Origin of the sequence: Entomohabitans teleogrylli (assembly GCF_001484765.1) — a bacterium.
Lineage (GTDB): Bacteria > Pseudomonadota > Gammaproteobacteria > Enterobacterales > Enterobacteriaceae > Entomohabitans > Entomohabitans teleogrylli.
In genome coordinates this window covers 114,378-172,048 of record NZ_KQ947378.1, presented here as the reverse complement: position 1 = coordinate 172,048, position 57,671 = coordinate 114,378, and the positions used below count along the sequence as shown (strand labels likewise).

Here is a 57,671-nt window from a genome sequence, read left to right as displayed (position 1 = left end):
CATAATTCAGCGTCTGCGCCGCCGCGGTACCCGCCGCCATCAGCCCCGCGCACCAGACCATCGCCGCCGTCAGCAGCCTCAGGATTGTTGTCATTGTGCTTCCCCCGGCGGATTATTTTTCAGCGCACAGCATGAACATCGGCGTTGACGCGTAGTTCACTTTCTCTTCGTCATCCCACAGCACATCGCCAACCCGGGTATCGAGCATAATTTTGTGGTAGCCGCAGGCCAGCAGCGCCCGGGTGTCCCACTGCGGACGGCGTTCCCGGCTGAGAGGCAACTGGCGGGCGATATTCTCCATCGCCGTGGTGTCGGTGTTCACATAGTGGTCTTCCAGCCCCATGTGCCGGGCCCTGGCCCGATCCGCCAGATATCCCTGGCGGCACTCGTCGTCAAAAAGTTGCAGATACCAGTTGGCGTCAAAATTGATCAGCCGACCGCCGCTGGCCAGCACCCGATACCACTCCTGGTAAGCCTGTAGCGGATACGCCAGATTCCAGGTCACATTGCGGGTCACAATCAGGTCGAACTGATTATCGTCAAAAGGCAGGGAGTGCACATCGGCGCTGACAAAGCGGATATCCACCTTCCAGGCGGCGGCGTTGACCCGCGCCTGCTCCAGCATGGCGTCAGTCATATCCACCGCGGTGACCTGGTGACCGGCCAGCGCCAGGGTCACGGCAAAGAAGCCGGGGCCGGTGCCAATATCCAGTACCCGCAGTCGCCGCCCGTCGGGGGCATATTCCATGATCTTACTCAGCCAGCGGGCGCGTTTGGCGCCCGCCAGTTCGGCGGCATTGAGCTGGCTATAGTCAAATGCCCGGTTGGCCCAGTAGTGCCGGACCTGGTGGTCTATCTGCTGCGCAGGGGTATCGGTAATCTGGCTCACACGCACTTCCTGTTATTATAAGGCCCGTGTCTTTACAGGCTCTGGCTGGGGAAAGAGTTCTCAGCTCCCCCTTATAGCAGACAGGCGATGGCGATTTAACCAAAAGGTATGAAGAATTTTAAAAAATTCATACTTTATTGATCCTGCTTAAACTTCAAATCAGGACGAAACCATTCAGCGTGGGATGAGATTGAGCCGCCCGTGGCGCACGCCGGTCTGGGAAATCACCGACTCCGCCAGCGCTTCGACTTCATCCGTCGCGCCGTTGAGAATCAGCGTTTCGACGCACTCATCGTGGCTCAGGTGGGCATGCATGGTGGAAACCGTCAGCCCGTGGTGGTGGTGCTGCATTTCCGCCAGCCGGCTGGAAAGCTGGCGCTCGTGGTGGTCATAAATGTAGCTCAACACCCCCACACATTCAGCACTTTTATCATTCTCCCGCGCCATTTCGCCCAGCTCGCGGCGCAGCATGTCGCGAAAGGCTTCGGAACGGTTGGCGTATCCTTTGCGGCGCATCAACTCATCAAACTGTTGGGCCAGTTGATCGTCAATCGAAATGGTCAGTCGTTGCATGTTGTTCTCCTTTTCCCACCTGATAGTAAGGCAGGATGACGGCAGAACGAAACAAAATCCCGCACCAGAACACAACGCGCCGCTATTTTCGCGCCGCCCGCGCTGGCTTCACAAATCCCATAAAATTTACGACAAACCTCATCCCATCGCCGAATTTGCCGCCACCACCAGATAAAAAATGCGGAACCCCCATTTATTGGTGTTTGGCCGATCGCCACCAGGAAGGAAAAACTATGTTTTTTGCTGCCAGCTCCGCCGCCCGACGGGACGCCCGAAGGCGCCCCGCGGCTCCAGGCGCGGGCAAGACCCGGCGCCCTGTGCGGCTGAACCTTAATATTTCAGCGTCGACAGCGCCTCTTCCCCGGCTTTAGCGTATTTCACCTGCAGATCTTCGGTGACGTTAAAGGTCGAAATCAGCAGTTTGCCGTCCCGGGAGGAGAGTTGCATCAGGTTATAGATTTTTCCATCCGCGGCCGGGGTTAGCATCTCAATACGGCTCATTTTTCTGCCATTCACCGTCACCTGCGACAGCGACGGGGAGAACGAACTTAACTGCTGCTTCATCATATCGGCAAATTTCTCCACCTGAGCATCACTTATCGCGCTACTGGTGGCGCTAAAGGCGATGGAGACTTTACCGCCCTCACTCTCCACATACCAGGCTTCCTGCGGGCGCTGGGCCGCCGGGTATTTGGCCTCCAGCAGTTCCTTCGGCATTTTGACATATCCCTGCGGCAGCACTATCGTGGCGCTACCGCCAAGAATTGAAGTGGCGGCCGGCTGAGAGGCTCCCTCTACCGGCGCCTTATTTTCGCTGTTTGCGTTGTCACAGGCGGAAAGGACCAGCGCCGAACCGGTGAGCAGTGAGATAAAAAATAGTTTAGCCTTTAACATGAGTCACTCCTTGTAGAAATAAAATACTGGCACTGCAATGTATTAATCAGATTTCTGATTTCCCTTACACCGGTGAATATATCATGATTTATGCCTGCAAATTCTGCTACAGGAATATATTACCGATACTTCAACCATTAATTATTTTCAACGATAGCGATGACCGACCCTCTGACATTGCCTGTAAAAGGCACTCCGGCGCGGGTAATCGCGCCAGTTTGATAATAATGGGCGGTAAAATTAATAGTACTTTGTGAATTAAATACCTCAGACGATTGATTATTCTGTACTTCGCCATGGCTACCGGTGCTAACACGCGTGGTACCGTCAATATTAATCCGCTGCCCATTGTATTGCATGGCAATTTCCAGCCCGTTAATTTTATTTCCCCCGTCATCATAGAGCGTAATATTTTTCTGCATACTCACAGAAGGTTCGCTCCCGGCGTCGGTAAACCGCACTGTCACATCGGGAACCTGGCCGGAGCACTCCAGTTGCAGACTAACCGGTATTTCTGTTCCGGTTACCGGGTTGCCGCCGTTATAGTTATACATATCCGCCGCCCAGCGCCCCATGGCCACATCATAAGTATCGGTGCGCAGCTGGCAGGAAGGGGCAACCAGCGTAATCGCATTCCCCGGGATCGGCATATCTCGTACCGAAGGAAACACGGAAGAATTCACCCCATTAAAACTAATACCATTCACTCCCGGAGCAAGGGCAGTTACGGGTCCATAGGTGGTTAAATTACCGGTTTTTATCAGCTCCGCTCTTGTGGAAACCAATAAACGGCCACTTTCCATCCGATATTTTCCGGTAACGGCATCATATATCGGAAGTAGTATTAGCGAGGGGCGCTGAGATACTGAAACTGTACCGTTATGCGTTCCGCTATATTCTGCACCGTTGTTTAACAATACATTAGCTGCTTCAGCAAAATACCCGGTAGCACCGTTACGACACCCCAGATTAGGATCCATACAGGCCTGCTGATTATTCCACTCATACTTCGCATACATTTTCAGCGTTAAGTTCGCCGCAATATTATTAACCCGCACCGGGATTGCATCCGGAAAAGACAGATTAAAGCGCTGGTGAGTAATCCCTGTATTAAGTGCTCTGCCCCCTGAGTTCGACACACCATTGCCTATGCAATTAATATTGAAATCGAGAAAATTCCCGTAATCCCAGGAATAGATTACGCTACCGTCAGGAATACTATTATCGACCACTATCGTCTGCGGAATAGAAAAAGCGCTGATGGTGTTATAGTCCAGGGTACAGGTACCGGCAATCTCACCGGTCACACTACCAGTATTGGTATACCATAGTACGGTCACCGCATCAGCCAGCGGCGAGAATACCCCGGCCAGCAGTCCGTTGATCAGCCATAGCATCGGTAAGCAAAAGCGCCGTATTTTCACAGTGCCACCCCGGCTTTATATTCCTCACCCACGCCGCCCCAGTCGTGGATACTACTCCAGATCACCGTCAGTTTTCCGGGCTTCAGCGTCTGCGGCAGTAAGTAGCGCATGGTGCCTTTCGGCGGCGCCATCTGTTTTTTATCTTCCAGCCGAATCCCCTTGCCGGCGCCATTGCCCACCGCCAGCTCGCCAAAACTGATATAGAAAGGCGTCGGGTTACTGGCTTTCAGCCAGTTTTTTCCACCCTCCCGCTCTATCGACCAGGTCACCTGCGCCGCCGCCACCCGGGCATCCCCGGCCTGTAACCCGTCCGGGCGCACAAAGACTTTGATACGGTTACGAATAGCCACCAGCAATCGGTTCTCAGAAGGGTTTTTCGCCTTCGGCGGGATCTCCTGAATAGACAGCCAGTACGCCGACTCCCGGTCCTGGGGAATGGCCCCTTTCATGACCACCAGGCGTAATTTGCCCTGGGTGTTGCCTTCCAGTTTCATCACTGGCGGCGTCAGTACCAGCGGAATGTTGCTATCCCCGCCCTGCAAATCCTCCAGCCACGACTGCACCATATAGGTTTCGCTGCTGCCGTTGACAACTTCTACCGCGGTTTCCCGATCCGCTGCATACGCGACCACCCGCGTCAGCAGCGGGCGTACCGCTGCATCAACCTGGCCTGCTAACAACATTCCCGTCATCAGCAGGACGTTCAGTAATGGATTGTGTTTCATAATGGTGTTCTTCCTTCGTTGCGACTTCCGTGTACTGCCCTACCGGCAGTCCACCACAATTTTTTGATGCCAGTTTTCCGGCTGACGCTGAGCCTCGGTCGCAGCGGGTAGCGTAAAACCACACTGCTCCGCCGGATTGTCGCCCCACAGCACTTTCAACGACTGATCGCTACGGGCATCCAGACCGCTCAGATAAGCCAACCCTTTATTACCGACAATACCGGCCTCTTCGTTTTCACCCTGCACATAGACCATAGCGCCCAGCGGTACGGATTTCGGGCTGTGGATTTCCACCATCGCTCGCCGTCCTACCCGGGTAGCAAACTCCAGCAGCACTGCCGCGCCGTCGCTCGGTACTACCTTGCGCGAAGACTCTTTCAGCTCCACGCCCGCGGTTTTGGCGGTATCCAGGGTTATCTGGTTGTAGCGGTAAGGAGTGAGATGCGTCACCATGGCATGACCAAAGTAGTCGGTTTGCGCATTCCCCGATCCGGATACGCCGATACCCGACGCGCCCGGCGTTTTCACTATCGCCACGGTATTGCCCAGTTGCGGCGACAGAATCGCCCCGCCGCCATACAGTGTCAGACCGCCGCTCATCCCTGCGGAAAACTGGGTCGAGTAGCTGCTGCGGCTGGCGCTGCCGCTGATATTGGCCAGACTGCCGTTGTACCCCAGCGAGCCCGACTGACTGTATTTGCCCTGGGTATTGCGCTGTACGTTGAGCGAATAGTTGAGCGTGTTTTCCAGCGCACTGGCGGAATACCCCAGCGACTGGCTGTAGCGGTTATCGCGATCCCGGGTCAGGTTGTAGTTCATAAATCCGTGGTCTTTGCCGCGGGCCGGGCTGCCCAATGGCATGCTGAGCGACAGATTCAACTGGTTATCGCGGGTACTCCCTTCCCGGGTCAGGGTCCAGGAGAGCGTGAGACTGACCGGACCGACGGTAGTCCCGGCGCCGCTGCTGATAGAGGTACTTTTGCGATCGGTGCCGTAAAACCTGTCCTGGCTCAGGGAGGCATACAGGCTACCGTAATGGTTAAGGTTCTGACTCAGGTTCATCTCTACCCGGCTACGCTTGCGCTGATCCCACTCAACATCTCCCCAGTCATAGCCATTGATACTGCTGCGGCTCTGGCGCGACAAAAACTCCTGAAAATCAAGAAACTCTTCGGAGCGGTACTGATAGCCGAGGATCTGCAGTGAAGTATCGGTCGCGTCAAAATAGCGGGCATACAGAAAGCGCAGCGCCGAACCGTCCCGGGTCTGGTCGCCATGCCATTTATCCTGATAGCGGGCGTGAGCCAGTTCAGTGGAAAATGCGCCGATATTGCCGATGTTCCACGCCAGCCCGGCGGACAGGGACTGGTAGTCCTCCGAGGCCAGCGCCGTACCGCTCAGGGTGAAGTGCTCAAAGCCATATTCAATAACGCCGTTCACCAGCGCCGGCTCCTGAGTCCCGGCGCTCTGGCTGCGATATTTCCCCGCCGCCGCGCTGTAACGCAGCGCCCCCGGACGGATCATATTCGGCAGTGCGGTATAGGGGACGCGGAACACCTGGCGCTGCCCGTCAGCCTCCTCCACCGTCACCTCAAGATCAGCCCCCACCTGGGCGCTATATAAATCATCGATGGCGAATGGCCCCGGGGTCAGCGTGGTGCTGTAAATAATATTGCCGCGCTGGCGCACAACCAGGCGGGCGTTGGTGCGCGCGACGCCGCGGATCACCGGCGCATAGCTAAACTGGTTATCCAGCGACATACGCTCGCTGGTCGCCAGAGACACCCCGCTCAGGGGTACTGTACCGGTCATGGAGCCGGAGGTTTTGGTATAAATTTCCCCGATTTGCAGGCTGCTGCGCAGAGTCACGATATCCCGTGCCAGATAGCTACGATCGTGGTTTGACTGCCAGTTTTTACCGGGATTGCGATAGAACGAATCAATACTGTAAAAACGCCACGCTCCCAGCGTCCCGACGCTGTTGAGATTGATATACGCGCTGCGCGACGTCATATCGTCCGCATCCCAGCCATTGCCAGAACTTCCCTTGATGCGCGAATGGTAAAAATAGCCGCGATAAGCTGTCCGCAGGCTGGTCACGCCGTGATCCCACTCCAGCGGCGAAATCATGGTGAAACGCTGACGGTCTACCGCCTCCTGGGGCACGGTGATATTCAGCGTCTGCCGGGCGTCCTGGTATGAGATCTGCGCAGCCGGGATGCGCTGTGTCACATCTTCACAGCGTTCAGCGACCGCATGCGAATCAGCGTCGTCTGCCGCCCAGCCGTCGTAGAGTTCCACTTTTATCCCCAGCCCTTTCAGCTGTTCCCGGGTCAGGCAAGGCTCCACTTTGTGTTGCTCGCCGCCGACAAACCGCACCTCCATATGTTCCGCCAGCCGATCGTTCACCTTCACATCAATGTTCTTCAGCCCTGGCGTAACGGCGTTCTGATAAATAAACACCTCCGGCGAAGCGCCATTTTTATCGCGCAGCAGAAAATCCTCTTCGAAACCCGAATCAGCCATCACCACGGCGGGCAAACAGGCAGAGATCACGCTCAGACGTAACAGCCTGGAGGCGGAAACGTAAAACGAACGTTGGTGACTTTCCATGGCGGACTCCGTTCTTCCTTTCACGGATAAAAGCACGACATATTCCCGGCCTCAGGCCGGGAAAAACTGCCCCGCGCAACGGGGCAGCACAGCATCAGTAATAGGCAATTTCGAACAACGTTTGCGCGGTGACCGCGCCGCTGGTTACCGATGAACCCAGCGCCTTATAGGCCGCCACATAGTTCAGCGTCACACTGCCCGGTGAGCCGGACGGCGGCAGCGCGCTGCCCTGATCGGCGGAAGTCGGCGCAGACAGGTGATCGGCGTTAATGTTGATCTGGGTGGTGCTGTCCGGGCGCAGGATAGCAATCCCGACATCTCCCGCGCCGCCGGAGGTGGTATTACGCAGTACCGCCGGATCGCCAGCCGCTGTCTGGCCGGAAACAAAGCGGGTGTAAACCGTGTCAGGCGTCGAAACGCCCGCCTGGCAGTTCGTCAGGGCAATGGAGAACGGCGTGTGACCAGCATAGCTGCCGGTAGTCGGCAGAGCGGCTACCGTAGCCGGCGGTAAGTTGATCTGCGCGGTTACCGTTCCGCTACTGGAGGTATAGGAGCCCCCGGAGTAGCTGATAGTCAGATCGGCGTCGCAGGCGCTGCTGACCACACTACCAGTAAAGTTAATGGTGCCGTTGGATGCCAGCGCGCTGGCGGAAAATAGTAGCGCGGCAACGGTGACCGGAAGAAGGGCATATTTGAATTTCATAATAAAAACTCCATTTTTCATTGAAAATACTTACCGGCCAGTTTGCTCTGGCAGGTAATTTCCATCATTCATCGATCAGAATTACCAGGGCGTAAAAACCCAACACTTAATAAATAAAGCGGTTATTAAATTAAGGTAAATCAAATCTTTCCTGACGCTTTCCATAAAGGAAACTGTTAAGCACTAGATAACGGTTTTCATTCTCAGCACGTCCCGGCAAATCAGAATGCCGGCCGAATTACATTGCGTAAGACCATACTCACGGTAGACATCGCGCTTGATCTGGCTGAGATATTTAATTGGTAGCTGAGTATGTTTCGATAAATCATCCAGGGACCAGCCATCCCCCAGATAGTTAAATATTTCGATTATCTGCCGGGAAACCTTTCCCTGGCAGAGCCGCTGCGTGCCGGCCTTTTGGATAATATCAACAAAACGTCCCACCGTGATGTTCTTGGGCAGCAGCCAGGGGAAACAGGGGCTGAACATGGTCATCACCGGTATCTCCAGCATAATAATCAGACGGCAGTGGAATAGCTCCGGATAATGAATAAAAAATCGTTTAAGCGATGTTTCATTAACAGCAAGAACAACCACATCGCCCGTTTTAAAATTGAAACCAGAACTCTGGCTGTGCATAAAATAATATTGAGAGTATATTTCAAGATTTTGTGAAATAACCTCCTGCATTCCGGCAAGAAAGAAAACGTCGTCTGAAATAAAGTAATATTTCATTATTATCTCCCTTTCCCTGAGAGAAGTTAGGATCAGATATCTTTTGCAGATGAATCATTTTATCTGCCGCGGGAGATTTTTTGACAATCGTTTAAATCGAATAACCTCAAACTCATAATAGGTAAAACCTATTGATAAGATCAAAATGGTCGCCCGTCGCTATCATTAACGATGCTTACTATTCGTGAATACCGAATATTTCAAACAACGGAGAAATCTTTAAAAAAAAGTAACGGCAAAGAAAAGGTTTGTTTAAATCACGGCCCGGAAGAAAGCGCCGCATCTGGAATTTCAGCGGGAAAATCGGAGTCAGGACATTAAGATGCGATATCTTTGTTCACAAATAATGCTAAAAGGCAACAAAAAAATCAGATCCCAGCTCACAATTAAGAATAAATGAAGTTTATTTAGGAAAATTCCACAAGAAAAGTCCTGGTCAAAACACCTAAAAGCCCCCTTAACGGCCAATTAAAAACGACGAAAGGTTCCTTTTTGCGCGTGAAAAACAGTCATAAAGTTGATTTAGATCATCAAAAAAAGCCTGGCACAGGCATTAAAAGACAAGAAATATCTGACCTAAAAACAGCCGGCAAACTGCACAAAAAACAGCCATAACTATAAAAAACAACCACCTGAAAAACAAATACGCGACCAATCCCCGATATCCCATCGCCAGATATCAAATCGAAATACCAAAGCGCTATCGGGAGGGATTTCTCTGCAAGCCTACAGTGACAAAAATTTCCGAAAAGTACCATTAACAGAACCTAAACGAGAGTCTTTCTGAACATATTGATAAATCGTATGAGCACAACATAAGTCTGTTTTCACCATGATACGGCAAATTTTGCCCTATCCTGATGCCCTTGCCCCACCATAGCGCAGACGCTGAAAAGCGCCGTTTTATGGGTCATAGCGCCAAAACAGGCGCAGCCGCGATTTTATCTGGCTAAAAATTGCGCAAAAGCGCTGCCCTCAGCCGTTTATCCCGATTTTCACCTCTGCCTCCGGAATGGCGCAAACCCTGCAATACTTAAATCAGTATCATGTGATACGCGATCCCCGGGAGCACATTTTGAACAGGTTACCTTCTGGCGCTTCGGCTCTTGCCTGTACCGCGCACGCACTGAACATCATTGAAAAAACCACCCTTAACCACGAGGAGATGAAAGCGCTAAACCGGGAAACCATTGAAAATTTCCAGCAGCACGTTAACCCGGGTTTTCTTGAGTATCGCAAATCCGTCACGGCCGGCGGGGATTACGGAGCCGTAGAGTGGCAGGCGGGCAGTCTGAATACGCTTGTCGACACCCAGGGACAGGAGTTTCTTGACTGCCTGGGCGGTTTTGGCATTTTCAACGTGGGGCACCGTAATCCAGTTGTTGTTTCCGCCGTCGAGCACCAGCTCGCCAAACAGCCGTTGCACAGCCAGGAACTACTCGATCCGCTACGGGCAATGCTCGCCAGGACGCTGGCCACCCTGGCGCCGGGCAAGCTGCAATACTGTTTCTTTAGCAATAGCGGTACCGAATCCGTAGAAGCGGCGCTGAAACTGGCGAAGGCTTACCAGTCGCCGCGCGGTAAATACACCTTTGTGGCAGCCAGCGGCGCGTTCCACGGTAAATCGCTGGGGGCGCTGTCCGCCACCGCAAAAGCCACCTTCCGCAAACCGTTTATGCCGCTACTGCCCGGATTCCGCCATGTGCCGTTCGGCAATATCGACGCTATGCGCACCCTGTTCCAGGAGTGTAAAAAAACCGGCGACGATGTGGCGGCGGTGATCCTCGAACCGATTCAGGGGGAAGGCGGGGTAATTCTGCCTCCGGCAGGCTATCTACCCGCGGTACGCAAGTTGTGCGACGAGTACGGCGCTCTGCTGATTCTTGATGAGGTGCAGACCGGTATGGGCCGCACCGGTAAAATGTTCGCCTGCGAGCACGAAAACGTGCAGCCGGACATTCTGTGCCTGGCCAAGGCGCTCGGCGGCGGGGTCATGCCGATTGGCGCAACGCTCGCCACCGAAGCCGTTTTTTCGGTACTGTTTGACAACCCGTTCCTGCATACCACTACCTTCGGCGGTAACCCACTGGCCTGTGCCGCGGCGCTGGCAACAATCCATGTGCTGCTGGAACAGAATCTGCCGGCTCAGGCTGAGCAGAAAGGGCAACTGCTGCTGGACGGTTTCAATATCCTGGCCCGCGAATATCCGCACCTGGTCGTCGAAGCCCGCGGTAAAGGGATGCTGATGGCAATTGAGTTTTGCGACAACGATATCGGTTACCAGTTTGCCAGCGAGATGTTCCGTCAGCGCGTGCTGGTGGCCGGGACGCTGAATAACTCGAAAACCATCCGCATCGAACCGCCGCTCACCCTGAGCGCCGAGCAGTGCGATCAGGTACTGCGTGCGGCGCGCCACGCCCTGAACAGCCTGCAGGAGACCCAGCGTCAGGCGGCCACGGAAGAAGAGTAAATCCCCTCCCCCGGGTCACCGGGGGATTTTCCCTGCGGCGATTCTTTGAATCCCATCACAATCGCCCGATCGGCCTTTTCTCTTTTCCCACGCGGCGGCTACATTACTAACTCATCCGACCACATAATTAAAACAGAGACTGGAAGAGACATGATGAGCTACCCATCGCTTTTCGCCCCGCTGGATTTGGGCTTTACCACGCTGAAGAATCGCGTGTTAATGGGCTCGATGCATACCGGGCTGGAAGAACGTCCCGACGGCCCACAGCGGCTGGCCGCCTTTTACGCCGAACGCGCCCGCCACGGCGTGGCGCTGATTGTTACCGGCGGTATCGCCCCTTCGCCCTCCGGGGTCGCCATGGCGGGAGGCGCGGTACTCAACGATGCGGCACACCTCGACAGTCACCGGGTGATTACCGACGCGGTGCATCGCGAGGGCGGGAAAATCGCCCTGCAAATCCTCCACACCGGGCGTTACAGTTATCAGCCGCATCCGGTGGCCCCGTCCGCCCTACAGGCGCCGATCAATCGTTTTGCGCCGCACGCCCTGAGCCATGACGAAATCCTTGCCGAAATCGCCGCTTTCGCCCGCTGCGCCGCGCTGGCCAGAGAAGCCGGCTACGACGGCGTGGAAATCATGGGGTCGGAAGGCTACCTGATCAACGAATTCCTCGCTGCGCGTACCAACCAGCGCGACGACGAGTGGGGCGGCGACTACCCACGACGGATGCGTTTCGCCGTCGACGTGGTGCGCGCGGTACGCCGGCAGGTGGGGGAGGACTTCATCATTATTTACCGGCTGTCGATGCTTGACCTGGTGGAAGGCGGCGGCACGCTGGACGAGGCAATCCAACTGGCCCGGGCCATCAGCGAGGCCGGCGCCACCCTGATTAATACCGGAATCGGCTGGCACGAAGCCCGGGTCCCGACCATCGCCACCCCGGTGCCGCGCGGCGCTTTCCGCTGGGTTACCCGCCAGCTTAAAGGCCATGTGGATCTGCCGCTGATTACCACCAACCGGATTAACGATCCCGCCGTAGCGGAGCAAATCCTCGCCGACGGCGATGCGGATATGGTGTCGATGGCGCGCCCCTTTCTGGCCGACGCCGAACTCCTCAGCAAAGCGGCATCCGCCAGAGAAGCGGAGATCAATACCTGTATTGGCTGCAACCAGGCCTGCCTGGACAGGATCTTCGCCGCTAAAATTACCTCCTGCCTGGTGAATCCGCGCGCCTGCCATGAAACGGAAATGGTCATGGCGCCCGCGCAACGGCGCAAAAACCTGGCGGTGGTCGGCGCCGGCCCGGCGGGGATGGCCTTTGCCATTAACGCCGCCGCCCGGGGTCACCGGGTTACACTGTTCGACGCCGCCGCCGACATCGGCGGGCAATTCAATATCGCCCGTCAGATCCCCGGCAAAGAAGAATTCAACGAAACCCTGCGCTACTACCGCGCCATGCTGGCGAAAACCGGCGTAGAGGTACGTCTCAACCAGTGGGTCGCCCCAGACATGCTGGCGGAGGCGGATGAGGTGGTGCTGGCCAGCGGTATTGTCCCGCGTATGCCGCCCATTGACGGTATCGATCACCACAAGGTTCTGAGCTATCTGGATGTGCTGCGCGATAAGAAGCAGCCGGGGGAACGGGTGGCGATTATCGGCTGCGGAGGTATCGGCTTCGACACCGCGATGTACCTCAGCCAGTCCGGCCCCCCCACCAGCCAGAACATTGACGAATTCTGTCGCGAATGGGGCATCGACACCACTCTGCGCCAGGCCGGCGGCCTGCGTCCGGAAGGAGCGAGCCCGACCCGCAGCCCGCGCCAGATAGTGATGCTACAGCGCAAAGCCAGTAAACCAGGCGAAGGACTGGGGAAAACCACCGGCTGGATCCACCGCGCCACGCTGCTGGCCCGCGGCGTCACCATGATCCCGGCGGTGAGCTACCAGAAAATCGACGATGACGGCCTGCACGTGCTGATTGGCGGAGAACCGCAGTTGCTCAGTGTCGACAGCGTGGTGATCTGCGCAGGCCAGGAGCCGCGTCGCGAACTGGCGGAGCCGCTGCGCGCCGCCGGAAAAATCGTGCATCTGATTGGCGGCTGTGATGTGGCGGCTGAGCTGGACGCCCGCCGCGCCATCGCCCAGGGCACCCGGCTTGGGCTGGCGATTTAAATACCGCCGGGCGGCGCGGCGCTGACTGAAGCTCAACGCCGCGCCGGATAACAGCAAGCGGCTTAGTGATGACCTTGACGCTGTTTCACCGCCCGCAGCACGACAAATTTATTGTTCGAGGCCACCAGCGTACAGTTACCGAAGATTTTCTTCAGCTTGCGGTGATAGTCGAGATGGCGGTTGCCGACAATTCGCAGTTCGCCGCCGTATTGCAGGCAGCGCCGCGCATCGTTAAACATCTGCCAGGCGATATGGTCGGTGATAGCATGTTGCTGGTGGAAAGGGGGATTACACAGCACAGCGGCAAAACGATTGGCCTCGATGCCAGACAGGCCGTTATTGACCCGGAACTCACAGCGCTCCAGCGCCGGTTCCAGATTGCGCTCAACATTCAGGCGGCTGGAGGCCAGCGCCATATAAGACTCATCGGTGAACAACACCCGCGCCTGCGGATTATCGGCCAGCAGCGTCATGCCGATCACCCCATTACCACAGCCGAGATCGACCATCTCCCCCTCCATGCCCTGCGGCAGATGCTGAAGAAAGAACCGCGCGCCGATATCCAGAGCGCTGCGGGAAAAGACGTTGGCATGGTTGTGTATCAGCCACGGCGTTCCGTCCAGTTTCCAGTCGGCGGTGGGCGACATTTCCGCCAGCCCTGGCGCCGTGAAAGTGCAGTGAATCAGGCGCGCTTTCTTCCAGGCCAGAGTGGTTGTGGTCGGCCCGAGGATCTTTTCAAACAGCGCCAGAGTCGAGTTATGAACATCCCGGGCCTTTGCGCCAGCGATAATGCGGGTCTGCGGCGTCGCCACCTGGCGCAGCGCGCGTAGCTGATGTTCCAGCAGCGCCAGCTGTTTGGGGATTTTGATCAGCGCCAGCGCCGGCGCGGCGGGCAGCGGCGCCAGGCTATCCAGAAAAGTGACCTGGTTTTGGTCAATGCCGTTCAGACGCAGATTGTGTTCCAGCGCCTGGCGGGCGATAAATGAATCGCTGATGCTCACAGGGCCGCGTTCCGCCAGCGCACAGGCCAGTGCGCCGAAGGCATCATTAAAAATAATTGTCGGGCCGGATGGCGCCTCATGCTGCTGCAGCAGATATTCATCCGCCGCTTCCCACGCCTGCAGCGGGGTCGCGTCCCCCTGTGGCGGGAAACGCTCCAGCGTGAAAAGACGTTCGTTTAACTCGACCTGGCTCATCAGCCCTCCACAATGGTAAAATCCGCGCGTGTTATCCCCTAATTACCGCACAGAGTAAACCTTTTCTTTGTTATCTTCAGCGGCCGGAGAAACGGGACGGAACCATGACCACACTCACCTACCTGCAGGGTTACCCGGCGTCGCTGCTCGCCCAGGTTGAAGCGCTGATCGCCGCAAATCGCCTCGGCGCAGTGCTGAAACAGCGCTACCCGGATCGCCACGTCGTTACCAGCGATAAGGCCCTGTGGCAGTATACGCTGCAACTGAAAAATCAGTTTCTGCGCAGCGCGCCGCCGGTCAATAAAGTGGCTTTCGACAGTAAAATTCATGTGATGAAGCACGCCCTCGGGCTGCACACTGCGGTATCTCGCGTCCAGGGCAGCAAACTGAAAGCCAAAGCCGAGATTCGTATCGCCACTGTGTTTCGCGACGCCCCCGAAGCCTTTCTGCGCATGATCGTGGTACATGAACTGGCGCACCTGAAAGAAAAAGACCACAACAAAGCGTTCTACCAGTTGTGCTGCCATATGGAGCCGCAGTACCACCAACTGGAATTCGACACCCGGCTATGGCTGACCCATTTAGCGCGCTCAGCAACCCCATAGTCAGCCCCTCGTCGTCTGCTCTGTGATTCGCCGCGACAGGGACGAAAGCAGCCTCACACGATAGCGGCATCTCTTTTTCCGCGCCCCGGGCCTGCGTTCTGCGGCGCAGAACACGGGTTTTTGCGCCGCGGCGTGCTAATCTGACAGGAATGACCAACCTGGAGAACGCACCCGTATATGATACGTTTCGCTGTTGTTGGGACCAACTGGATCACTCGCCAGTTCGTCGATGCCGCCCACGAAAGCGGCAAATATAAGCTCACCGCCGTCTATTCACGCAGCCCTGAACAGGCTCAGGCTTTCGCCAGCGATTATCCGGTCGACCATCTGTTTACCTCCCTTGACGAGATGGCCCGCAGTGAGGAAATAGACGCAGTCTATATCGCCAGCCCTAACGCGCTGCACTTTCCGCAAACCCGCCTGTTTCTCAGCCACCGTAAGCATGTTATCTGCGAAAAGCCGCTGGCTTCGAACCTGCGCGAAGTGGAGGCCGCTATCGCCTGCGCCCGGGAAAACGGCGTGGTGTTATTTGAAGCCTTTAAAACCGCCAGCCTGCCCAACTTTATCGCCCTACAACAGGCGCTGCCGAAAGTGGGTAAACTGCGCAAAGTGCTGCTCAACTACTGCCAGTACTCATCACGTTACCAGCGCTATCTCGACGGAGAGAATCCCAATACCTTCAATCCGGCCTTCTCTAATGGTTCGATCATGGATATTGGCTTCTACTGCCTGGCCAGCGCTATGGCGCTATGGGGCGAGCCGTATTCGGTCAGCGCCAGCGCCAGCCTGCTGGACAGCGGCGTCGACGCGCACGGTACTGTGGTGATGAACTATGGCGATTTCGATGTCACCCTCCAGCACTCAAAGGTCAGCGATTCGGTGCTGCCCAGCGAAATTCAGGGGGAAGCCGGTTCGCTGGTGATTGAGAAAATCTCCGAATGCCAGCGCCTGTCCTTTGTACCGCGCGGCGGCAAAGCCCAGGATCTGACCCAACCGCAGCACATCAACACCATGTTGTATGAAGCGGAAACCTTCGCCCGACTGGTAGAGGAAGGGGAAGTGAATCATCCGGGGCTGGCGGTGAGCCGCAGTACCGCGAAACTGCTCACTGAGATTCGCGCGCAAACCGGCGTAACCTTCCCGGCGGACGATATCGATATCAGTAGCGGGGCCACGGCGTAAAGCTGTGTAAAAGTCTGCGGAGAAGCCATTGACCAGGTGAATGACCTGTAATATTTTGTTAAATGCAAAGGGGAGTAACTTCATTGCCGGTGGATCGTCATGACGAAGCGTAAGCTTCCGGTCGCCGGGCAGTGTCGAATGGTTTCCATTCTACGTTGTAAGTGAGACCTTGCCGGAAGGCGAGGTCTATGCAGCGTAAAGCAAAGCGGCTGGCGTCTTCCGACGTTGGCCGTTTTTGTTTTGACCTGAAGGAAACTCTCATATGCATAGTGTCGGCTCTCCACTGTTGTGGGGCATCTTCGCCGTCGTCGTTATCGCCATGCTGGCGGTCGACCTGTTGTTGCAGGGGCGCCGCGGCGCTCACACCATGACCATGAAACAGGCCGCGACCTGGTCGATTGTCTGGGTCTCTCTGTCTTTGCTTTTTGCCGCCACGCTGTGGTGGTATCTGTCCGGCACCGCCGGGCGCGAGGTGGCCAACGCCCAGGCGCTGGCATTCCTCACCGGTTACATCATCGAAAAAGCGCTGGCGGTGGACAACGTCTTCGTCTGGCTGATGCTGTTCGGTTACTTTGCCGTTCCTCCCGCGTTACAGCGCCGGGTACTGATCTACGGGGTACTGGGGGCGATCGTTCTGCGCACCCTCATGATCTTCACCGGCAGTTGGCTGATTTCGCAGTTTGAATGGCTGCTGTATATCTTCGGCGCCTTCCTGCTGTTTACCGGCGTTAAAATGGCGTTGGCCAAAGAGGACAGCACAACCGGTATCGGCGACAAACCGCTGGTGCGCTGGCTGCGCGGCCACCTGCGCATGACCGATAAGATTGAAAATGAGCGCTTCTTTGTGCGCAAAAACGGTTTACTGTTCGCCACGCCGCTGCTGCTGGTACTGATTCTGGTCGAACTGAGCGACGTGATTTTCGCCGTAGACAGTATCCCGGCTATCTTCGCTGTCACGACCGATCCGTTTATCGTGCTAACTTCCAACCTGTTCGCCATCCTCGGCCTGCGCGCCATGTACTTCCTGCTGTCCGGCGTGGCGGAGCGTTTCTCGATGCTCAAATACGGGCTGTCGGTCATTCTGGTGTTTATCGGCGTGAAAATGCTGATCGTCGACATCTACCATATCCCGATCGCCATCTCCCTTGGCGTGGTCGCCGGTATTCTGACCCTGACGCTGATGATCAATGTCTGGGTGAATAAGCGCAATGACCGGATAAACGCCCGCTAATCCCAGCCACCGGGGCGAAGATAGTCTGATTTTTCAGCATCAGTCATGTCGCTTTGCCCCATTTAGTGGTTAGATAGAACGCATGTCATTCACCGCGGGCCGGATGCCCGCCGTTGGTTCCCGCAGAGCCGCGGCGTTTCGTCGCGGCCCGCAGTACATACCGTCAGGAGACAGGGATGACCCTCTATGACATTAAACCGCGCTTTCAGCAGTTGCTGCGTCCCTGCTTAATCTATCTGCACCGCCGGGGGATCACCGCCAACCAGGTCACCGTGGCCGCGCTGGCCGCCTCGTTGCTGACGGGTCTGTTGCTCTGCCTGTTCCCCCGGCCGGCGCTGTTTATGATCCTGCCGCTGTGGCTGTTTATACGTATGGCGCTCAACGCCATCGACGGTATGCTGGCGCGGGAGTTTCACCAGCAATCAAAACGCGGCGCGTTACTCAATGAAGCCGGCGATGTGATATCCGATGCCGCGCTGTATCTGCCTTTCGCCCTGCTGCCCGGCGCCCAGCCGGCGCTGGTGGTAATCGCCGTGCTGCTGGCCGTGCTCACGGAATTCTGCGGTGTACTGGTACAAACCCTTGGCGCGCCGCGTGGCTACGGCGGTCCGCTGGGCAAAAGCGATCGTGCGCTGCTGTTCGGCGCCTACGGTCTGTGCATCGGCCTGTGGCCATCAACCCTGAGCTGGTCGCCATGGCTGTTTGCCCTGGCGGCGCTGCTCTGCGCCTGGACCTGCGTCAACCGCTGCCGCCGCGCCCTGAATACCGACCCCGGGGAGCCCGGGAAACATCCTCACGAAGAGAAATCATCATGAACATGGAAAGTCGCACCTGCGAACAACAGACGTTTACCACCAGCGACGGCGTCGCGCTATTTTACCGCCACTGGCCGGCGCTTCAGGAGACTCCGCGGCGGGTGGTGGTCATGTTTCACCGCGGCCATGAGCACTCCGGGCGTCTGCAGCATATTGTCGATGAGTTGGGTCTGACGGACAGCGCCTTCTACGCCTGGGACGCCCGCGGCCACGGCCACTCGCCGGGCGAGCGCGGTCACAGCCCTTCCGTCGCCCGTTCAGTGCAGGATGTGGACGAATTCGTTCGTTTCGCCGCCGCCCACAGCCAGTTGCCGCTGAGCGAGGTATTGGTCATCGGCCAGAGCGTCGGCGCGGTGCTGGTCGCCGCCTGGGCCCACGACTATGCGCCAAAAATCCGCGGCATGATCCTCGCCTCCCCGGCCTTTAAAGTGAAGCTGTATGTGCCTTTTGCCCGCCCCGGTCTGGCGCTGATGAAACAGTTTCGCGGGCTGTTTTTCGTTAACTCGTATGTGAAAGGCAAATACCTCACCCATGACCCACAGCGGGTGGCCAGCTTCAACAGCGATCCGCTGATTACCCGGGCTATTGCGGTGAATATCCTGCTGGAGCTGTATCAGACCGCCCGACGGGTGGTGGATGACGCCGCCGCGATTACTCTGCCGACCCAGTTGCTGATTTCCGGCGATGATTTTGTAGTACACCGGGCGCCGCAGTTGCGCTTCTACCAGGGCCTGCGCAGCCCGGTCAAAGAAGTGCATCTGCTGGAAGGCTTCTACCATGACACGCTGGGCGAAAAAGATCGCCAGCAGGCCTTTACCCGGATGCGTGATTTTATTGAACGGCTATATACCCTACCCCGGCAAGCCCATGATTACCAACAGGAAGATCGCTGGAGCCCGAGCGCCGACGCCTGGCGCCTGCTCCAGGTGCCGCCGGGGCGCTTCACCCCCAAAGGGCTGTACTATTCGGCGCTGACGCTCGGCCTCAACACCCTGGGCCGCGCCTCCAGCGGCCTGCGCCTCGGCCTGGAGAGTGGGTTTGATTCCGGCAGTACGCTCGATTACGTCTACCGGAACCAGCCGCAGGGCAGCGGCATTTTCGGGCGCGTGGTGGACAGAGGCTACCTGAACAGCATCGGCTGGAAAGGGATTCGGGTGCGCAAAACCCATCTGCAGCAGACTATCGCCCACGCCGTGAAGCAGTTGCAGGAAAAACAGCTACCGGTGCGGGTGGTGGATATCGCCGCCGGCCACGGGCGCTACGTGCTGGATGCCCTGGCCGGGCTGAACGGCGTCGAGTCGATCCTGCTGCGCGACTACAGCGAACGCAATATTGAGGCCGGGCAGGCGATGATCGCCGAACGCGGCATGGCGCAGCTGGCGCGCTTTGAAAAAGGCGACGCTTTTAACTACCCGCAACTGGCGGCGCTGGACCCGGCGCCAACGCTGGGCATCGTCTCCGGCCTGTATGAGTTGTTCAACGACAACCAGCCCATCCGGGCATCGCTGGCCGGACTGGCCGTCGCGATCCCGCCCGGCGGGCTGCTGATCTATACCGGGCAGCCCTGGCATCCCCAACTGGAGATTATCGCCCACACGCTGACCAGCCACCGGGACGGTATTCCCTGGGTGATGCGTATTCGCTCCCAGGGCGAGATGGATGCCCTGGTCGAGGAGGCCGGCTTCGAAAAATGCCAGCAACTGATTGATGAATGGGGCATTTTTAGCGTGTCGCTGGCGGTGAGACGCCACCATGAGTGATTGCCTACTGCCTGCCCATGCACCGCGCCGCGCTCTGTGGTGGCGCGGGGTCGGCTGGCTGGCGCTGCTCGGGCCGCTGTTTTTTATTACTTATGGCCAGGTTAACCAGTTCACCGCCGGGCGGGAAAATATCGGCAGCGTGGTATTCGACTGGGAGCAACATATTCCTTTTCTGCCCTGGACAATTGTCCCCTACTGGAGCATCGACCTGCTGTATGGCCTGTCGCTGTTTGTTTGCACCTCTTTCCGGGAACAGACCCGCCACGCCTGGCGGCTGATTGCCGCCTCGCTGGTGGCCTGCGCCGGTTTTCTGCTGTTCCCGCTGAAATTCAGCTTCGTGCGCCCGCCCGGCGATGGTCTGTACGGCTGGCTGTTTCAGCAACTGGAGATGTTCGATCTACCCTACAACCAGGCGCCGTCGCTGCATATCATGCTGGCATGGCTGCTGTGGCTGCGTTTCTGGCCGCACCTGCGCCCCGCCTGGCGAGCGGTGATGAGCGGCTGGTTTGCGCTGATCGCCGTTTCGGTGTTAACCACCTGGCAACACCACGCCATCGACGTGGTCACCGGTCTGCTGGCCGGCGCGCTGGTCAGCTATGCGATTCCGGTTCACGGCGGCTGGCGCCGGGTGACGCCTGACGCCAGAGGTCGCAGACTGGCGCGGCGCTATCTGACGGCGGCGCTGGTCTGTATGCTGATAGCCCTGTGGTTTCCCGCCTGCTGGCTGCTGTGGTGGCCGGCGATTGCTCTGGCGCTGGTGGCGCTGGCTTATGCCGGGCTGGGGGTTGCGGTGTTCAGAAAGCGTCCCTCAGGCCAGCTTTCCCCCTCTGCCCGCCTGCTGCTAATGCCCTGTCTGGCGGGGGCAAAGCTCTCCGCGCGCTGGTTCATGCGCCGTCTGGCACCGGTCAGTGACGTGGCTCACGGATTGTCTATCGGCGGTTATCCGTTCGGCGCCGTCAGCCAGCCGGCGGTACTGGACCTCAGCGCCGAACTGGCGCGCAGCCGCTTTCTGCGTCGCAAAGATTACCACTGCGTACCGATGCTGGATTTGGTGGCGCCGGACGTACGGCAACTCGACAGCGCCGTCACCCTCGCCGATACGCTCCACCAGCGCCACGGCGCGCTGTTGATCCACTGCGCGCTGGGGCTGTCGCGTAGCGCTCTGGTCGCCGCGGCATGGTTACTGAAACGCGGCCTCGCCGCCACCCCGGCCGCCGCCTGCGAACAGGTGCGACATCACCGCCCGCAGGTGGTGCTGCCGGCAGATTTTCTGAAGGTACTTGAGCAATGGCACAACCAGAACACCACGATCCGCTAAGTCAGCCCGCCGCGCTGCGGGTGCTGACGATTCATCTGGCCAGCTGGCGCTATCTCAGCGCGCTAACCCTGCCGCCGCTGCTGCAGGTGGTTCTGGCGCCATCCCCGGGCGGCGCCCTGCTGCTGGGGCTGATTTTACTGGCGCACTACTTCTGCTGGCGGCTGTGGCTGGATGAGCGGCTGTTCCGGGTACTCCGCGCAGACCACGCGTCGACGTTTGATGCGGCGCTGGCTGCGCTGTGGAAAACCACACCCGGCGCCGCGCCGCGTACCATGGCGCAGCGCTGGCAGGGCGCGCGACGTCTCCTGCGCCAGGCACTGGGCGCAACGCTGGCGCTGTGGGCGCTGTGGCTACTGATGCTGTGCTTTCCCGCCTGACTGCGCGGTGGCTCAGCGCGCAAACGGATCGTTCTGCGCATCGTCATTCCACAGGTATTCCATACGCTCAGCGATCTCCAGCGCCTGTTCGCGCCCGCGAAAATCAGCCACTGCCTGCAGGGCCATGTCGATACCGGAGCTGATCCCGGAGGAGGTATAAAATTTACCGTCCCGCACCCAGCGGGCGCGGGGTTGCCAGAGTACCCGATCATTAAGCGACGTCACCCAGTCGAAAGCGCGCTTATTACTGGTGGCGCGCAGCCCGTCCAGCAGCGGAGTGGCGGCCAGCAGAGCTGAACCGGTACACACCGTCATACACAGCCGCGCCAGCCCGACCTGACGCTGTAGCCATTCCAGATATTCGCTATCGGCGCACAGACGGCGGGTGCCCTGACCGCCGGGGATCAACAGCGCTTCAAAGCGGGGCACCCCAGCAGGCTCAGTCACCACCGTGACGCCGTGAGAGCTGATCACTTCACCGCCGCTGCGCGAAATAAAACGCAGCCGACAGTCCGGCACACAACCAAACACTTCCGCTGGCCCCATCGCATCCAGGGTCTCGAAATCATCAAACAACAGTACTGCAATTGTCGTAATGGCCACCTGGTTTCTCCTTGTACATCGGGGATCAGATATTCACTAAGTGAACATAATGAAAATTGATTATTTTTCACTCACAATTAGTGTCATTTATGTCACAAAATTGTTCCACAACCGTTACATCCTGCGGTAGATGTCGTAATTTTTAGTGGTTGCATCTTTTCGACGCGTGACTTTTCTTTATACTCATTCAGGCAAACATACTTTTTTACATCCTGTTGTATACGTAACAAAGAATACGCTCACGGGACAGGACCACAACACCACAGGAAAGATGGAATGACAACACAAGGTTCAGCGGGATTTTTTCAACGCCTTGCCCGGGGCAGTCTGGTAAAACAAATTTTGATAGGGCTGGTGCTCGGGGTCATTCTGGCCACCGTCTCCAAACCCGCAGCGCTGGCTGCCGGCCTGCTGGGTACGCTCTTCGTCGGCGCTTTAAAAGCCGTCGCGCCGGTACTGGTGCTAATGCTGGTCATGGCTTCGATCGCCAATCACCGCCAGGGGCAGAAAACCAATATCCGCCCGATTCTGGTGCTGTATCTGATAGGTACCTTTGCCGCGGCGCTGACTGCGGTGGTGGGCAGCTTCCTGTTCCCCTCTACGCTGCATCTGGCCACCGGCGCGACAGACATCACCCCGCCGTCCGGCATCGTGGAGGTGATGAAAGGGCTGCTGATGAGCATGGTTTCTAACCCGATCGGCGCTCTGCTTAACGCCAACTATATCGGTATTCTGGTCTGGGCGATTGGCTTTGGCTTTGCGCTACGTCACGGGAGTGAAACCACCAAAAGCCTGATCAATGATGTTTCACTGGCCGTCACGTTCATTGTTAAAGTGGTGATTCGCTGCGCGCCGGTAGGTATCTTTGGCCTGGTCGCCTCCACGCTGGCGGAAACCGGCTTCAGCACGCTGTGGAGCTATGCGCAACTGTTGATGGTACTGGTCGGCTGTATGCTGGTGGTGGCGCTGGTCATCAACCCGCTGCTGGTTTACGTTAAAATTCGCCGCAACCCGTACCCGCTGGTGTTTGCCTGCCTGCGCGAAAGCGGTGTGACCGCCTTCTTTACCCGCAGCTCCGCCGCTAACATCCCGGTTAATATGAACATGTGCGAAAAGCTCAACCTGGACCGTGATACCTATTCAGTATCGATTCCGCTGGGCGCTACTATCAACATGGCCGGCGCGGCGATCACCATTACGGTGCTGGCGCTGGCGGCAGTCCATACCCTGGGGGTTCCGGTGGACCTGCCGACCGCGCTGTTGCTGAGCGTCGTGGCATCGCTGTGCGCCTGTGGGGCATCCGGCGTGGCGGGTGGCTCTTTGCTGCTGATTCCGCTGGCCTGCGGTATGTTCGGTATTCCGAATGAAATCGCCATGCAGGTGGTGGCGGTGGGCTTTATCATCGGCGTCCTGCAGGACTCCTGTGAAACCGCCCTCAACTCCTCGACTGACGTCCTGTTCACCGCGGCGGTCTGCCAGGCGGAAGACGCGCGTCTGGCCAGCAACGCGCTGCGCAACTGATGTTCCGGCTCCCCGCCTGCGGGTGGGGAGCTACGCTTCCTTCTCCACCCGGAACGGATCGATACCGCGCTTCTGCATACGCCAGAAACGAATGATGTTCATGCCGTTGATCACCAGAAAACTCCCTTCAATCATGGTCCCGCCGATCGATCCCAGCCACAGGTTATGGCTCATCCAGCAGGCGGTGGAACACCACATCACACAGCGCGTCGTCAGTCCGCGGGTGCGAAACAGCGCCCAGGTACTGGCTACGGTGCCCGCTATCGGCAGTAATTCCATCCCATGCTGTAGTTTCGCCAGCCCCAGTCCCAGCGTCAGGACAATAAAGACCGCCATCACCCACAGGCTGCGGGTGCGCATGGAAATCACGGTACGCAGCGCGTTAAGCTCGGCGCTCATACCCGCCGGTATCGCCCCCATCAGGAAAAAATGCCCGCCAATTACTGCGCTGTAGACCGACAGCTGTAGCCGGAAGCGCCTCTCATCGCGGTTAAAAAACGTGGTAATCCCGATGAGAAATGCCACAACGCCGACCCCCTGGGCCAGCCAGTCAATATCCATGTCGATCCTTGATCTACCGATGCTAAAAGTAAAAAACGGCGCCGGTGAACACCGATACGCCGTTTGTGCAACCCACGTTCAGACTACAGCGTGACGCCGCTTTTGAAGATAGCCAGCTCGCGGAAATCGTTGCGTTCATTACAGGTTTGCCTGCCGCTGGCGATCGCCGCCACGGCATCAATGAACTGTTCCAGCAGTTGCGGCATCGCGGTGCCATGCAACAACTGACCCGCGTCGAAATCGATCCAGTGTGGCTTCTTCGCGGCCAGCTCGCTATTGGTGGCGATTTTCACCGTCGGCACAAAGCCGCCGTAAGGCGTGCCGCGCCCGGTACTGAACAGTACCATATGGCAGCCGGCGCCAGCCAGCGCGCTGGTGGCGACGGCATCATTACCCGGCGCGCTCAACAGATTAAGGCCCGGTGTTTTCAGGCGCTCGCCGTAGTGCAAAACATCCATCACCTGGCTCTGGCCGGCCTTCTGGGTGCAGCCGAGGGATTTCTCCTCAAGGGTGGTGATACCGCCGGCTTTATTCCCGGGGGACGGGTTTTCATAAATGGGCTGTTGATGGGCGATAAAGTACTGCTTAAAGTCATTCACCATCGCCACGGTCTTGTCGAATACCGTTTCGTCGTGGCAGTGGCTCATCAGAATGCGCTCTGCGCCGAACATTTCCGGGACTTCAGTCAGCACCGTGGTGCCGCCGTGGGCCACCACATAGTCGGAAAAACAGCCCAGCATCGGGTTAGCGGTGATCCCGGACAGTCCATCCGAACCGCCGCACTCAAGGCCAAACTTCAGCTCACTCAGTTTTCCCGCCTCGCGCCGATCGCCGCGCATCGCGTCATAAAGCCGCTGTAGCGCCTCCACGCCGGCTTCCACTTCGTCATCCTGCTGTTGGCAGATCATAAAACTCACCCGGCTGTCGTCGTACTCGCCGAGAGTGTCGCGAAACGCATTTACCTGATTGTTTTCACACCCCAGCCCAATAACCAGCACCGCGCCGGCATTGGGGTGGCGCACCATATTTTGCAGCATAGTGCGGGTGTTGAGATGGTCATCGCCCAGTTGCGAGCAGCCAAACGGGTGGCTGAACAGATGCACCCCGTCAATGTCCGTCGCGTCGTGGTTGAGCTTTAAAAAACGCTGCTGGATCTGGCGGGCAATGCCGTTCACACAACCTACCGTCGGCAGGATCCACAGCTCATTGCGGATCCCGACATCGCCGTTAGCGCGCCGGAAGATCTGCACTTCGCGATCTGCCGGCTGGGTTTGCGCATCATGAAAATCAGGTTGATAGCTATACTCATCCAGATCGCTCAGATTGGTGCGTGCATTGTGTGAGTGAATATATTCGCCAGGCTGAATAGCCATCAGCGCATGGCCAATCGGCAAGCCGTACTTAATGACATTCTCTCCCTGAGCAATGGCGCGGATGGCGAACTTATGACCCCGCCCCACCGCCTGAGGCAGAGTAAACGCGTTACCGTCAACGGTCACTACCGTGCCCTCCGCCAGGTCCACTAACGCGACGGCCACATTGTCCAGCGTATGGATCTTAATGTATTGCATATCAACCTCGGTAACGCCTTAGTTCAGTTCAATGGCAAAGTAGTCGCGCGCATTGTTAAAGCAGATGTTTTTCACCATCTCGCCCAGCAGATTGATATCCGCCGGCGCTTCGCCCGCCGCTACCCAGCGGCCAATCATCTGGCACAGAATGCGCCGGAAATATTCATGGCGCGTATACGACAGGAAGCTGCGGCTGTCGGTCAGCATCCCGACAAAGCGGCTCAGCAGACCCAATTGCGCCAGTTGCGTCATCTGGCGCTCCATGCCGTCCTTCTGGTCGTTGAACCACCAGCCGGAACCGAACTGCATTTTTCCGGGTATCCCTTCGCCCTGGAAATTGCCGATCATGGTGCCCAGTACTTCGTTATCGCGCGGGTTCAGACAGTAAAGGATGGTCTTCGGCAACAGGTTTTCTTCGTTCTGCTTGCTCAGCAGCTTAGAGAGCTCTTCCGCCAGCGGACGATCGTTGATGGAGTCAAAGCCGACGTCCGGCCCCAGCAATTTGAACTGGCGCTGGTTATTGTTGCGCAGCGCGCCGATATGGTACTGCTGCACCCAGCCGCGGCGGGCATATTCCGCCCCCAGCCATACCAGCACCGCCGTTTTGAATTGCGCGGTTTCATGCGCGTCCGGGGCGCTCCCTGACAGGCGGCGCGCCAGAATCGCGTCCAGCGTCGCATCGTCTGCTTCGGCGAACAGCACTACGTCCAGCGCGTGGTCAGACACCTTACAGCCGTGAGCGGCAAAGTGATCCAGGCGCTTACTCAACGCGGCCTGCAGATCGCTGAAGCGGCGAATCTCGACGTCCGCGGCGGCGGCCAGCTTGCCGATATAGTCAACGAAAGTGTCCTGTTCGATGTTAAACGCTTTGTCCGGGCGCCAGCTGGGCAGCACTTTAATGTCGAAACTGCCATCTTCGGCCACCTGGCGGTGATAGCGCAGATCGTCGATCGGATCGTCGGTGGTGCCGACCATTTTCACGTTCATCTGTTTCATGATGCCGCGGGCGGTAAAATTGTCCTGCGCCAGCAGCGCGTTACATTCGTTCCAGATCTCTTCCGCGGTGGCCGGCGAAAGCAGTTTGCCGGTGATGCCGAACGGACGACGCAGTTCCAGGTGGGTCCAGTGATACAGCGGGTTGCCGATGGTATGCGGCACCGTCTGCGCCCAGGCCTCAAACTTCTCGCGATCGCTGGCATCGCCGGTGCACAGGCGCTCAGCAACACCGTTGGAACGCATCGCCCGCCATTTATAGTGATCGCCCTTCAGCCAGATATCATACAGGTTTTTAAAGCGGTAATTCTCAGCGACCTGCTGCGGCGGCAAGTGGCAGTGATAGTCGAAAATCGGCTGATCTTTGGCGTAATCATGGTACAGACGGCGGGCAAATTCGGTGTCCAATAAGAAGTCTTCGGTCATAAACTGAGACATAGTGGTTCATCCTCCGGATGCGTTATTCGAATACTTGCACATAATGCCACTAAAGTTATCACACCAATTTAATCCAACCGAGTAATTTTTCGTGAAAGGAGTCACAAAAAATACATATTGAGAAACCGTTTAGCCGCCATTTTTAGCTCGCCATCCGCGCCAAATCTGGCCTGCAGCCCCGTTTACATACCCACACAATTAAAAACGCTTTTGTGATATCACTCAACTTTTAAAGATGTATGACAAGTTATCGTATGCGCCGCCGATATACCACCGATGAGTGAATAACGGCGAGTTATCTATTGCTTTACCGGTACGGAAACCGAGTTTGCCTCAGGCAGTACTTTTCAATGGCAAGAGCCGGCCTGTACCGGGAATCCCCTTCCCGTTTCAGCCGCTCGTTACAGCTATCGCGCAGGCGCCAGGCATGAATTCGCCGCCTCTCCTGACGCAATACATAACAACCAGAGGTTTGAAATGAGAAAGATCAAAGGCTTACGTTGGTACATGATCGCACTGGTGACACTCGGCACCGTGCTGGGTTACCTGACGCGTAATACAGTGGCCGTCGCCGCGCCGACGCTTCAGGAGCAGCTCCATATCACCACTCAGCAGTACTCTTACATCATCGCCGCTTACTCCGCGGCCTATACCGTTATGCAGCCGGTAGCCGGCTATGTTCTGGATATTCTCGGTACCAAAGTGGGTTATGCGATGTTCGCCGTGCTGTGGGCGGTGTTCTGCGGCGCCACGGCGCTGGCAGGCAGTTGGGGTGGTCTGGCCATTGCGCGCGGCGCGGTTGGGGCAGCGGAAGCGGCCATGATCCCGGCAGGGCTGAAGGCCAGCTCCGAATGGTTTCCGGCCAAAGAACGCTCTATCGCGGTGGGTTACTTCAACGTTGGCTCATCCATTGGCGCAATGATCGCCCCGCCGCTGGTGGTCTGGGCGATCGTCTGGCACAGCTGGGAAATGGCGTTCATCATCACCGGGGTGCTGAGCTTTGCCTGGGCGATGTTGTGGCTGTGGCTGTACAAACATCCCAAAGACCAGAAACATCTCACCGGCGAAGAACGCGACTACATCATTAATGGCCAGGAGGCCCAGCACCAGACCCAAAATGCCCGCAAGATGTCGGCGTGGCAAATCATTCGCAACCGCCAGTTCTGGGGCATCGCGCTACCGCGCTTTCTGGCGGAGCCGGCGTGGGGGACCTTTAACGCCTGGATCCCGCTGTTTATGTTTAAGGTGTATGGTTTTAATCTCAAAGAAATAGCCATGTTCGCCTGGATGCCGATGCTGTTCGCCGATATGGGCTGTATCATCGGCGGTTATCTGCCGCCGCTGTTCCAGCGCTGGTTTGGGGTTAACCTGATAGTCTCACGTAAAATGGTGGTGACCCTCGGGGCGCTGCTGATGATTGGCCCGGGGATGATCGGCCTGTTCACCAGCCCGTATATTGCCATCGCGCTACTGTGTGTCGGCGGTTTTGCCCACCAGGCGCTGTCTGGCGCGCTGATCACCCTCTCTTCCGATGTCTTTGGTCGTAACGAAGTCGCTACCGCCAATGGCCTCACCGGCATGGCGGCATGGACCGCCAGTACGCTGTTTGCTCTGGTGGTCGGCGCGCTGGCGGATACGATGGGCTTCAGCCCGCTGTTTGCCGCGCTGGCCGTCTTCGATCTGTTAGGGGCGCTGGTTATCTGGACGGTGTTGAAAAATAAACCGGCCAATGAACTGGAAACGCTCCCGACATCCGCCGCCGCTGTACAGCATTGATGCTTTTTTGCGGCGCCCGCAGCAACGGCGCCGCGTTCTACCTTCCCGGGCCGCCAGCCGGCGGCTCCCGACCGCTGACAAAGCAGGAAAAAGCGTGGTTCTTCCTGCTTTGTGGTTATCAGCCGAAAATCAATACGTTGATTTTCCGTGTTTTTTAGCGGGTGATATCTGCAGCATTGATAATGCAATGAGGTCTGCCATCAACCCCGAGCCGCCTGCCGGCGGCTTTTCACTTCCTTTCTGGAGGTGCCTTGCGAAAAGTGGTATAACAAATTAAATAAGCCAAATATATTCCTGGAACCTGGAGCCGCGCATGGAAATAACGGAACCCCGACGTTTATATCAGCAGCTTGCTGCCGAACTGAAAGAGCGGATTGAAGGCGGCGTTTATCAGCCCGGAGAAAAACTCCCCGCCGAGCGCTTTATTGCCGAGGAGAAAAACGTCAGCCGCACCGTCGTGCGCGAAGCCATTATCATGCTGGAGGTGGAAGGCTACGTTGAGGTACGCAAAGGTTCCGGTATCCACGTGATCTCCAGTCAGCCGAAACACAGCGCGCTGCCGGATGAACGCCTGGAGTTCGCCAGCTTTGGTCCTTTTGAACTGTTACAGGCGCGCCAGTTAATTGAAAGCAATATTGCCGAGTTCGCCGCCACCCAGGTGACCAAGCAGGATATTGTTAAGCTGATGGATATTCAGGAAAAGGCGCGCAGCGAAAAATGTTTCCGCGATTCAGAGTGGGATCTACAGTTCCACGTTCAGGTCGCTCTGGCGACCCAGAACAGCGCCCTGGCGGCCATCGTTGAGAAAATGTGGACCCAGCGCGTCCACAACCCTTACTGGAAAAAACTCCATGAGCATATCGATCTGCGCACCGTCGATCACTGGTGCGACGACCACGATCAAATCCTTAAGGCATTGATCCGCAAAGATCCGCATGCCGCCAAACTGGCCATGTGGCAGCATCTGGAAAACACCAAGCAGATGTTATTCAATGAAACCAGCGATGACTTCGAGTTCAACGCCGATCGCTACCTGTTTGCCGAAAATCCGGTGGTGCATCTTGATACCGCCGCCCATCCACAGAAATAAACATTTCCCGACGGGGGTAAGCAAACGCGATATAGTGTCAGCGTTTGTAAATACCCTCGCCAGACCCCCTTCAGGCAAGCAAAATCAGGACTCACTCGCGCGGAAATATTGTGACGCTATCCAGCGCGCTTTGTTACAATCGTCAGCACTTTCTCACGCAATGCCTGAGCATTGCATCAGTTTCACAAGGAACTGTGATAAAGAGAAAATTCCTGATAGCCGCTGCGGCATATAAAACGCTAACCATAACGCCGTAGCTCGATTTGTTGTCTCGTATACCACTGGTTTTAACGATGTGCCAGGAAACATGAATGGAACTATTTACCCAACTGCTTAACGCTCTGTGGAGCCAGGATTTCGAAACACTCGCCAATCCATCAATGATTGGCATGCTTTATTTTGTGCTGTTTATGATTCTGTTTCTGGAAAATGGTCTGCTACCCGCCGCTTTCCTGCCCGGCGACAGTCTGCTAATTCTGGTCGGCGTGCTGATCGCCAAAGGCGCGATGGGTTATATCCCAACGCTGGTGCTGCTGACTACCGCCGCCAGTCTGGGCTGCTGGCTCAGTTATATTCAGGGAAGGTGGCTGGGCAATACGCGGATCGTGCAAAACTGGCTGGCCCATCTGCCCGCCCACTACCATCAACGCGCCCATCATCTGTTCCATAAACACGGGCTGTCGGCGCTGCTGATTGGCCGCTTTATCGCTTTTGTCCGCACCCTGCTGCCGACCCTTGCCGGCCTTTCCGGGCTGAATAATGGCCGGTTCCAGTTCTTCAACTGGATGAGCGGTCTGCTGTGGGTATTGATTTTAACAACGCTGGGTTACCTGTTAGGTAAAACGCCGGTGTTTATGAAATATGAAGATGCACTGATGTCGTGCCTGATGCTGCTGCCGGTAATCCTGCTGGTCTTTGGCCTGGTCGGTTCACTGGTGGTGGTGTGGAAGAAAAAATACGGTAACCGGAGTTAACACGGCTTAGTATGCGCATTCCTCGACCGTTTCGTTACATTCTGTCTGTTAGCCTGCTGGCCGGCGTACTGGCGCTGGCCTGGTCCGCTGCGCGCCATAACGACGCCACGCTGGAAATCCGCGCGACCCACGCCGGCGCCAGCGCGCCGGACGGTTTCTTCGTCTGGCATCATCTGGATGCCAGGGGAATCAGCGTCAGAAGCATTACCCCGCAAAACAACATCTTGCTGGTTAAGTTCGACTCCAGCGCCCAGAGCGAAGCCGCCCGGCAGATCCTGCAACAGGCGCTGCCGAAGGACTATATTGTCGCCGCCGCCGAAGATAACGATCTGGCGCATATGCTGCTGTCGCGCCTGAAAGGGGAATACCGACGCTTCGGGTAGTTTCCCACCACTCTGATTTTGCGCCAATCCTTTGGGTTTTGTCTGATACCCGGCTATGATTAGTCGGCATTTGAAATTCACCAATTCAATGTATTACAGACACTGGAACAGAGCTGGTCTACCACAGACTGGCTGCACAAAGGAAGGTTTTACCATGAATTACCGCTCAATTCTCGCTCTGGCCCTTTTCTCTTTTACTACCGTCGCCGCTGCCCAAAGCGCCTCGCCGTGTAGTGAAAAAGAGCAGTCAATCCTGCGCGAAATTAGCTACGCCGAAAAACACGGCAACCAGCATCGCATCGACGGGCTGAAGAAAGCCCTCAGCGAAGTGCGTGAGCACTGCACCGATAGTAAAGTACTTGCCGATCACCAGAAAAAAATCGCCGATAAGCGTGAAGATATCGCCGAACGCAAGGCCGAACTGGACGAAGCGCGTCGCAAAGGCGACCCGGAAAAAATTGCCAAACAGCAACGAAAACTGGCCGAGGACGAAAGCGAGCTGCAGGCGCTGTTGTCCCGTAATTATTAATGCCATCAGGCGGTGCCCTGGTTCCCGGGAGGCACCGTCGCGACCCTAAAGCCTTTGCCCCCGTTCGCTTCTGCTATGCTATAAATGAGCTTCCACCACGGAACTGGCTATTAATAATCATCTGGAGAAAACTATGTCTAAAGATTCCACCTCAGAACATTTGCGCGCTGAATTAAAATCCCTGGCAGATACTCTCGAAGAAGTGCTGAGCACTTCCGGCGAAAAATCGAAAGATGAACTGGAAAAGCTGCGCAGTAAAGCGCAGAAGGCCCTGAAAGAGAGCCGCTACCGCTTAGGCGAAACCAGCGATGCTATCGCGCGCCAGACGAAGGAAGCGGCGGCCAAAGCCGATGACTACGTGCGCGAAAACCCGTGGACCGGCGTAGGCATCGGCGCGGCAGTCGGTATCGTACTGGGCGTTCTGCTGGCGCGGCGTTAATGATGTCTGATACCCATCACCCCCAGGGGCCCGGCAGAAGCGTTATCGGCATCGGTCAGCGGATGATCGCCATTGTCGTCAGAATGGTGGAAACCCGCTTGCGGCTGGCCGTTATCGAGCTGGAAGAAGAAAAAGCCAACCTTTTCCAGTTGCTGCTGATGCTCGGGCTGACGCTACTGTTCGCCGCCTTCGGGCTTATGAGCCTGATGGTGTTGGTTATCTGGGCCGTCGATCCGCAATACCGCCTGAATGTGATGATCGCCACCACCGTCGTGCTGCTGTTGCTGGCGTTGATCGGCGGTATTATGACGTTGCGTAAGGCCCGTCGTTCCACGCTGTTGCGCCATACCCGCAATGAGCTGGAAAACGATCGGGCGCTGCTGGAGGACGAATCATGACGCGTGCCGAGCGCGAGAAGCGTAAGGCGATACTGCTGGGGCAGATCCAGCAGCAGCGTCTCGATCTCAGCGCCTGCCGTAAAGAGTGGCAGTATGCCACCGCGCCCTGGGATCGCGGCTGGAATACCCTGCTCAGCCTGCGCTCATGGGCGCTGGTTGGCAGCGGCGTGATGGCGGTGTGGAGCGTGCGTCATCCCAACTTCCTGCTACGCTGGGCGCGGCGCGGCTTTGGCGCCTGGAGTACCTGGCGTCTGGCGCGGAATGCGCTGCGCCAGCTTCGCTAACCCTCAATAACCTGACATGCCTCTCTTATCGCGCCAATGGCGCGTTAAGAGCGTCAGGTTTCGCTTCGCGCCTCATCATCATTTTTTTTGAACAAAAATAACAGTTTTTCTTGCTAACAATCCCCCGACGCCCCCTCTATTATCCTCTCCATCGCCGGCATTGATGGCTACTCGCCCGGAAATGCAGGAACAATAGCCCCGGGCAGTGTTGCCCTTTTTTAAAGGTCTCCTGGAGAGAAAAATGAAAAAATTCGAAGATGTTGGCATTCTGATTGCGCGTATTTTAATGCCGGTGCTATTTATTGTCGCCGGCTGGGGAAAAATTACCGCTTATGCCGGCACCCAACAGTATATGGAAGCCATGGGCGTTCCCGGGTTCCTGTTGCCGCTGACGATTCTGCTTGAGTTCGGCGGTGGTCTGGCCATCCTGTTCGGTTTCCTGACCCGCACCACGGCGCTGATCACCGCACTGTTTACCCTGCTGACCGCCTTACTGTTCCACAGCAACTTTGCCGAAGGGGTGAACTCGCTGATGTTTATGAAGAACATGACCATCGCAGGCGGTTACCTGCTGCTGGCTCTGTTCGGACCGGGCGCCTTCAGTATTGACCGCGTCCTGAAGAAAAACTGGTAATCCCTCAGCGCTGCGGCCCCACCCGGGTCGCAGCGCTGTCTGGCATTCTGAAAAGCGCGACATGCATGCAAGCTCAGGTATGACAGGTATACTCAAATAGCCTCCCGCCTTTTCCCCGGCTCAGTATCAGGAGAACATCATGGGACAACTGATTGACGGTGTCTGGCACGACACCTGGTACGACACCAAATCCACCGGCGGACGTTTCCAGCGTTCCGCCCCGGCATTCCGTCACTGGCTGACCGCCGATGGCGCCCCTGGCCCGACCGGCGACGGCGGCTTCGCGGCGCAAAAAGATCGCTACCATCTTTATGTCTCCCTCGCCTGCCCCTGGGCGCACCGCACGCTGATCGTCCGCAAACTGAAAGGGCTGGAATCCCTGCTGCCGGTTTCAGTGGTCAATCCGTTAATGCTGGAGCACGGCTGGACCTTCGACGACAGTTTCCCCGCCGCCACCGGCGATGCTCTGTACCAGCACGAATACCTGTATCAACTCTATCTGCAGGCCGATCCCCACTACAGTGGCCGCGTCACCGTCCCGGTTCTCTGGGATAAACAGACGCAGACCATTGTCAGTAATGAATCGTCGGACATTATTCGGATGTTTAATAGCGCGTTCGACGCGCTGGGCGCCAGGGCGGGAGACTACTATCCGCCTGCGCTGCGGGACAAGATCGACGAACTGAACGGCTGGATTTATGACACCGTCAATAATGGGGTTTACAAGGCGGGTTTCGCCACTTCACAGCAAGCCTATGACGACGCCGTCGGCAGTCTCTTTAACTCACTGGCGCGGCTGGAGCAAATTCTCGGCCAGCGCCGTTACCTGACCGGCAACCAGTTAACAGAAGCGGATATTCGCCTGTGGACGACGCTTATCCGCTTCGATCAGGTCTATGTGACCCACTTTAAATGCGATAAATACCGCATCAGCGACTATCTGAACCTGTACGGTTTTATGCGCGATATTTACCAGATGCCCGGCATTGCCGAAACGGTCAATTTCGACCATATTCGCAACCACTATTTCCGCAGCCATAAAACCATCAATCCCACCGGGATCATTTCCATCGGCCCGCATCAGGATCTTAACGAGCCTCACGGCCGGGATACCCGATTCAGTTAACCGGGCGCCGGGAGCGGCAGTCGAACGCCGCTCCTGAAGCGCTGCCAGCCGCGCTATGTCAACCGTATACCTTACCCAGTAGCTTCGGGATCTCGCGCAGGCACCAGGATTTGGCTTCCCCCATACTGTCGCGCCGCCAGGCCATAATGATGTCCAGCTCGCTGGTCGACTCCGGACTAACCACCCGCAAGCGTCCCTCGGCAATATCTTTCTCCACCAGATGCCAGGGCATCGTGGCGACCCCCATTCCGGCCAGCAGCGCCTGACGCTTATCCTCCATAGAACTCAGGGTCAGACGCGGCTGTTTGTCCAGCAGTTGTACCGTTAGCACCGGGCGCTCACGGGCGGTATCCGCCACCGCCACGCCGCGATATTTCACCCGGGTGACGTCGGACAGCGGCTCCGGCTCCTGGTGAATCGGATGGTCTGGCGCCGCCACGTAGACGCTCATCACTTTGTACAATTTACGGGAGTTAATCTCGGAAGAAGATCGAAAATGCATATCCGGCGCAATCACGATATCCGCTTTACCTTGCTCAAGGCTTTCCCAGGCGCCGGCCAGTACCTCAGTCATGATCGACAGTTGGGTATTGGCCTTTTCCGCCAGTTTGTCCACCAGCGGGAAGAGCGATACCGCCGGTACGAAAGCTTCGGTCACAATGGTCAGATGGGTTTCCCAGCCTCTGGCCAGCGCTTCCGCGTCGGTAGTGAGCTTATCCGCCGCCTCGAGCAATACCCGCCCGCGCTCCAGAAGCATACGCCCGACATTGGTGAATTTGGTCCGATGTCCGGAGCGGTCAAACAGCACCACATCCAGCTCTTCTTCAAGTTTTTGCATGGTATAGCTCAGCGCCGAAGGCACCCGCCCCAGCTCATCCGCCGCCGCGGCAAAGCTGCCACGCCGGTCAATCGCATCCATCACCCGCAACGCTTCCAGCGTCAATGCTCTGTCTTTTGCCATCGCGTTCTCATTCAGGAAATTTGAACATACCCAGCAGATTAACTGGCTAACAATGCAGCGTCCAGACATTTAACATGGTGATACAGAAAGAGAGGTTATTATTATGATTACGCCACGCACAGCCAAACAGTGCGGCCAGGCCGATTATGGATGGTTGCAGGCCCGCTACACCTTTTCTTTTGGCCACTATTTTGATCCCAAATTGCTGGGTTACGCCTCCCTGCGGGTATTAAACCAGGAGGTACTGGCGCCGGGCGCCGCCTTCCAGCCGCGCACCTATCCCAAAGTGGATATCCTGAATCTGGTGCTCGACGGCAGTGCCGAATACCGCGATAGCGCCGGTAATGCCGTACAGGTTGACGCCGGCGAAGCGCTGCTGATCTCCACTCAGGACGGTGTAAGCTATAGCGAGCAGAATGTCAGTAAAGAAAGTTCCCTGACGCGTATGCAACTGTGGATGGATGCCTGCCCGGAACGGGAGAATCCGCTGCTTCAAAAAATCCCGCTACCGCCGGTGAAACATCAGTTGCTGGCGTCGCCGGACGGGCAGGAGGGCAGTCTGATCCTGCGCCAGCAAGTATGGATCCACCATCTGTGTCTGGAAGAAGGTGAACGGATACCGTTTCGTTTACAGGGGCCACGCGCCTATCTGCAGTCGATTCACGGCAGTATCCATGCGCTGACCCCGGCAGAAGATAAAGGGTCGCTGACCTGCGGCGACGGTGCGTTTATTCGTGATGAAGCTAACATTACCCTTGTTGCCGATTCGCCTGTACGCGCATTACTGATAGATTTACCGGTATAGATGGATGATGGATTAGCGGAGTCAAATGTGAGTAAAAAAGCCCCCCACAAAAAGAAAAAAGCCGTCGTCCCCCCGGCGGCAGTGGAAATCAGCGTTAGCCAGAATCCTGCCAACCCCGGGGAGTTCGGCTACAACGATATGCTTGGCGAACTGGAAGCCATCGTCGCCGAAGCGCAGGTCAGGCTGGCGGAGGAAGAGGCTACGGCCTGATTGCCGCGAACAACCTGCGTTCTCCCGGGCGCCAGCGCGCCCGGGAGCTTCATACTATCTCGCCTGCTGCCCATCGCTGACAGCGCCAGGTCATATTTCTGTCATCGCCACTCCCTAATATCAACGCTGCTTTTTACCTTTGGTTCAGGGAGATTAAATATGCAAAAAATACTATCCCAACTGACGCTGTTGAGCGGTATGGCGTTCAGCGCTCCGTTGCTGGCCCAGCAGGAAGTTCCCGCCGTACTGGCCGGCCATGCAGTATTACCGGTGAAATCCACACTGGCGGCGCCTGAAGACGCGCCGGCCGACCTGCGGCAAAGCGGGAAATACACCAGCGGCAAGCGGGTGACCAAACCCGGCAGCGTGGCGGGAAAATCTGCCGATCGCCCCACGGGTATTGGCCTGCCGATCGACGGCCAGCCGCTGCAGGGCCATTCAGGCATCAAGCGCATGGCCGACGGTACGTACTGGGTACTTACCGACAACGGTTTCGGCAACAAGGCCAACTCGCCGGATGCGATGCTGTATCTCAATCAATACCAGGTAGATTTCGCCAGCGGCGAGGTTACCCGGCTGAAAACAATATTTCTGCACGATCCGGACAAAAAAGTACCGTTCCACATCGTTAATGAAAGTAGCGAAAAGCGCTATCTGACCGGCAGCGATTTCGATCCGGAAAGTTTCCAGTTTGCCGATAATGCGCTGTGGATTGGCGAAGAGTTTGGCCCGTATCTGATCAAAGCTGACCTTGATGGCCGCATTCTGGCGGTTTTCGATACCCCGGTTGACGGTAAGATAGTGAAATCGCCGGACAACCCAACCCTGACGCTGCCCGGCGCCCCGGACGGCCAGCTTAATTTTCAGGTGGCGCGCTCCAAAGGCTTTGAAGGGATGGCCGCCGCGCCGGATGGCAGCATGCTTTACCCACTGCTGGAAGGGGCTTTGTGGGATGGTAAGCAGTATGAAAACATCGATGGCAAGCGCTACCTGCGGTTACTGGAGTTCGACGTCAAACAGCAGGCGTGGACCGGTCGCAGTTGGCAATATGTACTGGAAGATAATCAGCATGCGATTGGCGATTTTAATATGATCGATGCCAGCCACGGGCTGATCATCGAACGCGACAATGGCGAAGGCACCGCCGATCGCGCCTGTGCTGCAGGTACCGCGACTGAACACTGTTTCAGCAATGTCGCGAAGTTCAAGCGCGTGTATCGCGTTGCCTTCTCCAACGCAAATGCCGGTAAACCAGTGGAAAAACAGGCCTGGATCGATTTGCTGAAGATTCAGGATCCCGACAAACTGGCGCGCAAGCCGCTGAATGATGGAGTCTTTACCTTTCCGTTTTTCACCATTGAAAATGTGGATGTCGTGGACAAGAACCACATTATTGTCGGCAATGATAACAACTTTCCGTTCTCCGCCAGCCGCCAGCCTGATACCGCGGACGATAACGAATTTATTCTTCTGCGGGTGGATGAACTGCTGCGCTGACACAGCAATGCCCACAAACAACACAGGCGCCGATACCTGGGGCCTGTTATTCACATCCTTCGTCTAAGCGCTTTTAGCGGCCAGTTGTTCCCTGCCATAGTAAATACGTTATCTCCTTCTGAACCGGTTACCTGCGAACACTCTCCCTGTGCCCAACTCCGCTCAGTTTTCCTGCCCCTGTTACATTTTCCGCCATATCCTGCACGGTGATAAAAAACAACGCATTATTTTTCAATAAATTAAAAAATTCTCAAGCTGGTATGGATTCTGCAAAGCGTAGGTCGTTATTCGCTTTCCCCGATGACCACAAGGAGAAAAAGATGGAATTACCCTCTCTGTATACTGCGGCGCTATTTAACGGAGAAAACGCCGGCTTTCTCGATCAACAATACCAGTTGTGGCTGGATTCCCCGGAACAACTCCCGGAAGACTGGCAACAACTCATTTCGCAAACAGAAAACGCCAGTTCCCTTGCCAGCGCAGCCGCGACGCAAGCGCCTCCTTCCGGCGCCGCGCTGAAAAAACAGATTGCGGTGACCCTGCTTACCCGGGCAATACGTGATAAAGGCCATCTGCATGCCCGTCTCGATCCCCTTGGGCTACAGCCTCAGCCACCAGTCCGCGAGCTGGATCCGCATAGCTGGGGCCTGGAAGCGGCGGATATGCAGCAGAGCTTTTATGTCACGTTTGGCGCCCGGCAGGCCAGCATGCCGCTGACCCAGGCGCTTTCTCTGTACCAAACCGCCTGGTGCGGCACGACCGGTTACGAAATCATGCATCTGGAAGATGCCCGGGAAATTGACTGGCTGCTGAGCCGCATAGAGCAGCCGGCCCCCGCCGATGTCGCCCCGACACAAAAACTGGCGCGTCTTGAACAGCTCACCCGCGCCGAAACCCTTGAACGCTACCTGCATACCCGTTATGTCGGGCAAAAGCGTTTTTCACTGGAAGGTGGCGAAAGCGCCATTCCGGCTATTCATGCGCTGATCGACCAGTTAAGCCGCCAGGGCGTGGAAGAGCTGGTAATGGGTATGGCGCACCGTGGTCGTCTGAATGTCCTGGTTAACGTCATGGGCAAATCGCCTGCCCTGCTGTGCGCTGAATTTGAAGGCAAACAGCCGCGGCTGTCCGGCTCCGGGGATGTTAAATACCACCTTGGCTATGCGAGAAATATTGAAACGGCCCACGGCACAATGCACCTGTCGCTGGCCTGTAACCCCTCACACCTGGAGATAGTCAACCCGGTAGTCCAGGGGCAGGTGCGCGCCCGCCAGGACCGGCGCAGCGATAGCCATCGCCAGCAGGTTGCCGCACTACTGATTCACGGCGACTCGGCGCTGGGGGGCCTGGGCGTCAACCAGACCACCTTCGCCCTGTCCGCCACTCGCGGCTATGCCACCGGCGGTACAGTGCATCTGGTGATTAACAACCAGGTCGGCTTCACCACCTCCCACCCGCAGGATATGCGCTCATCCCGCTACTGTACCGATATCGCAAAGGGCGCCGGTATGCCGGTGCTGCACGTCAATGGCGACGATGTGGACGCGGTGTGCCAGGCGATGAGTCTGGCGGCAGAGTGGCGCCAGACCTTCCACAAAGATATCGCTATCGACCTGGTCTGTTTCCGTAAGCATGGTCATAACGAAAGCGATGAACCCCGCCTCACCCAGCCGCAGATGTATCAGGCCGTCGACAGCCACCCCGGCGTGCGCAGCCGCTATGCTGACAAACTGGTCCGCCAGGGAGTGCTGACCGAAGCATCTGCCGCAGCAATGGTGGAGCAAACCCGCCAGTGGCTGGACAACCCGGAAGTGGAAAACCACCCGCAGGCGTCAGGACACCGCTGGAGCAGCGACTGGCGCGCGGTCGATCAAAGTAGCTGGAGCCCGATTACCGGCACCCAGGTATCCCGTGAACGGATCGCCGGCTGGGGCGAGGCGCTGTCCGGCGTCCCCTCTGAATTCGCGGTTCACCCCACCGTCGCACGCCAGTTGACGCAGCGCAGGGCGATGTCCCGCGGCGAACAGCCCGTCGACTGGGGCATGGCGGAGGCGCTGGCCTGGGCCTCGCTGGTCGAAGAAGGCCACCGGGTTCGTCTCTCCGGCGAGGACGCCGGGCGCGGTACCTTCAGCCATCGTCACGCGGTACTACACCATCAACAACAGGCCGCCAGTTATATCCCGTTGCAGCATATCAGCCCCCGCCAGGCGACCTTTGAGGTGATTGATTCGGTGCTCAATGAAGAAGCGCTGCTGGCGTATGAATATGGTTATTCCACCAGCGCGCCGGACGCTCTGACCATCTGGGAAGCCCAGTTTGGCGATTTCGCTAACGGCGCCCAGGTCGCTATCGACCAGTTCATCTGCTCCGGCGAAACCAAATGGCAGCGCTACAGCGGCCTGACCGTTATGTTGCCCCACGGTTACGACGGGCAGGGACCGGAACACTCATCGGCGCGCCCGGAGCGCTGGCTACAGCTATGCGCAGAAAACAACATGCAGGTGGTGATGCCCAGTGAATCCAGCCAGATGTTCCATCTGCTGCGCGGCCAGGTGATGCGCCCGATGCGCAAGCCGCTGATTATCCTGATGAGTAAGCGCCTGCTGCGCGCCAAAGCCGCGATGAGCGATCTGACCCGTTTCACCGACGACACTTTCCGCCCGGTGATTGGCGATCCGCTCAGCCAGCCGCCCGCACAGATTCAACAGGTCATCCTGTGCAGCGGCCAGGTCTACTACGACGCGCTGGAAGCTCGCCAGCAGCGCGGTCTGGAAGAGAAGGTGGCGATTATCCGCCTTGAACAGCTATATCCGTTCCCGGACGAGGCCCTCTCCGCCCTGCTGGCGCCGCTGAACCGCTGCCGCCATTGGGTATGGCTCCAGGAAGAGCCGGAAAATCAGGGCGCCTGGCGACAGATTCACCACCAGCTCGTCGCCCTCACGCCAGGCGCACGCTGGCGCTATGCGGGCCGCCCCGCCGCCGCCGCGCCAGCCACCGGCTATGGCGCCGTTCACCGTCAGCAAATTACCGACTTCCTCAACGAGGCATTTGCCCCGGTCCTCCAGGAAGTGGAGAAAAAAGTCACTGCAGGAGCAGAACAATGATCGAAATTACCGCCCCCCAACTCCCCGAATCCGTTGCCGAAGGTACCCTGTCGCGCTGGTGTAAACAGCCCGGAGAGGCGGTACAGCGCGACGAAGTCCTGGCGGAGCTGGAAACCGACAAAGTGATCCTCGAAATCCCCGCCCCCCAGGACGGCATCCTCAGCGCCATCATCTGCCCGGAAGAGACCACGGTGACCTCCGGGCAACTGTTGGCCCATCTCCAGCCCCAGGCCGCTACCGCCGCGCCTGACTGTACCGGACCCGCCGCGGCGTCTGCGTCATTGACCCCGGAAATGGTAGCGCCGCCGGTGATGCCGGCGGCGCGTCAGGAGGGGCTGCGCCAGGGGATCGCCCCGGAACAGGTAGCCGGCAGCGGTAGCGGAGGGCGGGTATTAAAAGAAGATGTCGCGCGCGCCGCCGCGGCAAAAATCCCCGCCGCCGCCAGCGCGCCGGCATCGTTCATCGCGGCAGACGCCCAGCCCCGCGGCATACGCCGTGAACCGATGTCCCGGCTGCGCGCCCGGGTGGCGGAGCGATTACTCGCCTCGCAGCGGGAAAACGCCATTCTGACCACCTTCAACGAAGTGAATATGCAGCCGGTGATGGATCTGCGCCAGCGCTGGAAAGCGCCTTTTGGCGAAAAACACGGCGTAAAACTCGGCTTTATGTCGTTCTTTGTCAAAGCGGCCGCTTACGCGCTGAGCGAATATCCGATTCTCAACGCCAGCGTCGAGGGGCAAGAGATTGTCTGGCACGACTACTGCGACATCGGCATCGCCGTCAGTAGCCCCCGGGGTCTGGTAGTACCGGTACTGCGCGACGCACAGCGGATGTCGATCGCCGATATTGAACGCCAGATCGCCGATTACGCCGTCCTGGCCCGCGCCGGCAAACTGCCCCTTGAAGCCCTGCAGGGCGGAACATTTTCGATCACCAACGGCGGCACCTTCGGCTCGATGATGTCCACGCCGATCATTAACCCGCCGCAGTCCGCCATTCTCGGCATGCACGCGATTACCCCGCGCGCAGTGGTGGAAAACGATGCCATTGTCGTACGGCCCATGATGTATCTGGCCCTGAGTTATGACCATCGCATTATTGACGGACAGGAAGCGGTACAGGCGCTGGTACTGGTCCGCCGCCTGCTGGAAGCGCCGGAACGTTTTTTACTGGAAATTTAAAAGGAAATCACCATGAGCACCCTTTACGATGTGGCGGTCATCGGCGCCGGCCCCGGAGGCTATGTCGCGGCGATTCGCGCCGCGCAGCATGGGCTGAAGGTCGCCTGCATTGACGATTACGCCGGACCTCAGGGGGAACCCTCCCCCGGCGGCACCTGCCTGAACGTAGGCTGTATCCCTTCCAAAGCGCTGCTCCAGTCCTCTGAGCTGTATCACGCGCTACAGCACGAAGGAGCTGCCCACGGTATCAGCGTCAGCGGCGCCACGCTGGATGTTCCGGCGATGATGGCGCGCAAAAACGCCATCGTGACCCGTCTCACCCAGGGTATCCGCCTGCTGTTTGAACGTAACCGCATCGCGTTTTTCCACGGATGCGCCACGCCGCTGCGCTGCCTGGATGGCATCTGGCAGCTTTCCCTCAGCCAGCACCAGGCGTCGCAAACCCTGCAGGCCCGCCATGTCGTGCTGGCGATGGGCTCCCGGCCGCGCGCGCTGCCGGGAGTGACGGTCGATAACGTCACTATTCTCGATAATGCCGGCGCGCTGGCGCTCACCAGTTGCCCGGCGCGGCTCGGCGTGATCGGCGCCGGCGTCATCGGCCTGGAGCTGGGTTCTGTCTGGCAGCGGCTGGGCGCGCAGGTCACACTGCTGGAGATGGCCGACACCTTCCTGCCGGCGCTGGAAAAACGCCTGGCCAGCGAAGTCCGCAAAGCGCTGACTGCCAGCGGCCTGACCATGGAATTTGGCGTCACCCTGGAACGCGTCGAAAAGCGCGGCAAAACCCTGGTCCTCCACTGGCAGCAAAGCGAACAAGCGCAGCAAACCACGGTCGATAAACTGATCGTCGCCGTCGGGCGGGTGCCCAACAGCGACAGGCTCGACATCGAAGCGCTGGGGATAACCAAAGACGCGCGCGGCGGTATCGCCGTGGATGAGCTGTGCCGTACCGGGCAGCCGGGGCTATGGGCGATTGGCGATCTGGTGCGCGGCCCGATGCTGGCGCATAAAGCCATGCATGAAGGTATTCAGGTGGCCGATGCCATTGCCGGGCAGCCGGTGGCGCCGGTCGATCTCTCCGCCATCCCCTCCGTGATTTATACCGACCCGGAAGTCGCCTGGGTAGGCGTTACCCAGGCGCTGGCCGGCGTCAAAAAAGGCAGTGCGCCGTTCGGCGGGAATGGCCGGGCGCTGGCGCTGGGTCGGGATACCGGCCGCTGTACCCTGTATGTCCAGGAGCAGACCGACAGGCTGGTCGGCGCCGCCATTGTCGGCCCGCAGGCTTCCGAACTGATCAATGAGGTCACCATGGCTATGGCGTTCCAGGCGTCGGCGGAAGATCTCTCGCTCACCATGCATGCCCACCCGACGCTCAGTGAAGTGCTGCATGAAGCCGCGCTGGCGGCAGATAAACGGGCCATCCACGGCTAAAAATCATTCACGAGGAGAAACAGGAATGAATCTTCATGAGTATCAGGCCAAAGGCCTGCTTGCCAGAGCGGGCCTTCCGGTTCCGCGGGAAGTCTTCATCAGCGACGCCAGCCAGTTGACTCAGGCATGGCAACAGGTTGCCCACGGCGGGAAAGGCGCGGTCGTCAAAGCGCAAATTCACGCCGGCGGCCGCGGTAAAGCCGGCGGCGTCAAAGTTTTTAGCGATGCGCAGGAAGCACAGCGCTTTGCCGCCGGGCTTATCGGCAGACATCTTGTCACCTACCAGAGCGGCCCACAGGGGCAGTACGTGAGCGGAGTGCTGGTGGGAGAGAATATCTATCCGGTACGCCAGGAGCTCTATTTCGGCATGGTGGTGGATCGCGAAAGCCAGAGAACCACCATTATTGTCAGCCCGGAAGGGGGGGTGGAAATCGAACAGGTGGCGCGGGAAACGCCAGAGAAAATCGGTAAAGTACATGTCGATCCGTTGACCGGCGTACAGCCGTGTCATATCCGTGAATTGCTGAGCGTACTCCAGCTGGAAAAAGCGCAATGGCCCGCTTTCAGCCAGTTGGTGGAAGACGCCTGGCAGGCATTCCACGCCTGCGATTTCGCTCTACTGGAGATTAACCCGCTGGTGATCCGCGAAAACGGCGACCTGATGTGCGCCGACGCCAAGGTTTCACTCGACGATAACGCCCTGTACCGCCATCCGGATCTGGATGCGCTGCGCGATGAAACCCAGGAAGATCCCCGGGAACGCCAGGCGGCGGCGCTGGATCTTAATTACGTCTCTCTGGACGGCGATATCGGCTGCATGGTAAACGGCGCCGGACTGGCGATGGCCACCATGGACATCATCAAACTCTACGGCGCCGAGCCGGCAAACTTCCTTGACGTCGGCGGCGGCGCGACCCAGCAGCGGGTCACTGAAGCTTTCCGGCTAATCTGTTCCGACGCCCGGGTCAAAGGCATCCTGGTAAATATTTTTGGCGGCATCGTGCGCTGCGACATGATCGCCAACGCGATTATTCACGCCCTTGAACAGGAGCGCGTGACGGTACCGGTGGTGGTGCGGCTGTCCGGCAACCATGCCGCCACCGGCCAGCAGTTGCTGGCCAACAGCGGTCTACAGGTAAAAGCCGCCAGTTCACTGGATGAAGCGGCCCGGCTCATTATTGAACAACTGAATCAGGAGGTGGCATGAGTATTTTAGTTAACCAACAGACGCGCGTTCTGGTTCAGGGATTCACCGGTAAAAACGGGACATTCCACTCTGAGCAGGCCATCGCTTACGGCACGCGGATCGTCGGCGGCGTGACGCCGGGCAAGGGCGGACAGCGCCATCTCGACAGGCCGGTCTTTAACAGTATGAAAGCCGCAATGGCGGTCACCGACGCCGATGCCAGCGTGATTTATGTGCCGGCGCCGTTCGTGTTTGACTCAATTGTCGAAGCCGTTGAGGCCGGCGTGAAGCTGATCGTGGTGATTACCGAAGGGGTGCCGACGCTGGATATGCTGCGCGCCAGGCGCCTGCTGGACAGCCATCCCGACGTGCGGCTGATTGGGCCGAATTGCCCGGGAATTATCACGCCGGGCGCCTGCAAAATTGGCATTATGCCTGGCGATATCCATCTCCCCGGGCGCATCGGCATCGTCTCGCGCTCCGGTACCCTGACCTATGAAGCGGTGGCGCAAACCACCGCCCTCGGCATGGGTCAGTCTACCTGCATCGGCATCGGCGGCGACCCGATTCCCGGGACTAACTTCATTGATGCGCTACAGCTGTTTGAAGACGACCCGGACACCGATGCCGTCATTATGATCGGCGAAATCGGCGGCAACGCCGAAGAACAGGCGGCGGAATTTATTCGCCATGAAATGAGTAAACCGGTGGTCGGTTACATTGCCGGCGTCACGGCGCCGAAGGGTAAGCGGATGGGCCACGCCGGCGCGATCATCTCCGGCGGCAGCGGCAGCGCAGAGGACAAATTCCGCGCCTTTGAGCGTGCCGGCATCGCCTGGACCCGCAATCCGGCGCAGATTGGCAATACGCTGGCCGAGGTATTAGCCGGGAAGTAAGCGCTGAGCGGGCGCCAGCGCAATCAATATCACCGAAAAGGGGCTCAGTGCAGACGCTGAGTCCCTTTTAAATCAAACCGCCACAACTCTTCTTCGCTGCCTGGCATGTCTGGCAAAGTCTCAGGTTGTTGATACTTAAATCCCACCAGACATGAAATTAAGCGCGCCTTTAATCATCATGCGATGAGCGCCAGCGGCGCAAAATTTAGTTTGTCACACGTTAACCGGGACTGTTGCGGCTTCATGGGCCATCAGCACATATTTGTTGTCATCCGGCAACCAGAACGGGGTTTAAACGTGCAGGCATCCGGACGTATTTGAGCCGTTCTACAGTCATCGGCGGGATAACCAGACGTCGATTGATATCACCCATAATATCACTGGCGCCCTATTCATAAACTCCATATCCCACAGGGGGAGCGCTACCGCCAGCAACGCCACGCTACTGGTGTGGTAGCGCTGATTTTGCTTGCTCCTGGCCGATGCCCGAACAGCGCTCATGTAAAGCGATACCGCAGGACGAGCTTCCCCGACTCCCTCCCTCATTTCCCTGTGCGCCAGACGGCGCACTTTTTTTTCACTGTGCGGAAATCCACTCAATTTTTATGTGCCCATTCAAAATAAAGATTTAAAAATCAATAAATTAAAATAAACAAATACCTGGCACACCCCCTGCAATAAGGAGAACGACTATTTCTTTCCGATTAACGAGGTCACTATGTCCAGTATTTCATCCAACATGCCGGATAAAAAATGGGCCATACCCCACCCCGGGCTATGGATTGCCGCGCTTGCCGCCATCATCATCATGTTTCTCCCCTTTGGCCCGGACCTGCCGGTCGCCGGAAAAAACATGATAGCCATCCTGGTGTTCGCCATTATCGTCTGGATTAGCGAGGCGATGGACTACACCGCCAGCGCCATCGCCATTTCGGCGCTGATCATCTTCCTGGTCGGATTCGCTCCGGATATCCAGAACCCGGATGCCCTGCTGGGCACCACCAAAGCGCTGAAAATGACCCTGTCCGGTTTTTCGAACTCGGCGCTCGCCCTGGTGGCTGCCGCGATGTTTATCGCCGCCGCCATGACCGTCACCGGTCTCGACCGGCGTATCGCGCTGTTCACCATGTCGAAAATCGGCGCCAGTAGCCGCAGTATTTTGATCGGCGCTATCGTGGTAACCATCGTTCTGAGTCTGGTGGTGCCCAGCGCTACCGCGCGCACCGCCTGTGTGGTGCCAATCATGATGGGCGTGATCGCCGCGTTTAAAGTGGACAAACATTCGCGCATGGCCGCCTCAATGATGATTGTCATTGCTCAGGCGACCAGTATCTGGAACGTCGGCATTCAGACCTCCGCCGCACAAAACCTGCTGTCCATGGGCTTTATTCATAAAACCCTCGGCGCCGAGCACGCTATCAGTTGGCTGGACTGGCTGCTGGCCGGGGCGCCGTGGAGTCTCGCCATGTCAGTGATCCTCTACTTCCTGGCGCGCAAATTACTGCCGCCGGAAACCGAAACCGTCGAAGGGGGAACCGATGCGATTAAGAAATCCCTCGCCGATCTCGGTCCCACCACCGCAAAGGAAAAACGCCTGATTGTCATTTCTCTGCTGCTGCTGTTCTTCTGGGCCACGGGCGGCAAACTGCACAGTATTGATACCACCTCAGTTACCCTCGCCGGTCTGGCGATTATGCTGCTGCCGGGTATTGGTGTAATGCAGTGGAAAGACGTGGAAAAACGCGTCCAGTGGGGAACGCTGCTGATGTTCGGCATCGGGATTAGCCTCGGCTCCACGCTACTGGATACTCAGGCGGCGACCTGGATGGCGAACTACGTGGTGAAAGGGTTCGGCCTCGAGTCCCTCTCCGCCTTCACTATCTTCGCTATCCTGGCGGCGTTTCTGATCATTATTCACCTCGGGTTCGCCAGCGCCACCGCGTTAACCGCCGCCCTGCTGCCGATCCTGATAAGCCTGCTGATTAGCCTGCCGGAAAGCGCCGGCGTCAACCCGGCCGGCATGACTATCCTGCTGGCATTCACCGTCAGCTTTGGCTTTATTTTGCCGATTAACGCGCCGCAGAACATGGTGTGCCTGGGGACTGACACCTTCACCCCACGCCAGTTCACGCGCATTGGGGTGGTGTTGACCATCGCCGGCTACCTGATGCTGCTGCTCTTCGCCTCCACCTGGTGGAAAGTACTGGGTCTGATGTAACAGGAGATAAATCAGATGGAAATCGCTATTGAGAAAATTCGTTGGTTAACTGCTGGCCTGCTGGAACTGAGCGGGTGTGAACCGGATATCGCTCAGGATGTTGCGGAACATATGATCGAGGCTGACAGACACGGCTACAGCAGTCACGGCGTCTCGCTGTTACCCAAGTATCTCGACAACATTGCCCGGCGGGATGTCACCCCTAATGCGCGTCCGGAGCTGTTGACCGAAAGCGCCGGCCTGCTGCGCTTTCACGCCCATAACGGTTTTGGCCAGCACGCCACCAAAGTGGCGATGCGCGCGGCCATCAGCAAAGTCAGAAACGAAGGATATTGTCTGATGACCCTGTGCCACGCCCATCACCTGGGGCGCCTGGGTCATTACGGGCAGATGGCTACGGACGCCGGACTGAGCCTGTTCGCCGTCAGCAACGTCACCGGACGGCCGGCGCTGGTGGCGCCGTGGGGCGGGGCGGAGGCGCGCCTGACCACTAATCCATTCTGCTTTGCCTGGCCGGTGGACGCCGGGCGCCCGGCGGTATTGGTGGATTTCGCCACCAGCAGCATGGCGCTCAACAAAGCGCGGATCCTTGCGCAGCAGGGGCAACGCGTCGCGCCGGGCCAGGTCATTGATGCCGGCGGTAATCCGAGCGACGACCCGGCGGTACTGTTCGCCAACAGCGCCGGCGCCCTGCTGCCGTTTGGCGGCCATAAAGGCTTCGGCCTGGCGTTAATGATTGAGCTGATGGCTGGCGTGCTTTCCGGCGGGGATACCATTGCCCAGGATCACAGCGCCAACGGCTCAGCCCACAACCATCTGTTCGCCCTGCTGGTCGATCCCAGCCGATTCTGCGGCAAAGCGCAGTCTCAGGATAAAGTGAATGATTTTATTGACTATTTACTGCAGACCAAACCGCAACCGGGGATCGATCATGTGATTTACCCCGGTATGCCGGAAGCAGCGATGCGCGCGGCCCACAGCGCCAGTATCACGCTGCCGCCTGCGCTCTGGCAGTGGATCACCGAGCGCTACGCCGGCAAGGGAATCGATTTACAGGTTCCCCTGACGGCCAACGCTTAACTGGTCGACTCCGCAGTACGAAATACCTGCGGATTGATCTGGTGCTTGTTAAGTTTGTCGTACAATGTTTTCCGCGGCAGCATCAGCTGCCGCGCCGTCAGGCTGACCTGGCCGCCGGTCTGGCGCAGCATATCCTCAATCAGCTTCTTCTCGAAAGCATCAATACAGGCGTTCAGGCCGCACTCTTCCTGCTGATTGATGGCAACCGACTGCGGCGCGCTCAGAAGCCCCAGCACAAAACGCTCGGCGGTGTGTTTCAGTTCCCGGACGTTGCCCGGCCAGTTCTGGGCCTGCAGCCACGCCAGCAGTATCGGCGAGATCTCCGGCAGCGGCTGATGGTAATTTTGCGCCGCCTGGCTGGCGAACCAGTAAAACAACTCGGGAATATCTTCGCGGCGCTCGCGCAGCGGCGGAATGCGCAGCGTCACCACATTCAGACGGTAGTACAGATCGAGCCGGAAGCTGCCCTGCTCGCACAGCTTCAGTAAGTCAACTTTGGTTGCCGCCACCACCCGGCAATTTACCGGGATCAGTTGGTTAGCGCCCAGCCGCTCAATGGTGCGCTCCTGCAATACCCGCAGCAGCTTGGCCTGCATCGCCAGCGACATCCCCTCAATTTCGTCAAGGAACAGAGTACCGCCATCGGCATGCTCGAACTTGCCAATACGCCGCTTTACGGCGCCGGTAAATGCGCCCTGCTCATGGCCGAATATCTCGCTTTCAAACAGACTCTCTGGCAGGCCGGCGCAATTCAGCGCCACAAAATGACCGCGGGTGGCATTGTTCCAGTGATGCAGGGCCCTGGCCACCACCTCTTTACCGCTCCCGGTTTCGCCGTGAATCAACACATCGGCGCCAGTGCCGGAAATACGCATCAGCATGTCGCGCAGCGCGTTCATCACCGGGCTGCGGCCAATCAGTAGCGGTCCCTTCTCCTGCTGTAGCGTGTTCTTGAGCAGGCGATTCTCGACCACCAGACGTCGCTTTTCCACGGCGCGCCCCACTACTTCGAGCAATTTTTCCGAGCTGCACGGTTTTTCAATAAAATCATAGGCGCCGTTGCGCATCGCCTCGACGGCCATTTCCACATCGCCATGGCCGGTTATCAGAATCACCGGCAGATCGCTGTCCCGCTCCCGGGCGTGCTTCATGAGATCCAGCCCCGATAATCCGGGCAGGCGAATATCGGTGACGACAATGGCATAGGGCTCTCTCTCAATGGCCTGTAGCCCCTGTTCCGCGTTGGTCAGCGCAATAACCTGATATCCCGCCAGCGCCATCGTCTGTTCGCAGGCAAAGCGCACATCATCACTGTCTTCAACATAAATAATTTTTATATCAGGAAGATGCTGGTTCATCTTGCTCTCTCCATTCATCCCACACCAGCGTGAATACCGTACCGCCGTCCGGGTGGTTATCCGCGCTGATAGTTCCATGCGAACTGGTAACAATTTCGCTGACAATCGCCAGCCCAAGCCCCATGCCCCGGCGTTTGGTGGTAAAAAACGGCTCGAAGATGCGCCCCAGAACCTCCGGCGATACCCCGGGACCACTGTCTTTAATGGCGACAATCACCTGACCGCCGTGTTCGCGGACCGCGATATCCAGACGTTTGAGCGGCTGGTTCTCCATCGCATCAATAGCGTTAATGATCAGGTTACTGAAGATCTGTTCCAGCCCCAGCCCATCGCAGCCCACCATCAGCGACGATGACGAAATATTGATGCGCCGCTCCACGCGGTTTTTCTCCAGATTGTGGTTCAACAGCGCCACTGCGTTATACAGCGCTTTGACAACATTGGCGTTGCCCTTCGGCACCCGGTGACGACTGGCGAAGGCCTTCATTTCCGAGATGTTCTGGGTCATACGCTCAATGACCGAAATGATATAGCGCAGGTTCTGATCGACCTCAGAATACATATGGCGTTCCAGCATTTTGCGCGCGTTATCGGTCAGGGCATGGACCGCCGCCAGCGGCTGGTTCTGCTCATGAGCCAGTTCCGTGGCCATCTGCCCCAGCGCCGCCAGCTTGCTGGATTCGGCCAGTTCGCTGCGCGTATGCTGCAAAGTACGCTCGGCCTCAATGCGCTCCTTCATCTCCTGAATCAATTTCTGGTTAATGCCTTTCAGCGCCCGGGTTCTGGCGCTGACCTCCCTTTCCAGGTACTCGTTATTTTTCTCCAGGAGATTTTGCGCCCGTATCCGCACCCGCAGATATTTAAATAGCATCAATAAAAACAGGTAGGCGATCAGAATCACCGCACCAGCAATGCCGATCACCAGATAGACATTTTTCATTGACGAGACCGAGGCAATTTCCCAGTTAAATTCCGGGATCGTCAGCTTTTGCCGGTAATAGCGGGGAAATAAACAGCTTTGTGTCTTATCAAGATTAAATAACCTAAAGGCATAAAAATCAAAACAGGGGTAATGCTTCACCACTTCCATAGCGCTGATATTATACTGTCTGGTTTTTACGAATTTCTCCAGAACCGGAGGCGGCAGCGCATATAACGATTTTATCCGCCACTGCGGATTAACACTTAAAAATATAACACCATGCTCATCAGAAACATAGATATTATCCGGCCCTTCAGACCAGGCGCTTTCAATATCATTAAGACTGATTTTCACCACCATCACACCAGCAATACGCCCCTGATGCTCAATGCGAAATGACAGGAAAAAACCCGGGCGCAACGTCGTACTGCCAATACCGTAAAACTTCCCCAACCGGCCCGCCATGGCCTGAGTGTAATAGGGACGAAAACTATAATCCTGACCTACATAACTCCCTTCTTCCTGCCAGTTGCTGGAAGCCACCGCCTTCCCCTTAGGGTCCAGAATGAACAGCGCCGCGGTACGTAGTTCTTTATTGAATTTTTCAAGGCGCACATTCAATGTCGCCAGGGAGTCGTTATTCGGGAAAATAACATTATTATGAATCAGGCGATCCTGGGACAGCAGGAAGGGTAAATAATTATATTGTTCAATGGTTGAATACAGCGTCGCCTTATACATTTCCAGACGCATGCGCCCGGCATCGGAAGAGGTTAAGAAAAATACTCTTAAGAAAAAATACCCGCAGCCAAGGAGAATAACAAACAACAGAAATCCAACAGTAACGAAATACCGCTTTTGTTCAAAAATATTCGCATTTGACTTTATCATAAAAGTACCATGGAAGGTATTTTTGAATAATTATATGGAAAATCCCCAGTCAGCAGTACCAGTTGCGCCGGATAGTGTGAATTCACCTGCACATTCCCGGGAAAAGTGTGCGGATTAGGGGACACTGTGCGAAAACCTGCCTTACAGGACCGGCCAGACGGGTATCGCACCATCCGCCATAAAGATAGGGCCGCATGTGCCACAAAAGTAAAAACCCCGCCAGTAATGACGGGGTTCAGAAGATGTGAAGCTGACCGGTAAGCCGGGTTCTGTCTTGGACAGTCATTCATCTAGGCCAGCAATCGCTCACTGGCTCAAGCAGCCTACCCGGGTTCAGTACGGGCCGTACCTTGTGAACCCCTATTTGGCCTTGCTCCGGGTGGAGTTTACCGTGCCACGAACTGTTGCCAGTCGCGCGGTGCGCTCTTACCGCACCCTTTCACCCTTACCTGATCCCGCTTGCGCGGGCCATCGGCGGTTTGCTCTCTGTTGCACTGGTCGTAGGCTTGCGCCCCCCAGGCGTTACCTGGCACCCTGCCCTATGGAGCCCGGACTTTCCTCCCCTCCGCCCGTCTCCCCCGAAAGGGACGACGACGAAGCGGCGACTGTCTGGTCAGCTTCGGCGCGAAGTATAGTGGGTTTCCCTGCCGCTGTCACGCGGCAGTATGCATCCCAACCCGCAGCGCGGCGGCGATATTGCGCGAGGCGCGGTAAATATTATCGAACGCATCGCGCAGGGCATCGTCCAGCGACACAATCCGATTCAGCACGCTGAATACCGCATCGATACCATATTGATGCACAATGGCCACGTCCGGGGACAGACTACCGGCAATGCCAATCACCGGTTTATGATATTTCCTGGCCACGCTGGCGACGCCCACCGGCACTTTCCCGCGAATACTCTGGCTGTCGATACGCCCTTCGCCAGTCAGCACCAGCGCACAATTATGAATATGTTCTTCGAGGTTCAGCGCTTCGGTAACAATCTCCACGCCGCTGCGCAAATCGGCATTGAGAAACGCGGTTAATGCCGCGCCCATACCGCCGGCCGCGCCGGCGCCGGGCATGGCGCGCACATCTTTATGCAGACTGCGTTCAATGACACTGGCGTAATGTGCGAGGTTTTTATCCAGTGTCTGAATCATCGCTTCACTGGCGCCTTTCTGCGGCCCAAAAATCCGCGACGCGCCGTTTTCCCCGACCAGCGGATTGGTCACATCGCAGGCCACATCAATTACGCACTCGCACAGACGAGGATCCAGCGCGCTGATATCAATACAGCTCAGGGTTGCCAGACTCCCGCCGCCGTTACCAATCTCTTTTCCCTTTGCATCACACAGGCGCGCGCCCAGCGCCTGCGCCATACCGGCGCCGCCGTCATTCGTGGCACTACCGCCAATACCGATAATGATATGCCGCGCGCCGTTATCCAGCGCCTGCAGGATAAGTTCCCCTGTGCCGCGCGAAGTCGTCACTAACGGATTGCGCTTCTGCGGCGGTACCAGTGCCAGGCCGCTGGCCTCCGCCATTTCAATAAACGCCGTTTTGCCATCGCCAGATATCCCCCAGCTTGCCTGAACCCTCTCTCCCAGTGGCCCGGTAACACAGGTGCTGATTTTACTGCCGTGCGTGGCGGTAACCATGGCATCGACCGTCCCTTCACCGCCATCCGCCACCGGAATGGAGACGTATTCGGCATCGGGAAAGATTTCCCGAAAGCCTTTTTCTATCGCCTGCGCCACTTCAACCGCAGAGAGGCTTTCTTTGTATGAGTCTGGTGCGATAACGATCTTCATAATCGATCCATGCGGAGGTCAATGCCACGACGGGCGAGAAAAACAGAGTGCGTTACCGCGCCTGTACAACAGATGGCAAATATCAGCCTTGTCACGCAACTCATCCGGGCCAGTTCAAAAGCGCTGAATCGCGTATTGCCCGTTAACCGCAAGGCCCACCAATCGGTTTTGGGCCTTGCCGGTTATCTGAGCTTTTACTGGCCGACTTCAACCTTAGCCAGTTTTTCGTAGTAGCACGCCAGTGCGCTGTGGTCAGCGGTACCCAAACCATCGGCGCGCAGCGCCTGCATCATTTCCATCACCGCCGCAGTCAACGGCAACTGGGCGCCCACGCCGTGGGAAGTGTCCAGCGCATTGGCCAGATCTTTAATGTGCAGGTCGATACGGAAACCCGGTTTGAAGTTGCGGCTCATCACCATCGGCGCTTTTGCATCCAGCACGGTACTGCCTGCCAGTCCGCCGCGAATAGCCTGGTACACCAGCTCCGGGTTAACGCCCGCTTTCGTGGCCAGCACCAGCGCTTCTGACATGGCGGCAATGTTCAGCGCCACAATCACCTGGTTAGCCAGTTTGGTCACGTTACCCGCGCCAATCTCGCCGGTATGCACCACGGAGCCGGCCATCGCTTTCATCAGATCGTAGTATTTGTCGAAAATCGCTTTGTCGCCGCCCACCATCACAGACAGCGTGCCGTCGATAGCTTTCGGCTCGCCGCCACTCACCGGCGCATCCAGCATGTCGACACCTTTGGCTTTCAGCGCTTCGCTGATTTCACGGCTGGCCAGCGGGGCGATAGAGCTCATGTCGATCAGCACTGTGCCCGGCTTCGCGCCATCGATAATGCCGTTTTCGCCCAGCGCCACTTCTTTCACATGCGGTGAGTTCGGCAACATCGTGATGATCACATCGCACTGTTCGGCGATCGCTTTCGCGGTGGATGCTGCTTCGGCGCCGGCGGCGATCATTTCAGCCACCGCCTCAGCGTTACGATCAGACACCACCAGGGAGTAACCGGCCTTGATAAGGTTTTTACTCATCGGTTTGCCCATGATACCCAGGCCAATGAAACCCACTTTCATCGTCATAACTTTTCTCTCTCTTAATCGTTACGGGTGGTCATTATTTTTTAAACAGATCGCTCAGTTTCTGGGTGGCGGAGCGGAACACGCCCAGATCGCTGCCTACCGCCACGAAAGTAGCGCCCCATTCCAGATAACGGCGGGCGTCAGCCTCAACGGGCGCCAGAATGCCGCACGGTTTACCGTGCGCTTTCGCACGGGCAAAAATATGCTGAATCGCTTTTTGTACATCCGGATGGGAGGCGTTCCCCAGATGACCCAACGCAGCAGCCAGATCGCTTGGGCCAACAAAAACCCCATCGACACCTTCGGTTGCCGCAATGGCATCTACGTTATCGATACCCTGCTGGCTTTCGATCTGCACAATGATGGTGATGTTGTTATTCGACTGGGCAAAGTAATCCGGCACGGTGCCAAACATGTTGGCGCGGTGCGATACGGACACGCCGCGAATCCCTTGCGGCGGATAACGCGTAGACGCCACCGCGTTGACGGCCTCCGCTTCCGTTTCAACAAACGGGATCAGGAAGTTGTAAAAACCGATGTCCAGCAGGCGCTTGATAATCACCGGCTCATTCGTCGGCACGCGCACTACCGCCGCGCTGGTACTGCCTTTCAGCGCCATCAACTGCGGAATAAAAGTGGAGACATCGTTTGGCGCATGCTCGCCGTCCAGCACCAGCCAGTCGAAACCTGCCAGCCCTAAGACTTCGGTGCTGATGGGGCTCGCCAGCGCCGACCAGCAGCCAATCTGGGTCTGCCCGGCGGCCAGGGCAGCCTTGAATTTGTTGGGAAAAACGTTGTTATTCATAATATTACCCTTAAATTAACCGATGCTTATTTCTGCAGTTCCATGCGTTTAATATCGCCCGCCATCACCAGGTATCACACCATCGCCACCAGGGCGGAACAGCCGGGCCGCCGCTGTCCACATAATAACCTCTCCAGGGATGTAAACAGGGGCCAGAAAGACAGACCAGGTCGAGACTTTAGCGCAGCCGCTGCGATTCCGAACCCATCCGCCAGGGATCGGCATCAGTAAACAGACCCCGCCGAAGGCAGAAAAGACATACCCCCATCAATAGCACGCTCAACTGGAGTTCTTTGACCGCTTCAGCGTCGGCAATCGACAGGTTAGCGCGATCAACATAGTTAACGGCGATGACGATAAATACGATTAACAATATAAGACTGCGGGTGTCGTTGTCCTTTTTCATTTCGATTATAGTATCCAGTATCATTTTATATCCTTTAAGCAGAGGCAATTAAGGATCCTGATTATTGATAAAGGCAATTCGGCCCGAATAAACACTCACTGACTGTCTTATTTTAAATTAACCTGATGCAATCAAATCGGTCTTCAGTATAATTTCCATACTCACACCAGGCACCAGACATATGCACAATTGATAATTTCAATATCCTGTTTTTTTGTGGCAAACGCCCAGCACCATGGGCGCTGCGCCACAGATTTTCATATTGCCATGCCCGCCACAGCAGGCCCGAACGCATTAAGTGACTCAAGTCACATTCTTACCCGCCAGTGCCTGACATTATCCTCCACAGTCTAATCATAAAGCTATTTTTAGTTATATTTCCGCACCGCATACTGGAGAATATGGACAATGGCCGCTATCGAAATTAAATCGCCGTCGCCCAGGGCATTTTATATAAAAGTTCACGACACGGATAATGTCGCGATTATTGTTAATGACCATGGTCTGAAAGCGGGCACCCGTTTTCCGGACGGCCTGGAATTAATTGAACATATTCCACAGGGTCATAAAGTTGCGCTGGTAGAGATTCCAGCCCACGGCGAAATTATCCGTTACGGCGAAATTATCGGCTACGCGGTGCGCGCGATTCCTCGTGGAAGCTGGATTGATGAATCCATGGTCGAACTCCCCGAAGCGCCGCCTCTTCATACACTGCCGCTGGCGACCAGGGTACCGGAACCGCTACCGCCGCTGGAAGGTTACACCTTTGAAGGCTACCGCAATCCGGATGGCAGCGTGGGAACCAAGAATCTGCTGGGCATCACCACCAGCGTACAC

At 57.2% G+C, this 57,671-nt stretch carries 51 protein-coding genes, 1 other RNA gene and 1 pseudogene (2 of these 53 cut by a window edge); 31 read left to right on the top strand and 22 right to left on the bottom strand.

Annotation, left to right across the window (positions count from 1 at the left end; all coding sequences use genetic code 11):
* The 9 genes from nikA to AQ981_RS06340 form a co-directional block, all read right to left on the bottom strand.
* Nucleotides 1-94 carry the 5' portion of a nickel ABC transporter substrate-binding protein gene (nikA, locus tag AQ981_RS06380; protein WP_058910921.1) on the bottom strand. 1,490 nt of this gene lie to the left of the window's left edge, so the window shows 94 of its 1,584 coding nt (coding positions 1-94); its start codon is at nucleotides 92-94; the stop codon falls past the left edge of the window.
* Nucleotides 95-112: 18 nt separating this feature from the next.
* Nucleotides 113-889, bottom strand: coding sequence for a class I SAM-dependent methyltransferase (locus AQ981_RS06375; protein ID WP_082683154.1), 777 nt, complete (start codon nucleotides 887-889; stop codon nucleotides 113-115).
* Nucleotides 890-1,063: 174 nt separating this feature from the next.
* Nucleotides 1,064-1,462, bottom strand: a complete 399-nt coding sequence (gene nikR / locus AQ981_RS06370; RefSeq protein ID WP_058910920.1) for a nickel-responsive transcriptional regulator NikR — start codon at nucleotides 1,460-1,462, stop codon at nucleotides 1,064-1,066.
* Between the two features lie 330 nt (nucleotides 1,463-1,792).
* Entirely contained in the window at nucleotides 1,793-2,356 is a 564-nt protein-coding gene (locus tag AQ981_RS06365; RefSeq protein WP_058910919.1) for a DcrB/PsbP domain-containing protein, read from the bottom strand.
* Nucleotides 2,357-2,493: 137 nt separating this feature from the next.
* Nucleotides 2,494-3,696, bottom strand: coding sequence for a fimbrial protein (locus AQ981_RS06360; protein ID WP_154675904.1), 1,203 nt, complete (start codon nucleotides 3,694-3,696; stop codon nucleotides 2,494-2,496).
* 80 nt (nucleotides 3,697-3,776) lie between these two features.
* Entirely contained in the window at nucleotides 3,777-4,505 is a 729-nt protein-coding gene (locus AQ981_RS06355) for a fimbrial biogenesis chaperone (protein WP_058910917.1), read from the bottom strand.
* Nucleotides 4,506-4,544: 39 nt separating this feature from the next.
* Nucleotides 4,545-7,118 (bottom strand): fimbria/pilus outer membrane usher protein, encoded by a 2,574-nt coding sequence (locus tag AQ981_RS06350; RefSeq protein WP_058910916.1) that lies wholly within the window; start codon nucleotides 7,116-7,118, stop codon nucleotides 4,545-4,547.
* Between the two features lie 94 nt (nucleotides 7,119-7,212).
* A complete protein-coding gene (locus tag AQ981_RS06345; RefSeq protein ID WP_161969158.1) occupies nucleotides 7,213-7,821 on the bottom strand; it encodes a fimbrial protein in 609 nt (202 codons plus the stop codon).
* A 183-nt stretch (nucleotides 7,822-8,004) separates the two neighbouring features.
* Complete coding sequence (locus tag AQ981_RS06340; protein WP_058910914.1) at nucleotides 8,005-8,556, bottom strand: hypothetical protein; 552 nt, start codon at nucleotides 8,554-8,556, stop codon at nucleotides 8,005-8,007.
* Nucleotides 8,557-9,631: 1,075 nt separating this feature from the next.
* Between AQ981_RS06340 and ygjG the strand changes: the two genes are divergently transcribed.
* Both ygjG and AQ981_RS06330 read left to right on the top strand, forming a co-directional pair.
* Nucleotides 9,632-11,026 (top strand): putrescine aminotransferase, encoded by a 1,395-nt coding sequence (gene ygjG, locus AQ981_RS06335; protein WP_249226274.1) that lies wholly within the window; start codon nucleotides 9,632-9,634, stop codon nucleotides 11,024-11,026.
* A 153-nt stretch (nucleotides 11,027-11,179) separates the two neighbouring features.
* Nucleotides 11,180-13,198 carry an oxidoreductase gene (locus AQ981_RS06330; protein WP_121500627.1) on the top strand — a complete coding sequence of 673 codons (2,019 nt, stop codon included), beginning with the start codon at nucleotides 11,180-11,182 and terminating at the stop codon, nucleotides 13,196-13,198.
* Between the two features lie 62 nt (nucleotides 13,199-13,260).
* Here AQ981_RS06330 and rlmG read toward each other — a convergent pair whose 3' ends face one another.
* The gene (gene rlmG / locus AQ981_RS06325; RefSeq protein ID WP_058910911.1) at nucleotides 13,261-14,394 is read right to left on the bottom strand and encodes a 23S rRNA (guanine(1835)-N(2))-methyltransferase RlmG; all 1,134 of its coding nucleotides are present in this window, start codon (nucleotides 14,392-14,394) and stop codon (nucleotides 13,261-13,263) included.
* A gap of 104 nt (nucleotides 14,395-14,498) precedes the next feature.
* On the opposite strand from rlmG, the gene AQ981_RS06320 reads away from it, so the two are divergent.
* The 7 genes from AQ981_RS06320 to AQ981_RS06290 all read left to right on the top strand — a co-directional run bounded on the left by AQ981_RS06320 (nucleotide 14,499) and on the right by AQ981_RS06290 (nucleotide 21,682).
* Entirely contained in the window at nucleotides 14,499-14,999 is a 501-nt protein-coding gene (locus tag AQ981_RS06320; RefSeq protein ID WP_058910910.1) for a M48 metallopeptidase family protein, read from the top strand.
* 177 nt (nucleotides 15,000-15,176) lie between these two features.
* Nucleotides 15,177-16,181: a Gfo/Idh/MocA family protein gene (locus AQ981_RS06315; RefSeq protein WP_058910909.1), complete on the top strand. Its 1,005-nt coding sequence runs from the start codon at nucleotides 15,177-15,179 to the stop codon at nucleotides 16,179-16,181.
* Between the two features lie 262 nt (nucleotides 16,182-16,443).
* Nucleotides 16,444-17,412 carry a TerC family protein gene (locus tag AQ981_RS06310; protein ID WP_058910908.1) on the top strand — a complete coding sequence of 323 codons (969 nt, stop codon included), beginning with the start codon at nucleotides 16,444-16,446 and terminating at the stop codon, nucleotides 17,410-17,412.
* 176 nt (nucleotides 17,413-17,588) lie between these two features.
* The gene (locus AQ981_RS06305) at nucleotides 17,589-18,227 is read left to right on the top strand and encodes a CDP-alcohol phosphatidyltransferase family protein (RefSeq protein WP_058910907.1); all 639 of its coding nucleotides are present in this window, start codon (nucleotides 17,589-17,591) and stop codon (nucleotides 18,225-18,227) included.
* Nucleotides 18,224-19,987, top strand: coding sequence for a bifunctional alpha/beta hydrolase/class I SAM-dependent methyltransferase (locus tag AQ981_RS06300; protein ID WP_058910906.1), 1,764 nt, complete (start codon nucleotides 18,224-18,226; stop codon nucleotides 19,985-19,987). The genes AQ981_RS06305 and AQ981_RS06300 overlap by 4 nt, the downstream gene beginning before the upstream one ends.
* Complete coding sequence (locus AQ981_RS06295; protein WP_058910905.1) at nucleotides 19,980-21,305, top strand: phosphatase PAP2/dual specificity phosphatase family protein; 1,326 nt, start codon at nucleotides 19,980-19,982, stop codon at nucleotides 21,303-21,305. The genes AQ981_RS06300 and AQ981_RS06295 overlap by 8 nt, the downstream gene beginning before the upstream one ends.
* A complete protein-coding gene (locus AQ981_RS06290; protein ID WP_058910904.1) occupies nucleotides 21,275-21,682 on the top strand; it encodes a hypothetical protein in 408 nt (135 codons plus the stop codon). The genes AQ981_RS06295 and AQ981_RS06290 overlap by 31 nt, the downstream gene beginning before the upstream one ends.
* A 12-nt stretch (nucleotides 21,683-21,694) precedes the next feature.
* Here AQ981_RS06290 and AQ981_RS06285 read toward each other — a convergent pair whose 3' ends face one another.
* On the bottom strand, nucleotides 21,695-22,285 hold the full coding sequence (locus AQ981_RS06285) for a DJ-1/PfpI family protein (RefSeq protein WP_249226273.1): 591 nt from the start codon (nucleotides 22,283-22,285) through the stop codon (nucleotides 21,695-21,697).
* Nucleotides 22,286-22,561: 276 nt separating this feature from the next.
* On the opposite strand from AQ981_RS06285, the gene sstT reads away from it, so the two are divergent.
* On the top strand, nucleotides 22,562-23,806 hold the full coding sequence (gene sstT, locus AQ981_RS06280) for a serine/threonine transporter SstT (RefSeq protein ID WP_058910903.1): 1,245 nt from the start codon (nucleotides 22,562-22,564) through the stop codon (nucleotides 23,804-23,806).
* Between the two features lie 30 nt (nucleotides 23,807-23,836).
* Here sstT and AQ981_RS06275 read toward each other — a convergent pair whose 3' ends face one another.
* The 3 genes from AQ981_RS06275 to uxaC all read right to left on the bottom strand — a co-directional run bounded on the left by AQ981_RS06275 (nucleotide 23,837) and on the right by uxaC (nucleotide 27,369).
* A complete protein-coding gene (locus AQ981_RS06275; RefSeq protein ID WP_058910902.1) occupies nucleotides 23,837-24,367 on the bottom strand; it encodes a YgjV family protein in 531 nt (176 codons plus the stop codon).
* A gap of 83 nt (nucleotides 24,368-24,450) precedes the next feature.
* Nucleotides 24,451-25,938, bottom strand: coding sequence for a UxaA family hydrolase (locus tag AQ981_RS06270; RefSeq protein ID WP_058910901.1), 1,488 nt, complete (start codon nucleotides 25,936-25,938; stop codon nucleotides 24,451-24,453).
* A gap of 18 nt (nucleotides 25,939-25,956) precedes the next feature.
* The gene (uxaC, locus tag AQ981_RS06265) at nucleotides 25,957-27,369 is read right to left on the bottom strand and encodes a glucuronate isomerase (RefSeq protein WP_058910900.1); all 1,413 of its coding nucleotides are present in this window, start codon (nucleotides 27,367-27,369) and stop codon (nucleotides 25,957-25,959) included.
* 477 nt (nucleotides 27,370-27,846) lie between these two features.
* Here uxaC and AQ981_RS06260 point away from each other — a divergent pair, with 477 nt between their 5' ends.
* From AQ981_RS06260 to AQ981_RS06215, 10 genes are all read left to right on the top strand, one after another.
* Nucleotides 27,847-29,145: an MFS transporter gene (locus AQ981_RS06260; protein WP_058910899.1), complete on the top strand. Its 1,299-nt coding sequence runs from the start codon at nucleotides 27,847-27,849 to the stop codon at nucleotides 29,143-29,145.
* Nucleotides 29,146-29,458: 313 nt separating this feature from the next.
* The gene (gene exuR / locus AQ981_RS06255; protein ID WP_058910898.1) at nucleotides 29,459-30,235 is read left to right on the top strand and encodes a transcriptional regulator ExuR; all 777 of its coding nucleotides are present in this window, start codon (nucleotides 29,459-29,461) and stop codon (nucleotides 30,233-30,235) included.
* Between the two features lie 311 nt (nucleotides 30,236-30,546).
* The gene (gene yqjA / locus AQ981_RS06250) at nucleotides 30,547-31,209 is read left to right on the top strand and encodes a DedA family general envelope maintenance protein YqjA (protein ID WP_058910897.1); all 663 of its coding nucleotides are present in this window, start codon (nucleotides 30,547-30,549) and stop codon (nucleotides 31,207-31,209) included.
* An 11-nt stretch (nucleotides 31,210-31,220) separates the two neighbouring features.
* Entirely contained in the window at nucleotides 31,221-31,592 is a 372-nt protein-coding gene (gene mzrA / locus AQ981_RS06245; protein ID WP_058910896.1) for an EnvZ/OmpR regulon moderator MzrA, read from the top strand.
* A 154-nt stretch (nucleotides 31,593-31,746) separates the two neighbouring features.
* Nucleotides 31,747-32,121 (top strand): DUF1090 domain-containing protein, encoded by a 375-nt coding sequence (locus AQ981_RS06240; RefSeq protein ID WP_058910895.1) that lies wholly within the window; start codon nucleotides 31,747-31,749, stop codon nucleotides 32,119-32,121.
* A gap of 133 nt (nucleotides 32,122-32,254) precedes the next feature.
* A complete protein-coding gene (locus AQ981_RS06235) occupies nucleotides 32,255-32,560 on the top strand; it encodes an ElaB/YgaM/YqjD family protein (RefSeq protein WP_058910894.1) in 306 nt (101 codons plus the stop codon).
* A 2-nt stretch (nucleotides 32,561-32,562) separates the two neighbouring features.
* Nucleotides 32,563-32,958: a phage holin family protein gene (locus AQ981_RS06230; protein WP_058911083.1), complete on the top strand. Its 396-nt coding sequence runs from the start codon at nucleotides 32,563-32,565 to the stop codon at nucleotides 32,956-32,958.
* Nucleotides 32,952-33,242, top strand: a complete 291-nt coding sequence (locus AQ981_RS06225) for a YqjK-like family protein (protein ID WP_121500621.1) — start codon at nucleotides 32,952-32,954, stop codon at nucleotides 33,240-33,242. Before AQ981_RS06230 ends, AQ981_RS06225 begins: the two co-directional genes overlap by 7 nt.
* 241 nt (nucleotides 33,243-33,483) lie before the next feature.
* Entirely contained in the window at nucleotides 33,484-33,876 is a 393-nt protein-coding gene (locus AQ981_RS06220; RefSeq protein ID WP_058910892.1) for a DoxX family protein, read from the top strand.
* 139 nt (nucleotides 33,877-34,015) lie between these two features.
* Nucleotides 34,016-35,002 carry a glutathione S-transferase family protein gene (locus AQ981_RS06215; protein WP_058910891.1) on the top strand — a complete coding sequence of 329 codons (987 nt, stop codon included), beginning with the start codon at nucleotides 34,016-34,018 and terminating at the stop codon, nucleotides 35,000-35,002.
* A gap of 58 nt (nucleotides 35,003-35,060) precedes the next feature.
* On the opposite strand, the gene AQ981_RS06210 is transcribed toward AQ981_RS06215, so the two are convergent.
* Nucleotides 35,061-35,963, bottom strand: coding sequence for a LysR family transcriptional regulator (locus tag AQ981_RS06210; RefSeq protein ID WP_058910890.1), 903 nt, complete (start codon nucleotides 35,961-35,963; stop codon nucleotides 35,061-35,063).
* Nucleotides 35,964-36,066: 103 nt separating this feature from the next.
* On the opposite strand from AQ981_RS06210, the gene AQ981_RS06205 reads away from it, so the two are divergent.
* The 10 genes from AQ981_RS06205 to AQ981_RS06155 all read left to right on the top strand — a co-directional run bounded on the left by AQ981_RS06205 (nucleotide 36,067) and on the right by AQ981_RS06155 (nucleotide 49,568).
* Nucleotides 36,067-36,768 (top strand): pirin family protein, encoded by a 702-nt coding sequence (locus tag AQ981_RS06205; RefSeq protein WP_058910889.1) that lies wholly within the window; start codon nucleotides 36,067-36,069, stop codon nucleotides 36,766-36,768.
* A gap of 27 nt (nucleotides 36,769-36,795) precedes the next feature.
* Nucleotides 36,796-36,978 (top strand): hypothetical protein, encoded by a 183-nt coding sequence (locus AQ981_RS06200; RefSeq protein ID WP_121500626.1) that lies wholly within the window; start codon nucleotides 36,796-36,798, stop codon nucleotides 36,976-36,978.
* A 159-nt stretch (nucleotides 36,979-37,137) separates the two neighbouring features.
* A complete protein-coding gene (locus tag AQ981_RS06195; protein WP_058910887.1) occupies nucleotides 37,138-38,475 on the top strand; it encodes an esterase-like activity of phytase family protein in 1,338 nt (445 codons plus the stop codon).
* A gap of 320 nt (nucleotides 38,476-38,795) precedes the next feature.
* The gene (locus AQ981_RS06190; RefSeq protein ID WP_058910886.1) at nucleotides 38,796-41,579 is read left to right on the top strand and encodes a 2-oxoglutarate dehydrogenase E1 component; all 2,784 of its coding nucleotides are present in this window, start codon (nucleotides 38,796-38,798) and stop codon (nucleotides 41,577-41,579) included.
* A complete protein-coding gene (odhB, locus tag AQ981_RS06185) occupies nucleotides 41,576-42,760 on the top strand; it encodes a 2-oxoglutarate dehydrogenase complex dihydrolipoyllysine-residue succinyltransferase (RefSeq protein ID WP_058910885.1) in 1,185 nt (394 codons plus the stop codon). Before AQ981_RS06190 ends, odhB begins: the two co-directional genes overlap by 4 nt.
* 12 nt (nucleotides 42,761-42,772) lie before the next feature.
* Nucleotides 42,773-44,188 (top strand): dihydrolipoyl dehydrogenase, encoded by a 1,416-nt coding sequence (gene lpdA / locus AQ981_RS06180; RefSeq protein WP_058910884.1) that lies wholly within the window; start codon nucleotides 42,773-42,775, stop codon nucleotides 44,186-44,188.
* 25 nt (nucleotides 44,189-44,213) lie between these two features.
* Complete coding sequence (sucC, locus tag AQ981_RS06175; RefSeq protein ID WP_058910883.1) at nucleotides 44,214-45,395, top strand: ADP-forming succinate--CoA ligase subunit beta; 1,182 nt, start codon at nucleotides 44,214-44,216, stop codon at nucleotides 45,393-45,395.
* Nucleotides 45,392-46,270: a succinate--CoA ligase subunit alpha gene (gene sucD, locus AQ981_RS06170; RefSeq protein WP_058910882.1), complete on the top strand. Its 879-nt coding sequence runs from the start codon at nucleotides 45,392-45,394 to the stop codon at nucleotides 46,268-46,270. Before sucC ends, sucD begins: the two co-directional genes overlap by 4 nt.
* A 718-nt stretch (nucleotides 46,271-46,988) precedes the next feature.
* The gene (locus tag AQ981_RS06160) at nucleotides 46,989-48,488 is read left to right on the top strand and encodes a DASS family sodium-coupled anion symporter (RefSeq protein WP_082683153.1); all 1,500 of its coding nucleotides are present in this window, start codon (nucleotides 46,989-46,991) and stop codon (nucleotides 48,486-48,488) included.
* Nucleotides 48,489-48,503: 15 nt separating this feature from the next.
* Nucleotides 48,504-49,568 (top strand): Ldh family oxidoreductase, encoded by a 1,065-nt coding sequence (locus AQ981_RS06155; protein ID WP_058910880.1) that lies wholly within the window; start codon nucleotides 48,504-48,506, stop codon nucleotides 49,566-49,568.
* Here AQ981_RS06155 and AQ981_RS06150 read toward each other — a convergent pair.
* From AQ981_RS06150 to AQ981_RS06125, 7 genes and pseudogenes are all read right to left on the bottom strand, one after another.
* The gene (locus AQ981_RS06150; RefSeq protein WP_058910879.1) at nucleotides 49,565-50,926 is read right to left on the bottom strand and encodes a sigma-54-dependent transcriptional regulator; all 1,362 of its coding nucleotides are present in this window, start codon (nucleotides 50,924-50,926) and stop codon (nucleotides 49,565-49,567) included. The genes AQ981_RS06155 and AQ981_RS06150 overlap by 4 nt on opposite strands.
* The gene (locus AQ981_RS06145; protein ID WP_082683152.1) at nucleotides 50,907-52,739 is read right to left on the bottom strand and encodes an ATP-binding protein; all 1,833 of its coding nucleotides are present in this window, start codon (nucleotides 52,737-52,739) and stop codon (nucleotides 50,907-50,909) included. Before AQ981_RS06145 ends, AQ981_RS06150 begins: the two co-directional genes overlap by 20 nt.
* Before the next feature lie 242 nt (nucleotides 52,740-52,981).
* Nucleotides 52,982-53,360, bottom strand: an RNA gene (rnpB, locus tag AQ981_RS07220) — RNase P RNA component class A.
* 32 nt (nucleotides 53,361-53,392) lie between these two features.
* The gene (gene garK, locus AQ981_RS06140; protein ID WP_058910878.1) at nucleotides 53,393-54,538 is read right to left on the bottom strand and encodes a glycerate 2-kinase; all 1,146 of its coding nucleotides are present in this window, start codon (nucleotides 54,536-54,538) and stop codon (nucleotides 53,393-53,395) included.
* Between the two features lie 194 nt (nucleotides 54,539-54,732).
* A complete protein-coding gene (gene garR / locus AQ981_RS06135) occupies nucleotides 54,733-55,623 on the bottom strand; it encodes a 2-hydroxy-3-oxopropionate reductase (RefSeq protein WP_058910877.1) in 891 nt (296 codons plus the stop codon).
* Between the two features lie 34 nt (nucleotides 55,624-55,657).
* On the bottom strand, nucleotides 55,658-56,428 hold the full coding sequence (garL, locus tag AQ981_RS06130; RefSeq protein ID WP_058910876.1) for a 2-dehydro-3-deoxyglucarate aldolase: 771 nt from the start codon (nucleotides 56,426-56,428) through the stop codon (nucleotides 55,658-55,660).
* Between the two features lie 131 nt (nucleotides 56,429-56,559).
* A pseudogene (locus AQ981_RS06125) lies at nucleotides 56,560-56,858 on the bottom strand (MFS transporter); the annotation flags it as partial.
* Nucleotides 56,859-57,242: 384 nt separating this feature from the next.
* Here AQ981_RS06125 and garD point away from each other — a divergent pair.
* Nucleotides 57,243-57,671, top strand: the 5' portion of a protein-coding gene (garD, locus tag AQ981_RS06120) for a galactarate dehydratase (RefSeq protein WP_058910874.1). Its footprint extends 1,143 nt past the window's final position; only the first 429 of its 1,572 coding nucleotides appear in the window; its start codon is at nucleotides 57,243-57,245; its stop codon lies off the right edge, out of view.

What these genes read in the sequence shown, in the direction of transcription:
- AQ981_RS06230 (WP_058911083.1), top strand. Translation starts at nt 32,563, where the DNA reads ATGTCTGATACCCATCACCCCCAGGGGCCCGGCAGAAGCGTTATCGGC.
- sstT (WP_058910903.1), top strand. Translation starts at nt 22,562, where the DNA reads ATGACAACACAAGGTTCAGCGGGATTTTTTCAACGCCTTGCCCGGGGC.
- garL (WP_058910876.1), bottom strand. Translation starts at nt 56,428, where the DNA reads ATGAATAACAACGTTTTTCCCAACAAATTCAAGGCTGCCCTGGCCGCC.
- AQ981_RS06150 (WP_058910879.1), bottom strand. Translation starts at nt 50,926, where the DNA reads ATGAACCAGCATCTTCCTGATATAAAAATTATTTATGTTGAAGACAGT.
- AQ981_RS06300 (WP_058910906.1), top strand. Translation starts at nt 18,224, where the DNA reads ATGAACATGGAAAGTCGCACCTGCGAACAACAGACGTTTACCACCAGC.
- AQ981_RS06210 (WP_058910890.1), bottom strand. Translation starts at nt 35,963, where the DNA reads ATGGCAAAAGACAGAGCATTGACGCTGGAAGCGTTGCGGGTGATGGAT.
- AQ981_RS06160 (WP_082683153.1), top strand. Translation starts at nt 46,989, where the DNA reads ATGTCCAGTATTTCATCCAACATGCCGGATAAAAAATGGGCCATACCC.
- uxaC (WP_058910900.1), bottom strand. Translation starts at nt 27,369, where the DNA reads ATGTCTCAGTTTATGACCGAAGACTTCTTATTGGACACCGAATTTGCC.
- garK (WP_058910878.1), bottom strand. Translation starts at nt 54,538, where the DNA reads ATGAAGATCGTTATCGCACCAGACTCATACAAAGAAAGCCTCTCTGCG.
- AQ981_RS06310 (WP_058910908.1), top strand. Translation starts at nt 16,444, where the DNA reads ATGCATAGTGTCGGCTCTCCACTGTTGTGGGGCATCTTCGCCGTCGTC.
- AQ981_RS06190 (WP_058910886.1), top strand. Translation starts at nt 38,796, where the DNA reads ATGGAATTACCCTCTCTGTATACTGCGGCGCTATTTAACGGAGAAAAC.
- AQ981_RS06275 (WP_058910902.1), bottom strand. Translation starts at nt 24,367, where the DNA reads ATGGATATTGACTGGCTGGCCCAGGGGGTCGGCGTTGTGGCATTTCTC.
- AQ981_RS06240 (WP_058910895.1), top strand. Translation starts at nt 31,747, where the DNA reads ATGAATTACCGCTCAATTCTCGCTCTGGCCCTTTTCTCTTTTACTACC.
- mzrA (WP_058910896.1), top strand. Translation starts at nt 31,221, where the DNA reads ATGCGCATTCCTCGACCGTTTCGTTACATTCTGTCTGTTAGCCTGCTG.
- AQ981_RS06205 (WP_058910889.1), top strand. Translation starts at nt 36,067, where the DNA reads ATGATTACGCCACGCACAGCCAAACAGTGCGGCCAGGCCGATTATGGA.
- garR (WP_058910877.1), bottom strand. Translation starts at nt 55,623, where the DNA reads ATGACGATGAAAGTGGGTTTCATTGGCCTGGGTATCATGGGCAAACCG.
- sucD (WP_058910882.1), top strand. Translation starts at nt 45,392, where the DNA reads ATGAGTATTTTAGTTAACCAACAGACGCGCGTTCTGGTTCAGGGATTC.
- lpdA (WP_058910884.1), top strand. Translation starts at nt 42,773, where the DNA reads ATGAGCACCCTTTACGATGTGGCGGTCATCGGCGCCGGCCCCGGAGGC.
- AQ981_RS06155 (WP_058910880.1), top strand. Translation starts at nt 48,504, where the DNA reads ATGGAAATCGCTATTGAGAAAATTCGTTGGTTAACTGCTGGCCTGCTG.
- AQ981_RS06330 (WP_121500627.1), top strand. Translation starts at nt 11,180, where the DNA reads ATGAGCTACCCATCGCTTTTCGCCCCGCTGGATTTGGGCTTTACCACG.
- yqjA (WP_058910897.1), top strand. Translation starts at nt 30,547, where the DNA reads ATGGAACTATTTACCCAACTGCTTAACGCTCTGTGGAGCCAGGATTTC.
- rlmG (WP_058910911.1), bottom strand. Translation starts at nt 14,394, where the DNA reads ATGAGCCAGGTCGAGTTAAACGAACGTCTTTTCACGCTGGAGCGTTTC.
- odhB (WP_058910885.1), top strand. Translation starts at nt 41,576, where the DNA reads ATGATCGAAATTACCGCCCCCCAACTCCCCGAATCCGTTGCCGAAGGT.
- AQ981_RS06260 (WP_058910899.1), top strand. Translation starts at nt 27,847, where the DNA reads ATGAGAAAGATCAAAGGCTTACGTTGGTACATGATCGCACTGGTGACA.
- AQ981_RS06305 (WP_058910907.1), top strand. Translation starts at nt 17,589, where the DNA reads ATGACCCTCTATGACATTAAACCGCGCTTTCAGCAGTTGCTGCGTCCC.
- AQ981_RS06195 (WP_058910887.1), top strand. Translation starts at nt 37,138, where the DNA reads ATGCAAAAAATACTATCCCAACTGACGCTGTTGAGCGGTATGGCGTTC.
- AQ981_RS06345 (WP_161969158.1), bottom strand. Translation starts at nt 7,821, where the DNA reads ATGAAATTCAAATATGCCCTTCTTCCGGTCACCGTTGCCGCGCTACTA.
- nikR (WP_058910920.1), bottom strand. Translation starts at nt 1,462, where the DNA reads ATGCAACGACTGACCATTTCGATTGACGATCAACTGGCCCAACAGTTT.
- AQ981_RS06320 (WP_058910910.1), top strand. Translation starts at nt 14,499, where the DNA reads ATGACCACACTCACCTACCTGCAGGGTTACCCGGCGTCGCTGCTCGCC.
- sucC (WP_058910883.1), top strand. Translation starts at nt 44,214, where the DNA reads ATGAATCTTCATGAGTATCAGGCCAAAGGCCTGCTTGCCAGAGCGGGC.
- AQ981_RS06295 (WP_058910905.1), top strand. Translation starts at nt 19,980, where the DNA reads ATGAGTGATTGCCTACTGCCTGCCCATGCACCGCGCCGCGCTCTGTGG.
- AQ981_RS06215 (WP_058910891.1), top strand. Translation starts at nt 34,016, where the DNA reads ATGGGACAACTGATTGACGGTGTCTGGCACGACACCTGGTACGACACC.
- AQ981_RS06350 (WP_058910916.1), bottom strand. Translation starts at nt 7,118, where the DNA reads ATGGAAAGTCACCAACGTTCGTTTTACGTTTCCGCCTCCAGGCTGTTA.
- exuR (WP_058910898.1), top strand. Translation starts at nt 29,459, where the DNA reads ATGGAAATAACGGAACCCCGACGTTTATATCAGCAGCTTGCTGCCGAA.
- AQ981_RS06145 (WP_082683152.1), bottom strand. Translation starts at nt 52,739, where the DNA reads ATGATAAAGTCAAATGCGAATATTTTTGAACAAAAGCGGTATTTCGTT.
- AQ981_RS06290 (WP_058910904.1), top strand. Translation starts at nt 21,275, where the DNA reads ATGGCACAACCAGAACACCACGATCCGCTAAGTCAGCCCGCCGCGCTG.
- AQ981_RS06340 (WP_058910914.1), bottom strand. Translation starts at nt 8,556, where the DNA reads ATGAAATATTACTTTATTTCAGACGACGTTTTCTTTCTTGCCGGAATG.
- AQ981_RS06365 (WP_058910919.1), bottom strand. Translation starts at nt 2,356, where the DNA reads ATGTTAAAGGCTAAACTATTTTTTATCTCACTGCTCACCGGTTCGGCG.
- AQ981_RS06220 (WP_058910892.1), top strand. Translation starts at nt 33,484, where the DNA reads ATGAAAAAATTCGAAGATGTTGGCATTCTGATTGCGCGTATTTTAATG.
- AQ981_RS06235 (WP_058910894.1), top strand. Translation starts at nt 32,255, where the DNA reads ATGTCTAAAGATTCCACCTCAGAACATTTGCGCGCTGAATTAAAATCC.
- AQ981_RS06355 (WP_058910917.1), bottom strand. Translation starts at nt 4,505, where the DNA reads ATGAAACACAATCCATTACTGAACGTCCTGCTGATGACGGGAATGTTG.
- AQ981_RS06270 (WP_058910901.1), bottom strand. Translation starts at nt 25,938, where the DNA reads ATGCAATACATTAAGATCCATACGCTGGACAATGTGGCCGTCGCGTTA.
- AQ981_RS06315 (WP_058910909.1), top strand. Translation starts at nt 15,177, where the DNA reads ATGATACGTTTCGCTGTTGTTGGGACCAACTGGATCACTCGCCAGTTC.